Genomic DNA, 41253 nt, shown 5'->3' with positions numbered 1-41253 from the left:
TGGGCGTTAGGAACTAGCGCTTCTGCCCTTGGAGGGGATGTAAGACCAAAGTCTTCAGGACGTAAAAAATCCATGAAGTCCGAGGCAATCCCCTGTGAATTGGGAAGCCCACACCCTATCTGTACTCAGATGGGTGTTGGGTAGTTCACTTTGTGTCTACCCTCTTGCGCTAAAGTTGCAAAAGAACGTGCATCTAAAGCCAGGAGGAAAGAGTTGTGAAAGCAGTCTTGATGACGGCGGCTGGCAGTCCCGAAGTTCTGCAAATACAGGAAGTGCCAAACCCTGCGGTTCCTGTAGGGAATACTGAACTTTTAGTGCGTTTGGTGGCGGCTGGCATTAATCCCATCGACACTAAACTTCGTAGCCGAGGCAGTTTCTACCCCGATCGCACGCCAACAATATTAGGATGTGATGGTGCAGGTATAATTGAGGCTGTGGGTGCTGGTGTTCAGCGTTTTCGTCCAGGTGATGAAGTATATTTTTGCTACGGCGGATTGGGCGCACATCAAGGAAATTATGCTGAATATACCGTTGTGGATGAGCGGTTTGTGGCCCGTAAACCCACCTCTATCTCCTTTGCCGAAGCAGCAGCAGCGCCTTTAGTATTAATCACCGCCTGGGAAGCTTTATACGAACGGGGACGATTGTCACCTGGGGAACGGGTTTTCATTCATGCGGGTGCTGGTGGTGTCGGTCATGTAGCAATTCAATTGGCGAAACTCAAAGGTGCTACTGTTGCTACCACAGTCAGTTCTGAGGAAAAGGCTAATTTCGTCAAAGAACTCGGTGCAGACCATGTAATTTTTTACAAACAAACGGACTTTGTGCAAGCGGTATTAGATTGGACTGGCGGCGAAGGCGTAGACTTGGCTTTTGATACCGTAGGCGGCGAAACCTTTCACAAAACCTTCCCCGCAGTGCGAGTATATGGTGATATTGTGACGATTCTCGAACCAGATGCCAATACTGTTTGGAAAACTGCTCGATTACGCAATCTCCGCATCAGTTTAGAATTAATGCTCACACCAGCGTTGCTAGGATTAGAAGAAAGCCTCCAGCACCATGCAGAAATTCTCGAACAATGTGCCACCTGGATTGATGAAGGCAAGTTAAAAATTCATGTTAGTCACCAGTTTCCTTTAAAAGAAGCGGCTAAGGCTCACCAACTAATTGAAAGCGGTTCTGTGACGGGTAAAATTGTTCTACTGATTAGCGACGAATGATCGAACAATTTGCATAATTTATTTTTTAAACGCAAAGGTACGCAGAGGTTAAACGCAAAGGTACGCGGAGGGGTTTATCTGCGCTCCTCTGCGCTTTCCTTGGCGTTCCTTTGCGTTTTATCAATTCTCCTCTTCTTCCCCCTACCAACGCAGGCAGCACAGACGCAACCAGAAACACCCTTAACTCTGGAATTATTACAAGAACGTCTACGCACACCAACACTGCGTGAAGGCAATTTGACAGTAGATTTACAGAAGATGGTGATTGATTTACGCCCAGAAAATGCTAGCTTTCGTGATGCTTTTTACCAAATACTGCGAAAAGAGCTAGGTACAAAACCTCTGGGTTTAGACCTCAGCTATGCCCTGATTTTGGGGGATTTTGTGGGCGGCGATTTGGGTTTAAGAACCTCTTTGTACGCTCAAGCTATTGCTCCGATTTTCACAGCTACCGAAAAAGAAGAACTAGAACGTTTGCGCTTTCTTTGTCTAGAATCACTAGCGAACTCTAAAGATTGTCGATCGCTTTTAGGAACAGAGTCAACCCCATCCAGAGAAATTTCCGTCTTTCGTGGGGTATTGAAACTCGTGCAAACTCGCTTCAATGGCGAAATGAAGTTTTCTAATACATTCTTTCTTCAGTCTGTGGATGCTCAAGGTGCAACTTTTCTCCAATCCACGAATTGGGCTGAAACTCGGTTTGGTCGTCCCGTCAGCTTTAGTGGTACTAAATTCAAACAACCAAGCAATTTTCAGGGTAGTATTTTTTTTGAAAAAGCTAATTTTAAACAAACCCAATTTCAGGAATTCGCTGATTTTCAGGGGAGTAGATTTGAAAAGACTGCCAATTTCAACCAAGCAACTTTTAAGCAATTGGCTAAATTCAGTAGTGTGCAATGGCAAGAAAATGCTGATTTTTCTGATGTCCGCTTTGCCAATCAAGCCCAGTTTACTAAAGCAAATTTTAATCAGTTTCTCCTTTTAAGAGATGCGACTTTTGAGCAAGCTGTCATTTTTCGAGAAGTGGAGTTTAATCAATCGGTGAATTTACAAGGTGCAAGTATTCTCAACCAAGCAGATTTTAGCGATGCCAGGTTTTCTACGGAAGCTTGTTTAAGCGTACCTGGTTTAACTTTTAACTCTAACCAAGCAAAAATATTAGGTAATCCCGGTCAAATTGGTAAGATGTTCTGCATTCCTACATTGCAAGGTAATCAAAATATCTTGCGAAATTTGGGACAAAATTTTCGTCAGCAACAACAAGTTACTGATGCTAATGAACTGGAATACACAAAACAACAACTGCGATTATTAGAAATGAGTCGCCGTTTGATTGCTACAAATATCAATAGTGCGAGTGTTGCAAGTTTGATTAAACTGGGTTTTTCTTCAACTCAAGCCGCAGCGATCGCCCAGCGTCGTCTGATAAAATCTTTTCGCAACAGTAGTGAGTTATTGACCTTGGCAGACATCGATTTAGAAAAATACACACAACTGAGCGATCGCTTAATTGTTGGCGAATCCCTTTCTATTGGTGGGTGGTTACTGCAAGCTTGGAGTTGGTTGGGATTGAGTGTACTGCTGTTGTTGAGTGGCTATGGGACAAATTTTTGGTTAGTGTTTGGCGTGGGAGGAGTTGCGATCGCCTATTTTGGCTTACTATTTTGGCTAGTAGATCGCTATCGCCGCCTGCATCCCGTACCGATTATTCCTACATCCTACGAAACCATTTCCATATTAGTCAGTTTTAGCGTTTTAGAATTCTTGAGCTTACTAGCCATCTTTCGCAATACTCAACAACCTTGGCTGACATTGGCATGTCTTTTCATAATTCTTGTCCCCGTACCACTAGCTTTATTGATCCGACTTTACCAACAAGGTCGTTATCACGATTTAATGAACGTTTCTTACTTCACCGAAGATGGCACATTTCGCCAGTTACGATTGTTGATTGGGCGTTTACCAGTAATACCAAGGAATCAGACCTTTCGGGAACGATATATGCCTCTACTGAGCGATCGCCGTTGGAACTGGCTCAACTACTATGATTTTAGTCTCAACAACCTAGTTAAATTAGGATTTAACGACATTCGCCTGCGAGACGAACACTTACCAGGCATCATCTCTGCACTTGCTTGGTATGAATGGAGTTTGGGTGTAATTTACATCACTATCGTTTTGTGGACACTTTCTCGCACAATTCCAGGATTAAATTTGCTAATTTATCTGAAGTAGCTTACCGCGCCATTAGCACTAATGAATTTATCAAAACAGAATACATGCATCAATCACCAGAATAAAGCCTCCGACACGCTCCTGAATTCTTCTTCAATAACTGGGAACACTTCTTAACTCATAACTGATACTAGTACGTCACGGCGTAAATAAGCCACCCATTTAAAATCGCTAGATATCCTACAAAATCAGCGTTCTTTCTTTTTACTTTTGCCTTGTTGTACTAGTATAATTACCTTAACCTCTCACTGATAAATGATGGTTTTAGTTTCTTCAATAAGTCTTATACCATTCACATATACTCTTATAGACATCTTTATCATTTTGATGCAGACATAGGACATCGTAGTTATAAATACTCTTAATATCTTTCCCATCGTTCTCTCGTATTTTAAACAAATAGCGAGTCAGATCCATCAGAACATCAAGAGAAGTAGTGGATACCAAATGAAATCCTCGATCATCCCATACTATGAAGTATGCATATCCTATTTCTATTAGGCGGGTGTATAACTCATTTGCACTATTAAGCTCTTGGTTATTTCCTATCGTATTCTCAAAAATAATTGCTGGATGTGCTGAAGCTAGCCATTCAACGCTATCGAGAAGAATTTTAAAATCATAACCATCTGTATCAGTTTTAACAAAACATATATTCTCATCAGCAATGCTGGAAAGTCGTTCGGTATTAATCTGTACTTTGCCCTCTGTTCTCTCATCAAAAGAAGCAGTACCTCCCCGATGAAAAAATGATCCTGCCACCTGGCTCCCATCTGAAAGGAAAACTTTCTTGATAATGATTTCGTTAGGGAGTTTTGAAGTGTTACGAAGTAGAATCTCGTAAAAATAATCACTGGCTTCAACCAGTATTAATTTGTTTTGTGCATATGTTGCGATAATTGCAGCGGTGTCTCCAATATTTGCCCCAATGTCAATAATTGTCCCATCTGGATACTTCGCCGAAATATATTTGGCAGAGATTCCTGTACACAAATCTCTGTAGGGCTGTGAGCTAGGAAGTTTTGCAAGCAAATGATTCTTAGGAGCTTCAATATCATAAGCACCGCACTTTATTTGCGTAAAATCTTGCTTAAAATATTGCTGTTCTAAATATTCTCTTCGACGCTGGCGGAGAAGTTCATAAATAGGTCTTGGCAGTAGTGATTCTATCAGAGTTTTCATAACTAACTCCAGGTTAGCGTAAATTTTAAGAGGTTATATGTTAGTAGGGTTCAGTTAAGCCTAAAATCCTTGATAGAGAAGCGAAATTTTACGTCTCTACAGACCAAAAATCAGTATCAAAAATCCTTTACTGAACTATATTGGTTATATTTCAGAAGGCAGAAGTACGAAGGCAGAGGGCAGAAGGAACCCAACAATTCTTTTTTTAACTGGGCAATAACCCAGCAACTTTTGTTTTTATTCATACTTCTTTCCTTGTGCCCTCTGCCCTCTGCCTTTTTTTGTAAACGAATACGGGGTGATCAAAAAGGATTAGAACGGACAAAATATGGAAAACCGATATTTTGGGATAAGCATTTTTTGCAACTCCTGCTGGATAAGGACCTTGATGAAAAAATAGCCTAAATTATAAAACGACCAAATCTTTGCTATTAAAGGATTTTTATTCTTTATATGCATTTCACCTAGATACAGGACTTCTAAATCACCATAAAAAGAGCAAAAAAAGCATATTAAATTGGCGAACTTTTCTAACACTAACCGGAAATGCTAAAAAATAAAATCCGTAGACTCACAGTATGGACAATGCACAGTAGAATACCTCAATTCATCTGACTTTTCCCGTTAAGTCTCGAAACTATTGGGTATTGAGCCGAGATATTGCTATTCTCTTGATCAGGTAAGAACCTTTTGGATAATAATTTGTTCTATACCAATTGCTCTCGTCATCGGTCTTTCCTCCAGTCCCATCACTTCAAGTCTAAATCCAACTGAAGAGGTGGCACAGCAATACAGCGTTGAAAATTTTGAGATGACTAGTACAGCACGGCGTAAATAAACCACCCCTGACGCTCGTTCGCTCTTAGCGTCTCCCCTTGGGAGAAGACTCGCTCATAGCGTTGCCATGCCGAACCCGTTAGCGTCTCTAAGAGTTGGCTTTACGCTGCGCTAACGGGTTCGGCAGTTCCTCATGGGGGAAACCCCTCTGAGCGACTGCCTCACCATTCCAAATCAACGAAACGCTTACGCTATATTCATTTTTAATTTTTAATTCCGCCTTGCGGTACTAGTCTTGGCAAGCGGAACCAAAATCTAGAACCACCTTCAAGACGAGGTAAATAACCAATCATACCTCCCCAGCGTTCAAGTGTGATTCTACAAAAATAAAGACCCAAACCGGCTCTCCCTGATTTATCTTTGCCTTGAGAAAACTTTTGAAATAAATTCTTCTCCATTTCTGGCGATACACCCAAACCACAATCATCTATAGTAACTAAAACATATTGCCCATCCAGTTGTAGACCAATAGTCACAATAGAATCTGGTTTACTATATCTATAAGCATTTTCTACTAGATTAGCAATCACTCTGTCTAAACGAGATTTATCTCCAATAACTTTCCAGTCTATTGTCATATCAATATTGCTAGCAAGCTGTAATTGTATATTATTCAGGGCAAAGTTCAGTTTTGAAAACTCAATTACCTCTTGGATAGAACTTAAGATATTAGGTGATTTGTCAATATCGATATCAGAATTTTCTGTTAATGTTGCTTCAGTAGAAAAAGCGTCTAAAATATCTTTAATCAGCATCTCTTGCTTTAGACATTGCTTTGTACCAGTTTCTAAATATTCTTTTCCTTTAGGCGTTAAATTTTCAAATTCTAGTAGTGTAAAACAACAGTTTATAGCATTCAACTCCACTGCCATATCATGGATAAGACAATGAATTAGAACATCTTTTTTTTGATTATCCTTAAGTAATTGCTGATAAATCAATTGATATTCTCTAGCTTTTTGGAGAACATCCTGCTGTTCTTGATAAGAATCTTCCAACGCCTCTATCAATAAAATTTTTTTATTATTCACACAAATTGCATAAGCTTTAAATTGATATTCTTGTCCAGTTGGATCAATTTCAGTCCAGAAACCTGAACTGAGCTTTTTAGTATTATTATTCATCCAAAATTTTTCGGCATCAATTAAAAAATTATTTAAAAAATAAAACTCTTCCTCCGGTATTGATATATTCATACCTAATGCTAAATTTTTACGACAAAATTGATTTAACCAATCAGGTAAATTACCAATAATTTTAAATAAACCTACATCAATTTGCTCTAAGGCTAGAATATTCAAAGCAGCGAGCATATCATTTGTGATGGGTGTATTCATGAGTTAAACCTGCTACAATCAATTAATTATTTAACTTTCTATTTAATTTTTCCTGTAATAGTCTGAAATCATTTGCTTTTTGCTGAATAGGAAAGAGGTAATCTCTATCACAGCTACTATCTAACAGCAATACCCAATCTGCTTCTTTCGTCGGTAATATATGAACATCTATACAACTGCCATACTCTGTTTGAATGAATGGCAGAAATATAGAAGTATCATCTAATGGTAGTAACCCTTCTAGAAAAATAACTTGCTCTTTTGCATTTTTGCCTTTACGGAGGTTAGTAATTCCATAAGCTGCCAACTTCCCACCCCAAGTCAAGAGGCTACCATCTTTATTAACTAACAGATAGCCAAGAGAAGACTCTGCTGTTAGAAAATTTAGAATATAGGTAATTACAAAAACAGGGACATCCAACATTTAGCAATCCAATATTTTTTTAGCGAGAGTTTGAAAAGCTTCTTCTACACCAATACCATGTTTGGCACTTGTTTTAATTACAGTCCAACCCTTTTGTATAACATCATCTATCTCAGCAGATTCAATTTCCCATTCATCCGTTATATCTAATTTGTTTATGACTAAAATAAAGGGAACCTGACCAATGGCATCTTCTATTTTTCTTTGTAAACTAAAAGCTTTTTGTAAAGTATTATTTCTAGTACCATCTACAACTAATAAATAACCAGCAGAACCTCGCAAATAAGACATTTGTAATTCTTGAAAATCATCTTCTCCATATATATCCCAAAGGATAAGGTTTAATTTTTTATCTTGAATATCTATAGTTTTTTTATCAATTTTTACACCCACAGTAGTATGATATTTTTCGGAAAAAATACTGTGAACAAACATTGCCACTAAACTAGTTTTACCTGTAGCAAATGCACCGATCATACAAATTTTTGTCTGGATAACCATAAATTGATATAACTTTATTTCGAGGGATTATTCATTAATACTTTAAAAGATACTCTTCGATTAAATTCTTTAGATTCTGGTCTGAATTCTGGCTGGAAAGTTAGGCAAGAACTTACAGTTAGGGCTTGAAATTGGTTTGTCTTGATTCCTTCGGATTTTAAATAAGATATAATTTTATTAGCGCGGGCTTGACTGAGTGGTCTATTTCTTAGTTCTGTTCCAGCACTATTAGTATGTCCAATTATTTGAATCTGCACATTTCTACCCAAATACTTTGCAATATCTAAACATTTGTGGATTGATATAAATAAGTTAGGTAATTTGTCAACTTCACCAGGGATCAACTCAGTTTTTCCTTCCGCAAAAAACAACATTTCTTTTTCTATCTGTCTTTTGGATAAATCAAATTCGCTAAGTTCAATTTCTACAAGTTTTTGGTCTTGAAATTCGGTGATTCCAGGAATAAACTTCCATAATTTCCGTGCTTCTAAAATCCATTTCCGGGGTGCATAACCAGTTGCATTAAGAATACCATTGTTATCAACCTTTAATGATACAGTTTGAGGAGGATGCAACAATTTTTCAACTCTTTTGGCGGTAAATTGTGGCTCCAAAGACAGATAGGGTTGCCACTGGCTAATTACTATTTTGGGATTAAGATTTGTTTGTTGTATTAGGGTATTGGGATCTACTGCTAAGGGATCGCGCATTCCTGAAATAAAATATTTGCCAAAAGCTTGCTTGGTGTTAATCACAACAACTCCTGGCTGTAAGTTGAGTTTGTGGAGATATGCTTGCCAACGGAGTTGTTCTCTAATAGTAAAAAAGCCCCAAGTTCCACAAGCGATCGCGATCGTACCCAAGAAAGCCCAGGCATAGGTATAATTTTTTTTAGCCGCAGATTTATACTGAACTACCAGACAAGCTTCTAAATAAGGCTGACTGGCCTGAAATGCTTCTGTTTCCCCTGTAAAATTTTTAATTTCTCTACTTAGCTTCAGGTGAATTTTCTCTATTGCTTCTTGCAAAACTAACCTTAATTCTTGAGGGGGATTTCCTCGAATCATCGCTGCTACTAGAGCTTGTGGCCCCTCTTCAATCCAAATAATGACTTCTCCAAAGCGTAAACTTTTTAGCCCATCTACTTTTTGTACCCGAAAGGAATCTTTGATAAAATCCTGGATAGCTGTCAACATCGCAGCCACTAAATCTGGATCTTGAACTGTTACCTGCGTTGTTACTAGATGTTGCAGCAATAGTCCCGATTTTTTATGAATCAAAAATATTTGTTCCACTCGATAAACTAGCGTCCGTAACAGCACAATTTCCGCAAATGACTTTCCTGTGCGTTGCGCTTCTAGTCTCCATTTAAAACTCTGTGGAGACAAGCTATGCTCCAGAGTTTGATTCATCGATTGCATCATTCCTTCAAGAGCCGTGGAAATCGCCTTGCGAGTAGCTGGGCCAATAACGGGAAATAATGCATCTGCAAGCACATTGTGGTCTTGTTCAACAGAAACTTCAATGGCATTTTCTACAGTTGATACCATTACTTCCCCAAGTTGTTTATCTTGCTTTGACCGCAGGATAACTGCTTCTGGAAGCATCTTGCTAATATCTTCTGGCTGAATTTGAGGGTTTTCTAATCGCTCATAAAGTGTTCTAAGTTTAGTCGGTTCAATATCCAGAAGTATACTACGGAGTATAGTTAGTTCATCATTCACTTCGGAGGTTTGGTTGTTGCTGTTCAAACCTTCAGAGGATGCTTTCGGTATTGGATTTATCGAATAATCACTCATTACCAAAATTACTCAATTCACAATTTATCATCAAGTAGCATTCTGTTGTAAACACGAAAGATCCGCTCATAGCCAAAAGTCACAGTGAAAAAATTTTCAAATAACCCCTTAGCTCAAGACTTATTTTCTGCATTCAGCCGGATAGCTAACTCTGTAAAAATAGCGGCAAGATTTGAACGATCTGTTTTGTCTCTGCGAAGTTCTTGAGTTTCCCGTTCTAGTAAAGCTAAGATTTCCTGATATTTTTGTTGTATCTCATCTTGTAAGCTTTTAGATTGGTTGAGAATCTGCTCGTGCAATTCTCGCTGAGTATTAGTAGTTTGTTCATCAAATTGAGTAATCTTTTTTTCCAAAGATATGATTATGCTTTTACTTTCTTCCGCAATTGCTTTCACCTGAGAGTCACGCTCTGCCTGCTCATTTTTTAGGCGCTGCGTTAAAGAATCAACTTCTTGTTTAATATAAATTTCTAAAGCATCTAGACGTTTTCTTGTTTCATCCCGCACGTTGTCTAATTCCTTAATCAGACGTTCTTCTAGACGGGTAAACCTTCTTTCCGTATCCCGTGTTTGATTGCCAAAAAGAATTTCTCTAACTTTATCTAAGTTTCTACCTTCGCTCATGCTGTTACTACTAAATTGCAACTCATTTATGTTTGCATTTGAACCCTGTTTTTCTGTATTCGATGAATTATTGTTGATGTATTCTTCAGGTGAGTTCATATTGTTAATTCCTTGGGAAACTAAATTTTGGTTTGATGTTAGTTTTGATACTATATCCACAACGGAAGTACTAATAAGTATAAATTATATTTATACATAAAAAAATTATATCTACTTGAATATATAGGAAAACATCCAATTTTTAGCCAAAGTAATGATCAATTTCTCAAGATACTTATGGAGAAGCCAATATCACTCTTATCTGCAAAACCCCAATTCCATCCTTCTTTCCTGCTCTTACTACGGTGTACATACAAGTTAAATTATCTCCCTTAATCCCCCTGAGGTATTGGCTACGGTGTATACAGGTCAAAAAAACTTGATTTTCTATTATTCTTTCCCTCCTATTGCTTCAGCCTGTATAGGAAATTTTAGTATAAGTTTACACCTAAATAACATCCTGCTAAATGTATAGAACTTCAAGACCAATACTTATTCAGAGCAAAGGAAAGGTATCTGAATTGCAATCAAGACTAATAATTAACGAATTCAATTTCCATGTTTTCAAAATAAAAGTGTCCAAATTTAAACTAAAAAATTCAATTTCTAAGTCTGAAATTAGATATATGAAAAAATTTTGAGTAATTATTGTCCCAAAATTCACTTGAGAATTTCATTAAAAAAGTATTGCAATACTGCGTAGGTTTTGAATATTTGTAGGCTGGGTTGTAGCAAGCCTTCTTTAAGAGTAGGGGTACGAAGTGAAACCCAACAAACCCAACATTTCGTGTGGTTTTGTTCCTCAACCCAACCTACACATTTTTCCTTTTTAGGCAAAACCCACGCAGTATTGGGGAATATTGGATTTAAAAGACCTGAAAGGAATTATATAAAATTTATGTAAAGCTTAGGTGTTATTAAGTACCAAAGTTAAATTGATGAATATATAAATTTAACTTATGTATTTTAAAATGTATTTCTTTAATATAAAACTATTTTATTTTATTAAAGATAATATTTCTTTGACCAAAAAATCCGATATTGCAGCCAAACGTAATGACAATATCACCCTAAGCATAAAAACATCGCAATATTTATCAAAAGAATCAGTATCTTTAAAAAAAATATTTACTTAAAATCTGCAACAATATTTCTATATATCAAAAATCGGATTTGTTAGCATTTTAAAGATTTGATAAAGAAGTTGATACAACCTTTTACTTATGATATTTAAATAATTAGTAGATGGGTTCAAATAAGTTTGTAAAATCAACCAAAATATTTTACATAATTACCATTTGAGTAATCCATTTAGGGATTTCCTGAAAATAGATTATCTATTTTTGTAAAATAGATGTCTTGTTCGCCCGCAACCAAAACCGGACTTTTCGAGCAAGCCCACAATAAATAGTGGGATATTTTTTATTTGAAATTTCCTAAGAGGATGTTTGAAAAGTTCTTTGGTCGATAGCAAAACGTTTTAGATCCCCCTAAATCCACGCCACTTGCTTCACTACAGCGCAACTCTTGGAGACGCTTTGCGTTAAGCAAAGCTATGCCGTTTGCGCAGCGTCTCTAAGAGTTGGCTTTACGCGCATCCTGCGGCGGGGGAGACCCCTGTTCCCGCAGTGGCTCCCCGATAAATTGCGGGACTTTGATTCCGGTTCCCCCCTTTTTAAGGGGGGTTAGGGGGGATCTAGAAGTACCTAAAATTACAGCTGACCACTTTTAAAACAACCTCTAAGAGGTTGTTTTAAAAGTATTTGATTGCGATTTTAGGTACTTATTTATTTTCCTGTCTTTGGAAGGGAAAAAATAGAATCTAATTCTCCCAATTAATCGGGTGTTTTAGAGGGATCTAGAACGCCTTTATCCCAATAATGGGATTTTTAAAACATCCTCTAACCAAATCAAACATTAATGTTTTGTCAATAGGATTACGCAAATGGTAAGCCATCTAAATTGAACTGATGAATAGTTCTTTGACTAAGGCTCAACTTAACTAGTGAGAAATTCAGGAGAGATAATATGGCTTTCGGTACTACAGGTTCTGACATAATCAATGGGACTTCGGGAAATGACACCATAGTTGGTTGGGCTAGTGGTGGTAACGCCAATAGTACTTCCGGTAACGATACCTTAAATGGTTTGGCTGGTAACGATTCCCTGGCAGGTGGGACGTTGAACGACAGTCTAAACGGTGGAGATGGCAATGACACACTTGATGGAGGTTCAGGAAACGATACTCTCATCGGTGGCGCAGGACTTGACACCTTCATAGGTAGTCAGGGTAACGACAGTATTAATGGCGGAGATGGCATTGATACCGCAGACTACAATCAAGTAGGTCAAATTACCTTGTCAGGTGTCGGAACCATTCAAAAAGCTGGAGGATTGGGGCAAGACCAGCTATTTAAAGTAGAAAAGATTATTGCGAATGCGAATGTTGCCAACAACACCATAGATGCATCCCAATCTTTGGCTGGGGTATCTATCACGGTTAACCTGCAAACCCAAAGGTTGGCTGCTAATAACGTTCCTGGTTTGGGTACATTGCCCTTTACTATAGTCAACTTTGATAATGTCATCGGCACGAATGGAAATGACAGCATTGTTGGCGACAACCAAAATAACCAATTATCCGGTAATAATGGCAATGACACACTTGATGGCGGCTTAGGTACTGATACTTTGAATGGGGGAGCCGGCGACGACAATTACCTTGTTGACAGTACTCTTGATACCATTACAGAGGCTGCGAATTCAGGCACAGATACCGTCCAGTCTTCTGTCACCTACACACTAGGAACCAATGTAGAGAATCTGAGGCTGAGGGAAACTAACGCCATCAATGGGACAGGTAACAGTCTTAACAACTTCCTTTTTGGTAATACTGTTAACAACACTATAAATGGCAGAGCAGGCAATGACACGCTAGACGGTAATTTAGGCAATGATATTCTCAATGGTGAGGATGGCAATGATAGTTTACAAGGCGGGCCAGGCAATGACATTCTCAATGGTGGGTCTGGAGACGATATCCTCATCGGTACTTTTCCCGGTAGTCTGCTTCCACCTGGATTAGGGGAAACTGATACTTTGACTGGCGGAACTGGGGCAGATAGATTTATCCTGGGAGACGCTGTAAACATTTTCTACGACGATAACAACACTGCGAATCCTGGTTTTGGGGACTTGGCTACTATTACTAACTTCGACTCTAGCCAGGATAAAATTGAACTCAAAGGAGCTTTACAAGACTACCGCCTGCAAGTTGTTGGAAGCAATACACGAATATTTGTAGACAAGCCGGGAGCGGAACCAGATGAGATCGTAGGTATTCTACAGGGGAGAAACAATGTCAGACTTGATAGTGATGACTTCCTTTTCTATGAGCGGGAAAATGCTGGAGAAGGTACGAATAACACACTAGAAAGTGCTGAAGGTTTAGGTTCCTTGTCATCAGGCTCAAACGTTAATCTTTCCGCTCAGATTACAACAGTCCAACCAGGGAACAATACCGATTTCGACTTTTTTACATTTTCTTTAGCAAATGCAGGAAATGTCACTATCACGACAGCGACATCTGGAGATACTGTTCTCGGACTGTTTGACAATACTGGGACTTTACTGCAATCTAATGATGATAATGGACTTCCCCGCGATCTTACGTCATTAATCACTGCTTCACTGAATGCAGGTACGTACTCTATTTCAGTGAGTAAATTTGCTTTCTTACCTGGAGATGGCGGAATTTTCTCTAATGTGGATAACATTTCTAAGCCTGATTTTTCTTATACGCTAGGAGTCAGTGTTGTATAAGAATGTTGTCAATTTACCGAAGAAGAATTCAGAAGCCAGAATTCAGAATGGATTCTGTGCGACTGGATGTCCAAGGGAGGTTTAAAGCCCCCGATTTTAAACGCGCGTGATATTAATTCTTTCCGTGGCTGTTACCCCTGACTTGACTGCTGGGGTATTCTGAATTCTGAACGCGAAGAGCGTGCCAGAGGCATTATTCTGTCTTCTGACTTCTTCTGGTAGAGGTTTTCAGGTATTTAGACTACGACTGCGACAGGGGATCGGGAATAGGCTTTTGCCGTGAACCTCGGTGTTCGATTGAGCTATCACTCTGAATTCTCATGCAATTTTTTGATGGTCTCTCAGCAAAAGTCATAGTAACAATTGTCACTATGACTTTTGCTGTACTTGATGTATGTGCTGATTTAAATTCCCAACTAAACTTTTGCTTCCAAAGATTTGAGTAATTCGGTATTCACGCCTGACTCACGAGTCAGGGCGATTTTGCCAGTGCGGGCGATTTCTCTTAAACCAAATTTTTGCAACACCTGCACGATCGCTACCATTTTACCTGGATCTCCCACAACTTCTAAGGTGAGAGAATCTTCTGCTACATCCACGACTCGCGCCCGGAAAATCTGAGACAGTTCAATCACTTCTGAGCGATTGCTGCTGCTAGCATTCACTTTCAAAAGCATCAATTCTCGCTCGACGCAAGGAGTTTCGGTAATATCCTGTACCTTGAGGACATTAACTAACTTGTATAGTTGCTTAGTGAGTTGCTCGATCACGCGATCGTCACCGGGTACAACCATTGTAATTCGGGAGACTCCTCCCTGTTCAGCAGGGCCAACAGCAAGGCTTTCAATATTAAAACCACGACGGGCGAATAAACCAGATATGCGGGAAAGAACACCCGCCTCATCTTCTACGAGAACTGAAAGGGTATGTTTCATCTTCGCCAACAGAGGCTAGAACAGGATTTGAGGAACGCAGAAACTAGTACCGCTTTGCAGAATTCACTCATTCAAAATTCAAAATTCATTGAGTTACAAACTCTTGACATTTTGTCAAATGTATGTTGATTTCTGTCGTTGCGTATTACTGCACTAAGTTTAATGCGATGTGCGACTTATTCTTGGAACTCCTCTCCAAACCTCTCTCCGTTTCGGGGAGAGGCTTTGATTCTTGCTCCCTTTCCCTTATAGGGAAGGGGTTGGGAGTTAGGTTTGAGATAAAGTTGCACACGCCGTTAATTATCAGTGCGACCTTTTATTGTAAACTCAATGGTTGCACTCGTTGCATTCTCTAGAAATAAAAAATTGGGCAGAAATTATTCTGCAAGGAGGAATTTTATGGAGTGCATATCTTTTCATTGGTAGATGCGGCATTTTCGTAAAGCTTTTATACTCACATTCAATAAGCATTCTAATTAGGAGAAAATTTTTATGGGTTGGTTACAAAGACTATTTGGAATGGAAAAACCTCAAAATGCAGAAGTAAATCCTACTCCGCAGTCAATAGCACAAGCTCCTAGTGATTCTCCTACTGCTACTCAATCGATACCCCCAGAACGTCTAGGATTAAGTGGTGAATATGACCAAAGTGGGTTGGCAAAGCGGGTAGCTTTGGCATTTGATGAAGATGCCCAACTTGATGATGTTAATACCCTTTGGGTTGCTCAAACAGGTAGCACTGTAGTATTGAAAGGCAAAGTTCCTAGTCAAGAAATTCTTAATAAGATGATTTCTGTAGCTCGTTCTGTGAATGGCGCTACAGATGTTGACACTAACCAAGCCACGATTGGCTAGTACCGTAATTCGTAATTCGTAATTCGTAATTCGTAATTACCTATTTGCAAGAGTTTTGGACATTTCAAATGATGAGACAGCGCGGTCTTGGGGAGCCACTGCGGTCTTGGGGGTTTCCCCCATGAGCGACTGCGTTCGCGTAGCGTCTCCGTTCGCAAAGCGTGCCCGAAGGGCTTAGGAGATACCCGAAGGGGTGGCTTATTTACGCAGTGCGGTCTGGGTGTTAAGTAATTGCCAATTCAATGGTGGCAAAGGTGTTGGCTGGCGCGATCGCTCTCATTGCATAATAAAAGTCTCACATCTGTCCTTTTGGAGAGTCGCCGACAACGCTAGCTGGTGAATGCGCGGTAAAAACAAAGGCCCTCTTAGACAATTTCCGGCAAAGCTGGGAAAGTGTAAGGGGGTTGGCGATGCTTGCGGCGGGCTACGCCTACGCTAACCCATCTCTCAATCCAATCTACAATAGCTTGGTTGACTTGTTCAGGACATTCATCATGGGGACAATGACCCACGTCTGCTAAATTCAGCACTTCCAATTTCTGGTTGTATTGGGCAAATCGGTTCGCAAGGACTGGGGGAACAAACCGATCCTTTTGCCCCCAAATTAATAACATCGGAATTGTTAAGGTTGGTAATATTGTCTTGACACTGGGACTAAAGTTAATTCCAATGGCAGCTTTGAATAAAGCACTAAAAGCCCTGGCTGAACCTCTGTCTTGGGGAGGCCCAGCTAAAATTTCTATGAGTTCATCGGTAATCGCTTCTGGGTTAGCGTAGGCAAGACGTGCCCAGCGACGCAGCACCCCTGGACGGCGCACGAAGTTAAACACAGGTTTAAGAATCAATGGCGAAGCGACAACATTTTTAATTGCTCTGACAAGCGGCCGCAGCACGGGAGGAATTGCTTCTTGTTCTAGGGAAGGGTCGGGTAAACTCATCATCACTATACCCAGCACCATGTCGGGATGAGCGGCGGCGGCGGCCATGGAAATCAGTGAACCGTTGGAATTGCCTACTAAAATCGCCGGTTGACGGATAAAAGTTTTCCAAAAATCGTAAACTTGCTCAACCCACAAGTCAATGCTGTAATTAGCTGCGGCTTTTTCAGAAGCGCCAAAACCCAGCATATCAATGGCGTAAACTGTGTGATGTTCAGCCAACACTTCTAAATTATGTCGCCAATGACCAATGGAAGCGCCAAAGCCATGTAACAGAATCAGAGGTTGTGTTTTGTGGTGATTTTGGCTAGGGCGAATGTAAGTATAGCGGGTTTGCCAGCCCCGCCAAACCCAATCTCTTTGATTACCAACCCGTTCTTGCCAGTGCAGTGTAGTGGTCACAGTTCGTCAACTTGAAAATACTATTATCACCCCTTCCCCGATAATTAGCGCCGATACTCGTCGCCACAATCGCCAATCAGCTGATACAAATCTCGTGACTGGCGAGATACGGCACTGATGCGATCGCGATCGTCAGCATCTAAACTAAAACTAAATACTTTGGCGTTATCTTCTATATGTTCAGATACGCCAAGTCTGGCACCAACTATCACACCGCCCACAGTTGGCTGATCTAAAATGTAACGCACTGCCACGTTAGAGATGCTTACTTTATGCTTATTAGCAATTTCCTTCAAAATAGCCAGCAACTCTTGAAATAATTGCCAACCACCCCAAGCATCAATCATATTTTTATATTTTTTCAAACTAGCAGTGGACAGATCAAATCCTCGCGGTTCCGGTTTACCCAAATAGTTTTCTGATAACAAGCCGCCGCACAATGTACCGTAAGTAAAAAGCTTGATGTCATGCTGTTGACAAAATTCAGTCATATTAACTTCGGGACGGCGGTCAATAAGGGAAAATTGCACTTGATTAGAAACAATTTTGATGCCTGCTTCGGTAATAATCTTCAAATTTTCCGTGTCAAAATTAGTTAAACCAAGATGCTTAATTTTACCCTCCGTCTGGAGTTCTGCCATATATTTCAGGGCATCTAAGTAATTTTTATCCTGATATTCCCACCAGTGGAATTGCATCAAATCTAACGATTCCACATTCATCCTTCTCAGGGAAATATCAATGTTTTCTTCGACCAGTTTCTTCGTCATTTTACCTGGACGAGGAACCCATTTTGTAAAGGCTTGCACCTGAGATAAAGCATCTTTGCCACGAGTATCAATTAGTTGACAGCGAAACTCACCAATAAAATCCTCAGCAGGGCCATAATGATCTGCTAAATCCCAAGTGGTAAAGCCTGCATCTAAATATTTGAACATAGTCTCAATGGCAACTTGGGGATTGATCTGTCCGTGTGCGCCGGAGACTTGCCACATACCATTTAATATGCGGCAGATATTCAAATCGGGAGTGAATTGGAGACGGCTAGCTGCGGGTAAGTTCATTTTCAATTTTAGGAGTTAGAAGTTGGAAGTGAGCAGATTTAATAATTAGTGAGTTGAAAAGCGGTTCTTTACAGCCTTTTAACTTTTCTACTTTATTATGAATGATTTAGGACGACTAGAGTTAATAACTGCTAATTTTTTAACTCATAACTCTTGTACAGACGCGATTAACAAGTTCCTCGGGTTTAAGTCCCCCGGTTCTGTAACCAGTAAGTTTTGTGTTGGGGTTAAATCCCCATTACAAAACTTAATTACGAATTACGAATTACGAATTACGAATTATTTTAATCGCGTCTCTCCTAATCTCCTAACTCCTCACTTTCTAACGCCAGCCTTTTTCAGCTTGTTCGAGAACGTAAGCAGCAACATCTGTAATTTGCTGTTCAGTCAGGCGATCTTTGTAGGCTGACATATTATTTTTACCACTGGTAACTATAGATGTAACTGCATCTATTGAGTCCATACCATACTTTTTCAGCGCTTGCTTTTTGAGATTTTTGCCCCGCCTAACTATGTTGCTGCCGTTAATATGACAACCAGCACAATGAAGACTAAATATTTGTTCACCGTTAACTATATCTGCTGCCATAGCAGGCATAGTAAAAGTGCTGAACAATAACATAAATGTTACTAATACTAATGTGAGTAGTTTTTTCAATTAACGTCTCCTGATTTTGACATACTGGTTGGAGCAGAATCAATTACTACAGAGATTCAAAGTCAGTTGTAAATCCAGCAAAATTTGCACAATCTTCTTGAAAGGATTCTGCATCGCTAATATCCTCAATTTTATAAGACATGATGCGTGTACCATCTGGCATTTTTTTAGAACCAATTAATTCCCCTTGATACTTCTGGGCGATCGCTTTAAAATCAGTACCATAGAGCTTCCAGGCATCGCCTGAACAAGTAATATTTACTCGCCACATATTTTTCTCTCAATTACTACCAACAAACATTAATCATCTCACAAGTGGGCACTATGTTACAGTTCACCCAATAGTGCGTATGTTTTGTCTAAAAAATAAAAATGTGCAGGTTGAGTTGAGGAACCAAACCCAAGATTTCGCAGGGTTTGTTGGGTAACACTAAAGTTCAACCCAACCTACAAATATTCAAAACCTACGCAGTATTGACAGTTCACCTCTTTGGAATGGTACTTTTCTATCTAAAGGAAGTACCAAGCCCGATCTGGCTACGCCATAATGTGGATGTAATAACATTTCTAGAAAGTTTTATCCCAATTAGTTAAATTTTAAGAGTTGAAAATGCCTAACAATATCAAAGAAACAATTCAAGCAGACTTGCAACAAGCTAAAGAAACCGGACAATTAAGAACCGATCGGATTCGAGAAATTGTTAAATCGGCAGTTTCTCAAGTAGGCTCTGAGTTTAAACAAGGTTCTAGTGAACTTCGTAGCCTGGTTAGAGATGCTGTTTCTGCTGTCATTGAAAACTTCCAAGAAAAAGGTAGCGAACTCAAAGATGAAGTGACAGCTTCTATTGAAGGAGCGCTAGAAGGAATTAATACTCAAAGACACGAAGCCATTGCTAAAACTCAGACAGATATAAAGCGGCTCCAAGCTCAACTAGATGGTGAAGAAGAACAACTCCAGCAAGAGGTTGATGTAATCTTGGCAGAGATTGAAGAGACGGGTAAACAAAAACCAGCTAGTACCAAAACGGCAATTGATTCTGCTGTCAATGCCATTAAAGATAGTGAAGAAGTCGGGTTATTAAAGAGACGTTACGCGCAATTGCAAGCACAGCTAGCTATTGTCAAAGCTAATATGGCTGCACGCTATGGCGGACGTTCTATGGAAGTTCAAGATTATCTAGACGAGGCTAAACACTGGTATGATAAAGCTCGTCCTCAAGCCGAGTCTGTAGTTGTACAGGTAGAACAGAAGCGATCGCAGTTAGAAGACAAACTAGGTGAAGCTGGGACATCTCTGGCGAGAAAAGAGCGCCAAATCAAACAAACCTTAAGGGAGTTACTTCTAACAGCAGCTGACTTATTCAAAGATAAGGAACCTGCTGATAAAGAGCGCGAGACTATTCATAAATAGACTACTAAACCACGTCTATTTTGAAACCTATAGTTCAACTCTAATGAATAAAGATTTGCCCTCATCCCCCAACCCCTTCTCCCAAATATGGGATTCGGGGAGCTAGAACTTCAAAGTCCCTCTCCCATATATGGGAGAGGGATTTAGGGTGAGGGCGAAAACTACGGTTCTCAACTTAGATGAGGTTTAAGTTAAGTTGGCGCGAAAAAACCAAGTAAGTTACGAAACGTAAGCAGGCTTAAAGTCCTTATTAATGACCAATACTTCGACTTACCTCGACTTCGCTCGGCACAAGTCGCTCAGTACAAGTGACAAATGACAACCCTCATCAGTTATCTTTAATCGCACCAACCTAATTAGAGTTACCTTCAGTAGCTTGATATGCTTGCAGGAGCCTAGCATGATCGAGAGTAAATCCTACTTGCATAGCTATCTGGGTAAATAAATCAATCTCAGGCTGTTGCCAATCACGGGGCCCAGAACACTGATGTGCAATTAACAAGCCAAATAACTGCTCATCTTTGATAATGGGTGCAACCAAATTTGCTTTCACAGCGAAGGATTCGAGCAGTTTAATGTGACAATCAGCCAAACCTGACTTATGAATGTTGTTGATTGCGACAACACGACCAGACTGGTACTTTTCTATATAGCCTTGAGTAAAACAGGAATCGTGGATTTTAGACCGCAAAACTTTGGGATAACCTGGAACCACTGATTCGGCAATGATAATTCCGAACCAATTAGCATAAAAGCTATAAACTAGTACTCGGTCAGTACTCAATGCTTTCCGAACCTCTTCCACAGTGGTTTTCAGGACATCCTCTTCTTTGAGTGATTGGCGAATGCTGCGGGTAATATCCACCAATAATTGACTTCGCATAGCTTCAGCTTCGATTCGTTGCAGGAGTCTTGCATGGTCGAGAGCAAATCCTACTTGCATCGCTATCTGGGCAAATAAATCGATCTCAGATTGTTTCCAGTCACGGGGTCTGGAACATTGATGGGCAATTAATAAGCCAAACAACTGCTCATCCTTGAGAATGGGGGCGACCAAATTTGCTTTCACACCAAAGGATTCGAGCAGTTTAACGTGACAACTAGCCAAACCGACTTCATAAATGTTATTTATTGCCAGAACGCGACCAGACTGATACTCTTCTACATAGCCTTGACCAAAACATGGGTCTTCGATTTCAGCCCGCAAAATTTTTGGATAGGTGAGAACAACTGATTCGGCAATTACAGTTCCAGACCAATTAGCATTAAAGCTATAAACCATCACTCGGTCTGTACTAAGTACCTTGCGAACCTCTTCTACAGTGGTTTTCAAGACATCCTCTTCGTTGAGCGATTGACGAATGCTGCCGATAGTATCCGCCAGCAACTGACTTTGCACACCCTCAGCCTCAATGCGTTGCAGGAGTCTTGCATGGTCGAGAGCAAATCCTACTTGCATGGCTATCTGAGCAAATAAATCAATTTCAGGCTGTTGCCAATCACGCGGCCTGGAGCATTGATGGGCAATTAATAAGCCAAATAGCTGTTCATCTTTGAGAATGGGTGCGACCAAATTTGCTTTCACACCAAAGGATTCGAGCAGGCTAATGTGACAATCAGCCAAACCAGCTTGGTAAATGTTGTTTGTGGCTGCAACGCGACCAGACTGATATTTTTCTACATAACCTTGACCAAAACATGGGTCTTGGATTTCAGACCGCAAAACTTTTGGATAACCTGGAATCACTGATTCGGCAATGACAGTTCCAGACCAATTAGCGTTAAAGCTATAAACCATTACTCGGTCTGTACTAAGTACTTTGCGAACCTGTTCTACAGTGGTTTTCAGGACATCCTCTTCGTTGAGCGATTGGCGAATACTGCGGGTAATTTCTATAAATATCTGAGCTTTATCTGCCTTTGTGTCTACCTGTTCTAAAAGCTTGGTGTAGTCAAGGGCAAATTCTACTTGCATGGCAATCTGAGCGAACAAATCAATCTCAGATTGCTGCCAAAAACGCCGTCTAGAACACTGATGTGCAATCAATAAACCGAATAGCTGTTTGCCTTTGAAAATAGGTGCTACTAAATTAGATTTGACAGCAAATTGCTTGAGGAACTCAATATCACCATCACTGAGATCAGCTTGATAGATATCATCAATAGCACGGGTGCAACCATTCCGATATTTTTCTATATACCCTGCCTCCAAGCCAGGATCGGGGACTGTAACCCCTAATATTTTTGGTAAACCAGGTGCTACTGATTCGGCGATAAAGGTTCCATTCCAGTTGGAATTGAAGCAAAAGATGGCTACGCGGTCAATGTTTAAAGCTTTACGAATTTCTTCTGAGGTAGTTTTGAGAACATCTTCTTGATTGAATGATTCTCGAACCCATCGGGTAATTTTCGTTAATAGTTGAGAATAATCAGCTTCGGCTTCTTTATCCTTTACCAAAACCGAAAGCAGTTCTGTGAATAGGCTGATGTTTCTCTCTAACATCACTAATTCATCTTCGTTAGCGATGGAAGTTTGAGTCAACTCACTGTTTGGACGTAGCCTGTTTTTGATATCATTAGAAGTTGCAGCAACGTTGTTAACTCGACTGATAGCTCGATTAGTCACAAAAACAGCGATCGCACCTGCTAAAATTGCCGTTCCCCCCATAGCAGTTAACAAGAGTGACAATTGTCTTTGGAGAGCAAGTTCAGTTTCTGTTGAACTTTTCGCCCTCTCAAGTCTTACTTGCGGTATTTGTTTGCTAATTAAATTAATCCCATAAAAGTAAGTAGCTATCCCAATTGCAACCACAGGAAGGACGCTGATACTTAGTACCCAAACGATTGCTTTAGTCTTTAAACTCCATTTTTGTTGCCACAGCTTTTGTTGACGATTTCGCCTTGCTTGGTTTTGAGAAAAAGACTGACTCATAAATGAAACCTGGATTGTTGCAATTGAGGATCAAGTAAATGACCTCACCACCAAATTCTACACAAAACTTATTAAACAAGGACTGGCTTTCAGGAGTGTTTTAAGGCACTAACCTTCTACGTCATGTCCTCTAACCTCTCTACTTCTAACACTTTCCTAACAAACGCTTGACTCCCACCTTGGGTAAAGCTTTGCGCTGCTTGGAACTCAAATCAATCAAAAACAGTAACTTTTCTTTCATAATGGCGTAAATGCGATGCCTATGGCGGGCTACGCCTACGCAAAGTCCCATTTCACTTATAACAATTTCAGCAGGCTGTACAGCTTGCCAATGCTCAACCCTGCTTTTGCTGAAACTGGCTCAATAACCAAGTTCCAACTTCAGATTGACTCATTTCACGACTTTGGCGTAAAGCTTCTTCTAAAATTGCAATTACTAATCCAGGTAATACCTGTGATTCTTGAATACGTTTACTGCCTTGATCTACGATCGCATAAGCAATGATTTGGGCATTTTGAACATCTACTACCCAGTATTCAGCAATACCCAATTCTTCATAGAGCGATCGCTTTGTACCCAAGTCATCCAGCAGAGATGTTTTCGCAATCTCAATCACCAAATCTGGTGCAGGATAGCGATCGAGGTTGACAATTCCTGTACCTGCTGGGATGGCTTGGGCGCGTTCTCTGAGATAATACGCGACATCGGGCTGGCATTCCTGAACACCAGTTTTACGAAAGGTCGTTATGTCTAAACCTGTTGCCAGTATTCCTTTAAGTGCTGCAAATAGAGTCACTGCAAAAATAATTACAACATGGTCTTTGCCATGATCAAAACTAACTGGTGGCATCTCCAGCCTCATATATCCTTTGTAGTAGTAACTCTTGGCCTTCTCGTTGAGCAAGTTAGCGACTATCTGCTCATAATCCTGCCAAGAAGTGTAAATCCATGTATCTGTCGGTAACTGGGTCTGAGTTTCACTCATTGTCTAACCATTGTGCGTTTCTGTTTCTGGTAGTTATCAAATCTTCTAGCTAAGTCAGTAGGTAGTTTTTGCCATTCTTCATCAGGGACTTGGACAGATATTTCGGCTACTAATTCCCAAATAGGCACAGCAGCAGGATCAAAGGAAAGTTTACTGAATTTGGATATCTCGCTGAACTTGATGGTAGTTGACAGGTTTTCGGAACCATCTGACGGAGATATATATCGGCGGATGTTCCGATTGAAAATTTTGTTTTCTCATTCTATTATTTTTACGTGCTTCTTCCATATCTGGGTTTAGATGACCAGGGTTGAAAGGCGATCGCTGCTTGAAAAAAACTAACCTAGAATTTTCACTTTCAACAAGGAGGACAGCATATACAGCGCTTCTCAGTTGAGTGCAATACAGACCTAACCCCCAGCCCCTTCCCTACAAGGGAAGGGGAGTAAAATTCAAAGCCTCTCTCCTTTTAGGAGAGAGGTTTGGAGAGAGGTCAAAGTGTATTGCTTCCATTCGAGAAGCGCTATAGCTTATCCTCTTGCATCTGAACTCGGAACTCCGACCTTTTTGCTCGAACGTTGAGCCTTTGAACTCGGAACTTCGACCTTTTTGCTCGAACGTTGAGCTTCTGAACTCGGAACTCCGACCTTTTTGCTCGAACGTTGAGCCTTTGAACTCGGAACTTCGACCTTTTTGCTCGAACGTTGAGCTTCTGAACTCGGAACTCCGACCTTTTTGCTCGAACGTTGAGCCTTTGAACTCGGAACTCCGACCTTTTTGCTCGAACGTTCAAGCTTTGAGCGTTAAACTTGCACTTCAACAGTGCAATTGATGAATTATTTTCTACGGCGCTACCTGTTGAGACTTGACTTTCCGATTTTTACGGGAAAACCGTTGCCCCATTTCTTCAACCATCGTATCTAAACCTGTCCCCTGACCACTGACTTTAGCGTAGTTATACACTTGCAACGCGGCTGCATAAGCTTCGCTGCCCACAGCCAAGGAGGTATCATCTAGCAAATCTTGCAATTGTGTCAACGATAGCAATAGTGGATACAACGCTTCAAACAACTGCACATCCTTCCGCATCTCTTCCAAGTCAAACGATCGCGGCAAAAACTCCGGGTTCTGCGTCGCCACCTCTAATGCCTTACTGACAAACGCCCGACTCTTATCGCCCATCTTAGGTAAAGCTTTTCGGTCATCTGCGCTCAAATCAACCAAAAATGGTAAGTTTTCTTTAATAGTGGCGATCGCTTGGAACACAGCATCTCTCTGTGTTGATGCCAGCGTTGCACTAATTGGGGTCGTAGACATAGGAATTACTCTCCAGTATGTTTCTTAAATCTAGAGTGCCCACATATACAAGCAAAATTTCCATTCACAGAGGAAAGGGGGCAGGGGGCAGGGAGACAAGGGGACAAGGGGGAATTATTGAACAAGTCTTCCCCCTCTTCCTTGTCTCCCTTGTCTCTTCTTCATGCCCAATTCCCAATGCCCCCTGCCCCCCTGCCCCTTATCGCAGCAATGACTGATTAGGCGTTAACTCGCTCTCAAAACGGCTGTAAACAACTTGGGTTGGATACCAAGAAGAAAACCAGTACAAATCTTGAATAACTTTGTCAGAATTACTCGCGTCTGCAAACTCAAAGTGAACCAGACCTAAATTATTCAATCCAACTACTTCTCGTCCGTCCTGAAACCAACGAAATTTCCAAAACATCAGAGTTTGTAACCATTTCCATTTAGCATCTTCTGCTCGTTTCCAGGGAGCTATCAAAGATAATATATCTGCTGTGCAGGTAGAAGTCTGAACAGTGTTTCGAGATATCCATTCCAGCACACAATACCAGTCAGAGTTAATCAGCATCTGGCGATTATGGTGTAATTGTTTCGCAGAAATTTCTACCATATTGGGTGGGTTACTCCACCCGATCCAGTGTCGTGCCTTTTCTGGTAATAGCCAATCTTTCAATCGTGTATGAATCACCCGCGTCAAAATCTCTTCATTCTTCAATGCACTAGCGGTTAACTGCACCAAGACAGATTGCAATTTGGAATGGGTGCGTGCATAAGACAAGTGAGCAACAGAACTGTAGTGGATATCTCCAGATAGAATGACGACTTGTTGACGTTCTTCAAACAAGGTAGTTAAGAATTTCGCCAGTGCTTCCATATTAATGTTCCAAGCATCTCCAACATCGGTTGAAAAAACTTTCTCGTGTTGTAAGTGCCAATGATGAATCCAATCAATCACTTGTAGTCCAAATACATTAGTAGGCGCAATTACAAATGTATTTTGAATCTGAGTTTGTTCAGCTATTTGTTGTAAAGGTAAAACTAGTTGTTGCTCAACGGCTTTTGGACACAACAGCATCGGTGGTGCAATTGGTTTTTGATCGGCTGGATAACCCCGCCAAGTACGTGTATCAAGCACAATTACTTCATGGCAATCGCTCCTAACTATGTAGTGCCAAGTCAGTGTTTCAGGATCTCGATCTAGAATGAATACTGAACCATCTCGGACTAAAATAGGTAAGTTTGTGAGGGGATCGTTGGCAGGCATACCGACATAACGAGCGATCGCTTCATCAGCCTTTGCATCCTTCCCTTGAGAAGCTGACCAAGCTTGTGCAGCCACCAACAGCTTTTCACCGGATTGACCTTCTGCAAATTGCCTTGGTGTATTGCCCCATCCTTGAAATACCGTGTAGGCTAACAAGGCATTTTGGACTATTCTTCGCCCCAAGGGACGACCCAGCACCCGCAAACACCAAGCTTGGTTTAAGTTCCAGTCATCACTGACATCATGGTCATCAAAGATGGTGTACGTGGGGATATTAGCAAGAGCGCGACGCACTTTCCCAAGGGTATAAATGAATTGGCGCAAATGCCAGACTGCTTGGTTCCAGTGTTTGATAGCATGGCGATCGCGCGTTACTTGGTGTCCTTGAGGAAATGAGTCCGGCCAGCACACTGGCGACCAAGCTAGTAAATAAGTAGCATAATATTCACCCAGGCTGAAAAGATGACTGTTAACTTTCTCCGATTTATTATGTAATCCTGCGGTTAACCCAGCTTCATTTGTCGCCACATCAGCCCGCTCTCCAGGGGGTAGCTGCTGGGGAGTGTAGTACACTCCATTCACCGGAAGTTGTTCTTCCCAACCCAAGAGGGCATCACCAAGAGTAGTGGCAACCCACAATGACGGATCTGCTACATCATCTCCGTAAATCTGATCTCCGGTGAGGAATAGCTGGTGAGGGCGATGTTGGGGTTGATTGGCTGAAGCCTCAATTAAACTATCAAGAATTGGCAGTGCATCAAATCCATGACCATGAGGTTTACGGCAGGAAGCATGAGCAATTTGCAAATCTTGAAGACGGTTTGGCGGCAAAACAAAGGTTGGTTTTTGATGAGCAAAGTAGCTGATGCTGACTGGAGGAGAAGAGTTTGAGCATAATGCTTGTTGCATTTGCTGGGTTTGGTCAGCAACAGTAAGCTGGAGGTCGTAAGCATAGAGGCAATGACTAGTTAGGCGATATCCAACCAGCGATCGAGCCGTTATTGCAACTACATGAAGATACTTACCCAAAGCAAAGCTAGAGCGTTCTCCTTCCAATAAGCAATTTCCTAGTGCTTCACCATCATTTGTTGTTTCATAAACCTTGAGTTTTACCTGACAAGACTGTTTCAGAGCCACCCATACCGTTACTGACTCTGGTTCAGTATGTTTTAGGATTGGCCCCGCCAAAATTAGCGGCAGTTGTTGTAAAAACTCGTCCCCAACTTGGTACTTCATTGCAAACAGTTGACAAATGGTGGTGTTTTAGATGATATTGCTTCATTTATATAATCCAATCACCAAATGGGGACGAGTATTTCGCCAGTCCTCGATCTGACATATCCATAGTGAGCGATGCCAACTCTTGGAGACGCTACGAACAAGGCAAGTTAGAAACAATACCTCAGTTATGGGCGTTAGGATTGACTATTGAACAGATAGCCCGCAATACGGTTCGGTTAATGTTTTTTGATGGAAATTCTAGATCGTAAAGACGCGATAAATCATCACAAAGACGCGATTCATCGCGTCTAATTATTGTAGAGACGGCGATTCATCGCGTCTCCTGCCTTAACCGAATAGTATTGAGATAGCCCAAGCGTTAGGTTTGGACGAAGAAGTTGTTAGGCAAGCTGTACAACCGAAATCATAAAATGATCGAGAGTACCCAAAATGGTTTGCTAGTTTTGACAATTTTCCTATAGTTATGGATGTGCTGTGGGACGGGCAAGATACCCATCCCCTAAGAGTCATTAATCTAATTAATTCTGAGCAATACCTTCTTGACGCGCTGCTTGTTGGACAGCAGAAGCAACAGCGTTGACGACTCGCTCATCAAAGACTGAAGGAATAATATGTTCCCGATCCAAATCTGAAGGCTTGACTAAAGAAGCGATCGCATTTGCAGCTTCTAGATACATTGTGGTGGTAATTGTTTTTGCCCGACAATCTAAAGCACCACGGAATACCCCAGGAAAAGCTAGGACGTTATTGATTTGATTGGGGTAATCACTGCGACCGGTAGCAATAACAGCAACATCTTTACTAATTAATTCTGGCTGAATTTCTGGAATGGGATTTGCCATTGCAAACACAATTGGATCTTTCGCCATTGAATGCACCATTTCTGGTGTCAAAACTCCCGGTGCGCTGACACCAATAAATACATCTGCCCCTTGCATCGCCCCCGCTAACGTCCCTTGAGCTTTCACGGCAAATTCAAGTTTTTCTTCTGTCAAATCGGTACGACTAGTAGAGATAATCCCTTTAGAGTCGCACATCCAGATTTTTTCTGCCCCAGCTTTACGGAGTAAGCGAGCGATCGCTACTCCCGCTGCTCCAGCACCGTTAATCACGATGCGGATTTCTGCCATTGGCTTATGTACGAGTTTTAGAGAGTTAAATAATGCTGCCAAGGTGACAATGGCCGTACCGTGCTGATCGTCATGAAAAACGGGGATATCTAACTCTTCACGCAATCTCTTTTCAATTTCAAAGCAGCGAGGTGCAGCGATATCTTCTAAATTCACACCCCCAAAAACTGGCGCGATATTCTTAACTGTCTGGATAATTTCTTCTGTATCTTGGGTGGCGAGACAAATGGGAAAAGCATCTAGTCCGGCAAATTCCTTGAATAGCATTGCTTTGCCTTCCATGACGGGGAGAGCCGCCGCCGGGCCGAGATTTCCCAAACCCAAAACGGCACTACCATCGGTAACAATAGCAACAGTGTTTTGTTTAATGGTTAACTTGTAAACTTCCTCTGGATCTTGAGCGATCGCTGTACAAATTCGACCGACTCCAGGCGTGTAAGCCATTGCTAGATCGGATACACTCTTCAAGGGAATTCTGCTAGTAATGCTGATTTTGCCACCGCGATGCAAATTAAAGGTGCGATCGTAGACACTGAGTAACTTGATGTCTGGCAATACTTTCACTGCTTGCACAATGGTTTCAGCATGTTCGGTACTAGCAGCATCAACGGTAATATCGCGGGTAGATTCTTTGCGGGTTTGCTCGATTAAATCAATTTGACCGAGATTGCCGCCAGTAGTTGCGATCGCCTGGGTTACTGACGCTAACATCCCTACACGATTGGGAATCTGCAAGCGCAGCGTCAAACTAAAACTAGAATTAGGAGTTAGGTCTGCCATGTTAATTTTGGATTTGAAGTTTTAGATTTTATATTGAATTGCTTAGTAAAAACCTGCTGGAAATCTAAAATCAATATTTTACTCATATATAACGAGTAACAATTTAGTAAATGTATTCAAAAATACACGATATTTTGAGAAAATAATCTCTCACAACTCCAACCCAGAACCTAGAACCTATTTTCGTTCCTGATCATACACCCTTGAACTGACTAAAGCTTGTAGTTTTGGACTTTATGTTAAATTCTGTGAGAAAATCAGTATCAATCATTCGATGAATGATACATGACAAGAGCCTAGGTGAATTTAATGCTAGGAACAATGCTCCGAGGGCGCTACAAAATCGTCAGAAAATTGGGACAGGGAGGGTTTGGGGAGACTTATCTGGCTGAAGATATGGATTTACCTCGCAATCCTCATTGCGTTGTCAAGCGGTTCAAGCCCCAATTTACTAACCCGCAGGCTTTGCAACAAGCAATGCGTTTATTCGATACGGAAGCGGATGTTCTCTACAGGTTAGGCAACCACGAGCAAATACCGCGACTTTTGGCTCACTTTGAAGAAAATCAAGAATTTTATTTAGTTCAAGAATATGTACAGGGTGATGATCTCAGCACAGAATTAAAACCTGGTGAACAATGGAGTCAAGAGAAAGTAATTGCTTTTTTGCGGGACATATTGAAAATATTAGAGTTTGTCCATCAGCAGAATGTGATTCACCGCGATATCAAACCTGCCAATTTAATCAGACGTACTGCTGATGGCAAACTTTTTTTAATTGACTTTGGGGCAGTAAAAGAAATCAGCACCTTGATGGCTAATAATCAGGGAAGAACAGTGGCCGTTGGCACTCCTGGTTATATGCCTAGCGAACAATATAACGGACAGCCACAACTTTGCAGCGATATTTACGCTGTGGGAATGATTGGAATTCAAGCAATTACTGGTATTTTCCCTCTCAAACTACCAGTTGACCCGAAAACATTAGAATTTATTTGGCGTAACCAAGTCCAAGTCAGTCCTCAACTAGCAGACATTTTAGATCGGATGGTGAGATACCATTTCGGTCAACGCTACCAGTCTGCACCTACAGCTTTACAAGCACTGACAAACTTAACTATAAATAATAAACAGTGGTCAAAAACTCAAAAAATCGCCCTAGCTTTGACAGTCTTAGCGATCGCCTTTTCTATAGCAGTGCTGGTGATTCCCAAATTACAAAAAATATCTAGCTCAACCTCACAAGAGCCATCAATTGTCACAAATTCCTTGATTTACGAGAATTCTACTTATGGAATTAAAATAAAATATCCTCAAACTTGGTCAATCAAAGAGATAGAACAATATAACACAACTACAACAGATGTAGCTAGATTTTTGTCACCTAAAACAAATGTGGACAAGTCTTATCAAAGCAACCTGACTGTAGAAATTGAAGATTTAAAACAACCTATTTCATTGGATGAATATACTAGCTCAAGAGTTAATGAAATAACGCAATTTCTTGCGGATGCAAAAATTGATAAATCACGTTTAACTCAACTAGCAAATCGCCCAGCACACGAAGTAGTTTATTCGGGTAAAGAAGATAAATATACTGTAAAACGGAAAGCAGTTTGGACTTTAAGCAACAATAAAGCCTACATAATTACTTATGCATCGGAAGAAAGTCAATATGATGATTTATTGAAAATTGCTGAACAAATGATTGATTCATTAGAAATTAAATAATTTGCTGAATCAGTTAAGGGTAAAAACTAAAAGTTGTGTAGTTGTGTAGGTTGGGTTGAGGAACGAAACCCAACATTATTAACCATTTGTTGGGTTTCGCTATTGCTCAACCCAACCTACTATTTTTCTTAACTGAACCGTATTGATTTATAAGATCCAAGACTCACAACCTGAACGATATCAAAAACTAAAAATATGGCTGCAAAAAGTAAAAATTGAATTTTATTCTCATATTTTACCGATAAACGATGATATTTTAAATTAATTGGGCAAAATTTTCTGCAAATGCAGTAGTTGTGTAGGTTGGGTTGAGGAACGAAACCCAACATTATTAACCATTTGTTGGGTTTCGCTATTGCTCAACCCAACCTACTATTTTTCTTAACTGAACCGTATTGATTTATAAGATCCAAGACTCACAACCTGAACGATATCAAAAACTAAAAATATGGCTGCAAAAAGTAAAAATTGAATTTTATTCTCATATTTTACCGATAAACGATGATATTTTAGATTAATTGGGCAAAATTTTCTGCAAATGCAGAATTGAAAGGTAAAAAATTAGCCGTAATGGATAGTCTGATTGCTGCAACAGCACATCATCATAAATTAACTTTAGTTACCCGCAATGTTGATGATTTTAAACTGACACCAGTTAAAATTATGAATCCTTACAATCTATCCTAAATGAGTTGTGAAAATGCGCGATGTCCAGATCCCCGACTTCTTCGAGAAGTGGGGGATCTAATTTTTCACGAATGATTTAGGATTGGTATAATTGTTGGGTTTCGTTCCTCAACCTAACCTACGCAGATTAAGGCTTTTGGCGCTAACCCAAGCGTATTGATTTATAACTCCTAACTCCTAACTCAGCACTTTGAAAGCACTCTTTAACGGCGAGATGGTAAGGCTCGAATTTGTGGATTCTGTAGGAGTTTTTGTGCGTCTGCTAAGATGCGATCGCCCCAAATATTTTTCTTGAGGAAGTCTAAATCAGCAAACCTTTTGTCTAAGCGCAGAGCGGCTTGTGCCAATTCTAGAGCTTTTTCGCGATCGCCTTTAACATATAATGCTGTTGCCAGTCCTAATTGTGGATCTGCCGATTGATTATTAATGGCAATAGACTTCTGCCATTCAGAAATAGCCCCCTCCACATCTCCCAGTTCATATTTGACGAACGCAAGGTTGTTAAAAGCAGCAAAGTATTTTGCATCCTGGGCTGTTGCTTTTTCATAAGCAGCAAGTGCCCCCTGATAGTCTCCCTGGACATGGTAGCTCAAACCCCGTGCAAAATAAGCTATGGCATTATTCGGATCGATCCGTGCTGCCTGGTTAAAGTCCGAGAGTGCTGGCTTACTTTCTCCCTGACGCTGGTAGGTTAGACCTCGTAAGGCATAGGCTGAGGCATTTTTGGGATTCAGGCGAAGTACTTGGTTGTAATCGGCGATCGCTCGGCGATAGTCTCCGCTATCAGAGTAAAGACTCGCTCGACTGAAATACACATCAGCAATGCTGGCCTTACCCCATTCACTGTTAGCTTCAATTGCCCTGCTATAGGCAGTAACCGCCTCTTCGTTTCGTCCCAATTCCTGTAACACGCCACCGCGAAAAAACCAAGCTAGGGAATGTTTGGGATTGAGGCGAGTGGCTTGGTTTAAATCCTCTAATGCTTTTTGTTTGTCCCCTTGCTGATAGCGCCCAGATGCCCTCCTAGCATAAGCATTGGCATCTTTAGGATTTCGGACAATTGCCTCGTTTGCAGTGGCGATAATTGTCTGGGGATCTGCTTGGTTTGATGGGGTAGCTGGTTGTGAAGTTGATGAAGTATTTTGTAGTTTTCCGAGAGCGTTCAGTACAGTTTGGGATTCTGCTGTTTTTCCTTGCCTCTGATATAAATCTGCGGCTTTTTGCAAATCCGCGATCGCTCCTTGTTTGTCTGGCAATTCAACACGAGCAGCCGCACGGTTTTGATAAATTTCCGCAGCTTTGGGATCGCTAATTAATATCCGGTTCAGCTTGAGGTCAAAGTCATTTCTACCTTGGCGTTTTATTCGCAAGGTGATTGTAGTACCCTTCTCACCGCGAATCAGTTTGGAGGCATCTTCGTCTTTAATCTTGAGAGTAGGTTTACCATCAATTGCCACAATCCGGTCGCCAACTTTCACTCCCACTTTCGAGGCCGGAGAGTCGTCGTTAACCTCTAAGATTATTAGCCCCTGATTTTGTTCGTTATTGAAGCGAATCCCAATGCCGGAGAACTCAAAAAAACTCAGTGCCTTGTTATAATCGGCGATCGCTAGTTTATAGTCTTTCAGCACCACACGTAACAGACCCCGTAGATTGTAGCCTTCAGGTTGGTTCGGAAGTCGCTGTATTACTTGGTCTACATCGGCAAGCGATCGTTGATAGTCATTTAAATTTAAATGAGCCGCAGCCAGGACAGCGTAGGCAAGGGCAGAAGTCCGAGATTTGGGATCGTCGTTGAGGCTAATGGCTTTCTCACCATCGGCAAGCGCACCCTGATAGTCTTTCAGGTTCATGCGGACAAAACCTCGGTAGGCATAAGCAATTGCATTTTTGGGAGTCAGGCGAATTACCTGCTCAAAGTCTTTAAAAGCTGCTGGGTAATCTTTGAGTTCATTGTAAGCTGCACCCCGTCGATAGTAAGCATCAGGATTGTTGGGATTAATTTGTAGGGCTTGGTTGTAATGAGCGATCGCTCCTTTATAATCTCCTTTATCGGCTTTAGCCCCCCCCAAGCTGATGAAGTCTTCAGCACTTTGTTGTCGTTTAGGCGCTGGTTTTTCTCTAGTATTTGATTGTCCAGATGTAGCTATAGGTTTAACACCTGGTTTTGGTGCGGGAGTTGGCGAACTCGCGATTACTGGTTGGACATTATTTCTAGCTGCCAAAAAGGTATTAATCGGAATTCCCAACCTTAAAACAGTACCTGTCTTCTCTTCTGGTTGTGTAGCTCGCCCATTAATCCCTACTAAACGTCCATTCTCGTCTAACACTGGGCCGCCACTCATGCCAGGAACTGCCTCGTTATTGTAGACCAAGGCATAGCCTTCATCTGGGTTTTTCAGGCGACTGCGAATGCTGCCATTAGTAAATTGATAACTGCGTTCATCAATACCTGGTAAACGGTCGGCCCAACCCACCACATAAACAGTCATTCCTTCTCTAATTTGGTCAGAGTTGCCTAAATTAGCGATCGGGTAACTTTTATTACTTTTGAATTGCAACACCGCTAAATCTAATCCCGGCAATTCTTTGCTGTAGTAAACCGGATACTTACCGCCATCTTGGGTATGAATCTCATATCTTCCATCTTTGGACACTACATGTCGATTGGTGAGGATGAAGTAAGTGTCACCTTTACGTTCAAAAATTACTCCAGAACCGACACCATCTCCATCAATGCGAACGGTAACTGTTTGAGCAATGTTGTTGACCTCTACCGGAGTTAAAGATAAGGCAACTTGAGGTTTCAGCAATACCACAGCTGCACCAACAAGCATTGCCGAAAGACTACGAGTAAAATTCATCGCCTCACCTCTGCCTGAATATCTGTATCAGAATAATTATTTGTAAGTGATGGTGATCCCATCTGTATAAACTCTTCAATCGGAATCCCCCAGCTATACTTGCTCATCTGTTTGAGCAGGGGTGGTTCGAGTTGTGTTCCATCTTGATATAGGTATGGCTCACCCCATAGAGGTTCAGCGTGCCTGCCGTTAATAGCCACAACCTGACCTGCACGATTCAGCAGTGGCCCTCCACTCATCCCTTTGACAATATCATTGGTATACCCAATCCGATAGCCGCCCTCCAAGGCTTTGTCTAGCACTAGAGAAACTTGACCTCTGCGGAAAACAAACCCCGTATCTTGGATACCTTGGCTGTCAAACGGAAATCCAGCAGCAAAAACTTCATTTCCGACACTCAAAGTTGATGCATGACCGAGAGATGCAACTGTATAGCTAATTTTGGGGCTACGAAACTGTAATACAGCTAAATCGTTACCCTTAAAATAGGAAGGAATAGAGCGATTGCTCATCTTGGACAAATCAGCCGCATAGATTAAGCCATCAGCAGTTTGAATCTGATAAGGTGGATTACCCGACCTGAGTACGTGGGCATTGGTAAGCACCTGATAAACCGACCCTTTTCTGTGAATCAGAATCCCCGATCCCAAAAAGTCTTTTGATCGGACTTTGACAGCGATCAACTCAGCTAGTTGTTGCAATTGCTTGGCTGAGTGTTGGGTTGAACTTTGTGCATCTAAAGCCCTAACATTTGGTTTTGAGCCTAGCGGTGAAATAGATAAACTGCCAATACAGGCAATCAGCATCATTAAGCGCCAATCCATGTTGTTCAGATTGCGATTTACTCAACATTCCCAAGCTGGTTTTCCTGCTGGACAGGATTCGCTTCCCCCCGAACTTTCTACCTGAGAGATGAACTTGCCTACATCCAAGTAGGCTGCATCTTCGTAGTAGGAGAACAATTCTTTACTGTTGCCACCGCTAAGGTTAATTGGTCTGCCGCCACCCGAACCTTGACGATCTAATAACCTTTGTAGTGTCAGCCGGGCATTAGTACCGGCTTTCAATGTTACTAGCACTCCGTCAGGCAGACAAGAACCACCTTTGTAACTCGCAACACACAGTACAGGTTGATTGCTGAGTTTTCCTGCCCTGACGAAATTTAGAGTCCCATTGCCGTAGAAACGTTGGAATCTGGCAGATATTTCTTCACAGCGCTGTTGGGGAGTCCAAGGTGGGGGAAAAGAATCGTCAACCCAGCGAATTACTGGAATGTTTCCTCTGGAAGTCCGAACTAGTGTTGCTGGCACACCTCCACTCATCCCACAATAAAACTTATTATCCTGCGTATAGCCAGGTTGAATTAGAGTGGCAGTAGAGCCAAGTGCGATCGCAATGGTACTCACTATATGAGCCAAGAAACCGAGTTTCATAGTCATCTTCACGCTTTTTGAAGTTTTTAAGATATGTGGCGTAATTAAAAATATTTTTGAGTATAGAGGATATCTAGTACCAAAAGAGCATAAATTTAAGTAAATATAAGATCGCTAATTCTTAAGTACATGTTTAGACATACTCAAAACCCCTCCCTGTTTCCAGAGAGCGGTTTTGATTTCGCTAAAACTTAAGTATTAGCTATAAATTACGGGCGCTTGTAAAGCCACAGGTACTGCCTCACCAGTCGCCAAATCTAGGGGGAAGTTGTGAGCATTGCGCTCGTGCATTACTTCTATACCCAAATTGGCGCGGTTTAGCACATCTGCCCATGTATTAATTACATGACCTTTGGAGTCAAGAATTGATTGGTTAAAGTTGAACCCGTTGAGGTTGAACGCCATCGTGCTGATACCCAACGCCGTCAACCAAATACCAACTACAGGCCAAGCTGCCAAGAAAAAGTGCAAGGAACGCGAGTTATTAAAGCTGGCATATTGCCAGATTAACCGCCCAAAGTAACCGTGAGCCGCGACGATGCTATAGGTTTCTTGTTCTTGACCAAACTTGTACCCATAGTTTATGGATTCAGCTTCAGTTGTCTCTCTGACTAGAGAGGAAGACACCAAAGAACCGTGCATTGCTGCAAAAAAAGCACCACCAAATACCGCAGCTACACCGAATTCATGGAATGGGTGCATGAGGATATTATGCTCGGCTTGGAATACCAACATGAAATTAAATGTGCCGCTAATGCCCAAAGGCATCCCATCAGAAAAGCTACCTTGACCAATTGGATAAATTAAGAAAACCGAAGTCGCAGCAGCGACAGGAGCAGAGTAAGCAAGGCAAATCCAGGGACGCATCCCCAGACGATAGCTTAACTCCCATTGCCGACCGAGCCAGCAGAAGATCCCAATTAGAAAGTGCAAAACAATGAGCTGATAAGGACCGCCGTTGTAGAGCCATTCATCCATTGAAGCAGCTTCCCAAATTGGGTAGAAGTGCAAACCAATGGCGTTGGATGTGGGTATAACAGCACCAGTGATGATGTTGTTACCGGATAATAAAGAACCGGAGACTGGCTCCCGAATGCCGTCAATATCGACGGGTGGTGCAGCAATAAAGGCAATAATGAAACAGATGGTAGCGGTCAATAGGGTAGGAATCATTAAAACGCCGAACCAGCCGATATAAAGCCGATTGTCGGTGCTAGTAATCCATTGACAGAAACGATCCCACAGGTTGCCGCTTTCGCTTCTTCCTAGAGTTGTGGACATAACTGTGTTGTTTATAAATGGCTGACAACAAACTTTCCCAATTCTGAGGAATTGAGACTTATAGTGTTTTCAAAGACTTTCGCCAAATACCTTCTCCCTAATCGCCGGGACTCTCTAGAATTACCTCACACCAAAAATGCTAGGGAGATTATGTGAAAAAGGGGAAACTTTTACCGGCTTATATATCACGTTTTACATGAATGATTTATATTTTTCAAGATATTTGTATTAAGCTTTACTAAGCTAAATGTTGAACAAACTCCGCGTGTTCTTTTGAATTTAAACCTTCTTGCAGCACTGCTAAAACTTTCGTCATATCCCCTGTAATTAGTGAGGTGACAGCTAACCACAAACCTGGAAATATCCTACTTTTAATCAAACCATCTGCATCTGCTACAAGTGGCAAATATTCACCATTTTGCAAACAGAACCAGTCGAGTTTATTCTCTAAAGTCTGCCAGACGATATATTCCTGCACTCCATTGCGACGGTAGGCGCGTTTTTTGTCATATAAATCAATAGATGCACTACTCGCTGCCACTTCTGCTACTAATTCCGGTGCGCCTTCTACATAATCATCTTCACCGATCTGTGCCTGTCCTCTGGCTGGTTTATCTATCAACAGCAAAACATCAGGTTGTGGTTCATTGTCTAAATCTAAGCGCACCGTCGCATTGTCACCTAGCGCTAGCCCTGGAGTGCAAACTTGATAAACTCCCAACCAGGTAATTAATTGTCCATGAGGTTGGCCATGACTTCTAAAACGCAGTGGTGATGCCACGTAGACGACTCCTTCGATTAATTCTGCTTTTTTATTGGGCATTGCTGTATAACGATGCTCGAATTCGTGGCGGGTTAAGCGATCGCCACTTTCTAATGGAGGGATGGAAGCGCTATTATTTAAGCCATGTTCTACAGAAGCCGCCATTACCTGATTCCTCATCCACAGGAGTTCTAGCTTGAATCTAACATAGTGGAGCGCTATGTTTTCGAGAAGCTGCCAAGAGTGCGTCTACGCAGACAAGAAGTTTATTAATGTAACTGTCTATACTAGAATTGGATAATTCTAGGGAATATATCCTGTCCAAACTTGTTTGGCAGGGTTAGACAGTGGGTTTTCTAATGAAAAAATTTCTGAGATACCTGGGTTTAGGTTTGCTATCTACCTTTTTTACTTCTACTCCCGGATTGGCAGCCGAACGCATTAGCTTTTTTTATCCTCCCTTCGGCGAATTCTCCTTGTCGGTGGACTCGCTGGAAACTTTTGCTAAAAAAGGCAAAATCGATCAAGATTTTTCATTTTATGCTAGCCGTGCTACTCCTCAAGAACTCGCTCAACTGCGGGATCTGCTCCAGCAAAGGTTCAATCTCACTCCTACTTTAGTATCTCAAGTGACTTACTCACCGATCGGCGAGGAGGTAATGCAACAACTAGGAAAATTACTCCTCACTGAGTCTCGACAGAACGGCTTCTATGCCATCCGTGCCTCTTTGATTTTGGCTGCTGCCGATCGAGAGGGTTTAACGGTGGTGAATTTGCTGCGGAAATTTCCTAGCAATACTGTGCGGGTGAATTTCACAGAAGGGTTAAGGATAGTTGATGACTTGTCACAGTTGCTCAAGAAAAAGGATGAAGTTGTAGCTTCTCTTCAAAAAGAAGCGATCGCACAAGCAGCCAATTCAACCGTTGACTTTTCAAAACAACCAGATTTGCGATCGCCAGGAAAATTCCGTTGGCAGAAAAAAAGCCTGGAGTTAAATGACATTTCTCGCTCACGCCGTCTACCGATAGATATCTATTTACCTACAACTCAAAACTCAGAATCCACAGATCGGGATTCTCAGTCTCCTCCCTTTCCCCTGATTGTAATTTCTCATGGTCTTGCTTCAGACCGCTCTACCTTTGTCTATCTGGCTGAACATCTAGCATCTTATGGTTTTGCTGTTGCTGTACTAGAACACCCTGGTAGTAATGCCAAACGCTTTCAGCAATACTTTGCGGGTTTGGCAAGTTCACCAGAACCAGAGGAATTTATCAACCGACCTTTGGATATCAAGTATCTCCTCGATGAACTCCAGCGTCTAGAAAAATCTGATCCCAGCCTCCACAGAAAACTCAATTTTCAGCAAGTTGGGGCGATTGGTCAGTCTTTTGGTGGTTATACTGTTTTGACTCTAGCAGGAGCAAAGATTAACTTTGAGCAACTGCGCCAAAATTGTAATCCCAATTATTCATCCTTTAATTTATCGCTCTTGTTGCAGTGTGAAGCAAGTAAGTTACCCCCAAAAAATTATCAACTCAAAGACGATCGCATCAAGGCAATCATGGCGATTAATCCGATTGACAGCTTAGTTTTGGGTGAGGGCGGAATCAGTCAAATTAAAATGCCTGTAATGCTGGTAGCAGGTAGCCAAGATATTTTCGCCCCACCTGTATTTGAGCAAATTCGCCCCTTCACCTGGCTTTCTAATCCCAATAAGTACCTGGCTTTGATTGAAAACGCCACCCACTTTTCAGCGATCGCAGAACCTACTCCTGAAAATGATGTCTTACCTGTGCCACCTGCCTTACTAGGCCCCGATCGCGCTGCTGTTTATTCCTATCTCAACGCCCTCAGCGTCGCTTTTATGGAAACCCATCTCCTCAACCGCCCTGAATACCGTTCCTATTTGCAGCCATCTTATGCCACATTTATCAGTAAAGAGCCGCTTAATCTCAGTATTTTACAGTCGTTATCGGTAGCTCAATTTAATCAAATCTGGAGTGGGTCAATTCCCCAGTCAGCCAAACTATCAAATCCTCAACCTACCCCTACCCCGCGTTAGTTCTAGGAAGTTGGGAAAATATATTCAGGAGGCAATTTATGAATTGCCACTACGGTAAATCAAGGCTTTCACATCATTTTTGCGTAAGTCCTGTCTTACTTGGAGCAACCTGATTGAACCGTGGGGTCGTAATTACTAATTACGTAAATACACTGAGTGTGGTTTTAGTCAGAATCATCAATTAAAAATCATCTTGACTTACAGTTCAGATCCCCGACTTCTCTAAAAAGTCGGGGATCCAATACTACTCGGTTAAGAATATTTGTAGGTTGGGTTGAATGAAGTGAAACCCAACAAAGCCTCAGAAATGTTGGGTTTCGTCCCTCAACCCAACCTACGAATTTTAAGCTTTTTCCACTTAACCGAGCAGTATTGGTCGGGGATCTTATTGTTCAATGATTGAAGTTTGCTATAGACAATGCAAGTCTCAAGGATTTCTTTGATAAACTCAAACCTATAGCGTTTCCCGGTCCAGTGAGGTACAATAATTAATTAGACTGTGCATCTTAA

At 41.3% G+C, this 41253-nt stretch carries 32 protein-coding genes; 9 read left to right on the top strand and 23 right to left on the bottom strand.

Annotated features, from left to right (window positions below; translation table 11 throughout):
* The first annotated feature begins 215 nt into the window (after positions 1–215).
* Together HWQ36_RS20220 and HWQ36_RS20215 are read left to right on the top strand one after the other, a co-directional pair.
* On the top strand, positions 216–1223 hold the full coding sequence (locus HWQ36_RS20220; protein ID WP_292705619.1) for a zinc-dependent alcohol dehydrogenase family protein: 1008 nt from the start codon (positions 216–218) through the stop codon (positions 1221–1223).
* Between the two features lie 9 nt (positions 1224–1232).
* Positions 1233–3458 (top strand): pentapeptide repeat-containing protein, encoded by a 2226-nt coding sequence (locus HWQ36_RS20215; RefSeq protein ID WP_292705617.1) that lies wholly within the window; start codon positions 1233–1235, stop codon positions 3456–3458.
* 273 nt (positions 3459–3731) lie between these two features.
* Here the strand turns inward: HWQ36_RS20215 and HWQ36_RS20210 are convergent, their stop codons facing one another.
* The 6 genes from HWQ36_RS20210 to HWQ36_RS20185 form a co-directional block, all read right to left on the bottom strand.
* Positions 3732–4640 carry an FkbM family methyltransferase gene (locus HWQ36_RS20210; protein WP_292705615.1) on the bottom strand — a complete coding sequence of 303 codons (909 nt, stop codon included), beginning with the start codon at positions 4638–4640 and terminating at the stop codon, positions 3732–3734.
* Positions 4641–5680: 1040 nt separating this feature from the next.
* Positions 5681–6814, bottom strand: coding sequence for a HAMP domain-containing sensor histidine kinase (locus tag HWQ36_RS20205; protein WP_292705613.1), 1134 nt, complete (start codon positions 6812–6814; stop codon positions 5681–5683).
* Positions 6815–6836: 22 nt separating this feature from the next.
* Positions 6837–7238, bottom strand: coding sequence for a hypothetical protein (locus HWQ36_RS20200; protein ID WP_292705612.1), 402 nt, complete (start codon positions 7236–7238; stop codon positions 6837–6839).
* The gene (locus tag HWQ36_RS20195) at positions 7239–7739 is read right to left on the bottom strand and encodes a Rab family GTPase (protein ID WP_292705610.1); all 501 of its coding nucleotides are present in this window, start codon (positions 7737–7739) and stop codon (positions 7239–7241) included.
* Between the two features lie 14 nt (positions 7740–7753).
* Positions 7754–9538 carry an OmpA family protein gene (locus tag HWQ36_RS20190; protein WP_292705609.1) on the bottom strand — a complete coding sequence of 595 codons (1785 nt, stop codon included), beginning with the start codon at positions 9536–9538 and terminating at the stop codon, positions 7754–7756.
* A 113-nt stretch (positions 9539–9651) separates the two neighbouring features.
* The gene (locus HWQ36_RS20185; protein WP_292705607.1) at positions 9652–10260 is read right to left on the bottom strand and encodes a hypothetical protein; all 609 of its coding nucleotides are present in this window, start codon (positions 10258–10260) and stop codon (positions 9652–9654) included.
* 1968 nt (positions 10261–12228) lie between these two features.
* Between HWQ36_RS20185 and HWQ36_RS20180 the strand changes: the two genes are divergently transcribed.
* Positions 12229–14022 carry a pre-peptidase C-terminal domain-containing protein gene (locus HWQ36_RS20180; protein ID WP_292705605.1) on the top strand — a complete coding sequence of 598 codons (1794 nt, stop codon included), beginning with the start codon at positions 12229–12231 and terminating at the stop codon, positions 14020–14022.
* A gap of 416 nt (positions 14023–14438) precedes the next feature.
* Here the strand turns inward: HWQ36_RS20180 and ilvN are convergent, their stop codons facing one another.
* A complete protein-coding gene (ilvN, locus tag HWQ36_RS20175; protein ID WP_012408560.1) occupies positions 14439–14957 on the bottom strand; it encodes an acetolactate synthase small subunit in 519 nt (172 codons plus the stop codon).
* A gap of 492 nt (positions 14958–15449) precedes the next feature.
* Between ilvN and HWQ36_RS20170 the strand changes: the two genes are divergently transcribed.
* On the top strand, positions 15450–15812 hold the full coding sequence (locus HWQ36_RS20170; RefSeq protein WP_292705600.1) for a BON domain-containing protein: 363 nt from the start codon (positions 15450–15452) through the stop codon (positions 15810–15812).
* Between the two features lie 365 nt (positions 15813–16177).
* On the opposite strand, the gene HWQ36_RS20165 is transcribed toward HWQ36_RS20170, so the two are convergent.
* The 4 genes from HWQ36_RS20165 to HWQ36_RS20150 form a co-directional block, all read right to left on the bottom strand.
* Positions 16178–17152, bottom strand: coding sequence for an alpha/beta fold hydrolase (locus tag HWQ36_RS20165; protein ID WP_292705598.1), 975 nt, complete (start codon positions 17150–17152; stop codon positions 16178–16180).
* A 44-nt stretch (positions 17153–17196) separates the two neighbouring features.
* Positions 17197–18216: an aldo/keto reductase gene (locus tag HWQ36_RS20160; protein WP_292705597.1), complete on the bottom strand. Its 1020-nt coding sequence runs from the start codon at positions 18214–18216 to the stop codon at positions 17197–17199.
* Positions 18217–18538: 322 nt separating this feature from the next.
* Complete coding sequence (gene petJ, locus HWQ36_RS20155) at positions 18539–18874, bottom strand: cytochrome c6 PetJ (protein WP_292705595.1); 336 nt, start codon at positions 18872–18874, stop codon at positions 18539–18541.
* A 46-nt stretch (positions 18875–18920) separates the two neighbouring features.
* Positions 18921–19145, bottom strand: a complete 225-nt coding sequence (locus HWQ36_RS20150; RefSeq protein WP_292705593.1) for a hypothetical protein — start codon at positions 19143–19145, stop codon at positions 18921–18923.
* 339 nt (positions 19146–19484) lie between these two features.
* Between HWQ36_RS20150 and HWQ36_RS20145 the strand changes: the two genes are divergently transcribed.
* A complete protein-coding gene (locus HWQ36_RS20145; RefSeq protein WP_292705591.1) occupies positions 19485–20285 on the top strand; it encodes a histidine kinase in 801 nt (266 codons plus the stop codon).
* A gap of 352 nt (positions 20286–20637) precedes the next feature.
* On the opposite strand, the gene HWQ36_RS20140 is transcribed toward HWQ36_RS20145, so the two are convergent.
* The 6 genes from HWQ36_RS20140 to HWQ36_RS20115 form a co-directional block, all read right to left on the bottom strand.
* A complete protein-coding gene (locus HWQ36_RS20140) occupies positions 20638–23217 on the bottom strand; it encodes a GAF domain-containing protein (RefSeq protein ID WP_292705589.1) in 2580 nt (859 codons plus the stop codon).
* 145 nt (positions 23218–23362) lie between these two features.
* Positions 23363–23509, bottom strand: a complete 147-nt coding sequence (locus tag HWQ36_RS20135; RefSeq protein WP_292705588.1) for a hypothetical protein — start codon at positions 23507–23509, stop codon at positions 23363–23365.
* Between the two features lie 43 nt (positions 23510–23552).
* On the bottom strand, positions 23553–24203 hold the full coding sequence (locus HWQ36_RS20130) for a Uma2 family endonuclease (RefSeq protein WP_292705586.1): 651 nt from the start codon (positions 24201–24203) through the stop codon (positions 23553–23555).
* On the bottom strand, positions 24200–24331 hold the full coding sequence (locus HWQ36_RS20125; protein WP_292705584.1) for a hypothetical protein: 132 nt from the start codon (positions 24329–24331) through the stop codon (positions 24200–24202). The genes HWQ36_RS20130 and HWQ36_RS20125 overlap by 4 nt, the downstream gene beginning before the upstream one ends.
* Positions 24332–25046: 715 nt before the next feature.
* Complete coding sequence (locus HWQ36_RS20120) at positions 25047–25520, bottom strand: hypothetical protein (RefSeq protein ID WP_292705583.1); 474 nt, start codon at positions 25518–25520, stop codon at positions 25047–25049.
* Between the two features lie 199 nt (positions 25521–25719).
* Entirely contained in the window at positions 25720–28005 is a 2286-nt protein-coding gene (locus HWQ36_RS20115) for a PhoD-like phosphatase (protein WP_292705581.1), read from the bottom strand.
* Positions 28006–28115: 110 nt separating this feature from the next.
* Between HWQ36_RS20115 and HWQ36_RS20110 the strand changes: the two genes are divergently transcribed.
* A complete protein-coding gene (locus HWQ36_RS20110) occupies positions 28116–28259 on the top strand; it encodes a hypothetical protein (RefSeq protein WP_292705580.1) in 144 nt (47 codons plus the stop codon).
* A 270-nt stretch (positions 28260–28529) separates the two neighbouring features.
* Here HWQ36_RS20110 and HWQ36_RS20105 read toward each other — a convergent pair whose 3' ends face one another.
* Complete coding sequence (locus tag HWQ36_RS20105; protein ID WP_292705578.1) at positions 28530–29921, bottom strand: malic enzyme-like NAD(P)-binding protein; 1392 nt, start codon at positions 29919–29921, stop codon at positions 28530–28532.
* A 309-nt stretch (positions 29922–30230) separates the two neighbouring features.
* Between HWQ36_RS20105 and HWQ36_RS20100 the strand changes: the two genes are divergently transcribed.
* Both HWQ36_RS20100 and HWQ36_RS34405 read left to right on the top strand, forming a co-directional pair.
* On the top strand, positions 30231–31652 hold the full coding sequence (locus HWQ36_RS20100; RefSeq protein WP_292705577.1) for a serine/threonine-protein kinase: 1422 nt from the start codon (positions 30231–30233) through the stop codon (positions 31650–31652).
* A gap of 570 nt (positions 31653–32222) precedes the next feature.
* Positions 32223–32339 (top strand): hypothetical protein, encoded by a 117-nt coding sequence (locus tag HWQ36_RS34405; protein ID WP_366829346.1) that lies wholly within the window; start codon positions 32223–32225, stop codon positions 32337–32339.
* A 203-nt stretch (positions 32340–32542) separates the two neighbouring features.
* On the opposite strand, the gene HWQ36_RS20095 is transcribed toward HWQ36_RS34405, so the two are convergent.
* The 5 genes from HWQ36_RS20095 to HWQ36_RS20075 form a co-directional block, all read right to left on the bottom strand.
* Complete coding sequence (locus HWQ36_RS20095) at positions 32543–35203, bottom strand: serine protease (protein WP_292705576.1); 2661 nt, start codon at positions 35201–35203, stop codon at positions 32543–32545.
* Entirely contained in the window at positions 35200–36027 is an 828-nt protein-coding gene (locus HWQ36_RS20090) for a serine protease (protein WP_292705574.1), read from the bottom strand. The genes HWQ36_RS20095 and HWQ36_RS20090 overlap by 4 nt, the downstream gene beginning before the upstream one ends.
* Before the next feature lie 21 nt (positions 36028–36048).
* Entirely contained in the window at positions 36049–36642 is a 594-nt protein-coding gene (locus HWQ36_RS20085; protein ID WP_366829343.1) for a COP23 domain-containing protein, read from the bottom strand.
* A gap of 192 nt (positions 36643–36834) precedes the next feature.
* Complete coding sequence (psbA, locus tag HWQ36_RS20080) at positions 36835–37917, bottom strand: photosystem II q(b) protein (RefSeq protein WP_292705572.1); 1083 nt, start codon at positions 37915–37917, stop codon at positions 36835–36837.
* Between the two features lie 238 nt (positions 37918–38155).
* Entirely contained in the window at positions 38156–38845 is a 690-nt protein-coding gene (locus HWQ36_RS20075) for a Uma2 family endonuclease (RefSeq protein WP_292705570.1), read from the bottom strand.
* Between the two features lie 194 nt (positions 38846–39039).
* Between HWQ36_RS20075 and HWQ36_RS20070 the strand changes: the two genes are divergently transcribed.
* Positions 39040–40743: an alpha/beta hydrolase gene (locus HWQ36_RS20070; RefSeq protein WP_292705568.1), complete on the top strand. Its 1704-nt coding sequence runs from the start codon at positions 39040–39042 to the stop codon at positions 40741–40743.
* Positions 40744–41253 lie beyond the last annotated feature (510 nt).

This window comes from Nostoc sp. NMS2, assembly GCF_017115105.1.
Taxonomy (GTDB): domain Bacteria; phylum Cyanobacteriota; class Cyanobacteriia; order Cyanobacteriales; family Nostocaceae; genus Nostoc.
This window is presented reverse-complemented; position numbering and strand designations above follow the sequence as displayed.

What these genes read in the sequence shown, in the direction of transcription:
- HWQ36_RS20210 (WP_292705615.1), bottom strand. Translation starts at nt 4,640, where the DNA reads ATGAAAACTCTGATAGAATCACTACTGCCAAGACCTATTTATGAACTT.
- HWQ36_RS20205 (WP_292705613.1), bottom strand. Translation starts at nt 6,814, where the DNA reads ATGAATACACCCATCACAAATGATATGCTCGCTGCTTTGAATATTCTA.
- HWQ36_RS20200 (WP_292705612.1), bottom strand. Translation starts at nt 7,238, where the DNA reads ATGTTGGATGTCCCTGTTTTTGTAATTACCTATATTCTAAATTTTCTA.
- HWQ36_RS20195 (WP_292705610.1), bottom strand. Translation starts at nt 7,739, where the DNA reads ATGGTTATCCAGACAAAAATTTGTATGATCGGTGCATTTGCTACAGGT.
- HWQ36_RS20190 (WP_292705609.1), bottom strand. Translation starts at nt 9,538, where the DNA reads ATGAGTGATTATTCGATAAATCCAATACCGAAAGCATCCTCTGAAGGT.
- HWQ36_RS20185 (WP_292705607.1), bottom strand. Translation starts at nt 10,260, where the DNA reads ATGAACTCACCTGAAGAATACATCAACAATAATTCATCGAATACAGAA.
- HWQ36_RS20180 (WP_292705605.1), top strand. Translation starts at nt 12,229, where the DNA reads ATGGCTTTCGGTACTACAGGTTCTGACATAATCAATGGGACTTCGGGA.
- ilvN (WP_012408560.1), bottom strand. Translation starts at nt 14,957, where the DNA reads ATGAAACATACCCTTTCAGTTCTCGTAGAAGATGAGGCGGGTGTTCTT.
- HWQ36_RS20170 (WP_292705600.1), top strand. Translation starts at nt 15,450, where the DNA reads ATGGGTTGGTTACAAAGACTATTTGGAATGGAAAAACCTCAAAATGCA.
- HWQ36_RS20160 (WP_292705597.1), bottom strand. Translation starts at nt 18,216, where the DNA reads ATGAACTTACCCGCAGCTAGCCGTCTCCAATTCACTCCCGATTTGAAT.
- HWQ36_RS20150 (WP_292705593.1), bottom strand. Translation starts at nt 19,145, where the DNA reads ATGTGGCGAGTAAATATTACTTGTTCAGGCGATGCCTGGAAGCTCTAT.
- HWQ36_RS20145 (WP_292705591.1), top strand. Translation starts at nt 19,485, where the DNA reads ATGCCTAACAATATCAAAGAAACAATTCAAGCAGACTTGCAACAAGCT.
- HWQ36_RS20140 (WP_292705589.1), bottom strand. Translation starts at nt 23,217, where the DNA reads ATGAGTCAGTCTTTTTCTCAAAACCAAGCAAGGCGAAATCGTCAACAA.
- HWQ36_RS20135 (WP_292705588.1), bottom strand. Translation starts at nt 23,509, where the DNA reads ATGGGACTTTGCGTAGGCGTAGCCCGCCATAGGCATCGCATTTACGCC.
- HWQ36_RS20130 (WP_292705586.1), bottom strand. Translation starts at nt 24,203, where the DNA reads ATGAGTGAAACTCAGACCCAGTTACCGACAGATACATGGATTTACACT.
- HWQ36_RS20120 (WP_292705583.1), bottom strand. Translation starts at nt 25,520, where the DNA reads ATGTCTACGACCCCAATTAGTGCAACGCTGGCATCAACACAGAGAGAT.
- HWQ36_RS20115 (WP_292705581.1), bottom strand. Translation starts at nt 28,005, where the DNA reads ATGAAGTACCAAGTTGGGGACGAGTTTTTACAACAACTGCCGCTAATT.
- HWQ36_RS20105 (WP_292705578.1), bottom strand. Translation starts at nt 29,921, where the DNA reads ATGGCAGACCTAACTCCTAATTCTAGTTTTAGTTTGACGCTGCGCTTG.
- HWQ36_RS20100 (WP_292705577.1), top strand. Translation starts at nt 30,231, where the DNA reads ATGCTAGGAACAATGCTCCGAGGGCGCTACAAAATCGTCAGAAAATTG.
- HWQ36_RS34405 (WP_366829346.1), top strand. Translation starts at nt 32,223, where the DNA reads ATGGATAGTCTGATTGCTGCAACAGCACATCATCATAAATTAACTTTA.
- HWQ36_RS20095 (WP_292705576.1), bottom strand. Translation starts at nt 35,203, where the DNA reads ATGAATTTTACTCGTAGTCTTTCGGCAATGCTTGTTGGTGCAGCTGTG.
- HWQ36_RS20090 (WP_292705574.1), bottom strand. Translation starts at nt 36,027, where the DNA reads ATGGATTGGCGCTTAATGATGCTGATTGCCTGTATTGGCAGTTTATCT.
- HWQ36_RS20085 (WP_366829343.1), bottom strand. Translation starts at nt 36,642, where the DNA reads ATGACTATGAAACTCGGTTTCTTGGCTCATATAGTGAGTACCATTGCG.
- psbA (WP_292705572.1), bottom strand. Translation starts at nt 37,917, where the DNA reads ATGTCCACAACTCTAGGAAGAAGCGAAAGCGGCAACCTGTGGGATCGT.
- HWQ36_RS20075 (WP_292705570.1), bottom strand. Translation starts at nt 38,845, where the DNA reads ATGGCGGCTTCTGTAGAACATGGCTTAAATAATAGCGCTTCCATCCCT.
- HWQ36_RS20070 (WP_292705568.1), top strand. Translation starts at nt 39,040, where the DNA reads ATGAAAAAATTTCTGAGATACCTGGGTTTAGGTTTGCTATCTACCTTT.